The organism is Erwinia rhapontici (genome assembly GCF_020683125.1).
Taxonomy (GTDB): Bacteria; Pseudomonadota; Gammaproteobacteria; order Enterobacterales; family Enterobacteriaceae; genus Erwinia; species Erwinia rhapontici.
In genome coordinates, this window is sequence record NZ_CP085627.1 from 3,273,703 (window position 1) to 3,331,373 (window position 57,671).

General features: G+C 55.8%; 51 protein-coding genes and 1 riboswitch (2 of these 52 only partly in view). Of the genes, 32 read left to right on the forward strand and 19 right to left on the reverse strand.

From position 1 onward, the window contains the following. Nucleotides 1-814 carry the 5' portion of a hypothetical protein gene (locus LJN55_RS15285; RefSeq protein ID WP_227534794.1) on the reverse strand. Its footprint begins 602 nt before the window's first position, so only the first 814 of its 1,416 coding nucleotides appear in the window; it begins with the start codon at nucleotides 812-814; the stop codon falls past the left edge of the window. Between the two features lie 188 nt (nucleotides 815-1,002). On the opposite strand from LJN55_RS15285, the gene yegD reads away from it, so the two are divergent. Beyond that, entirely contained in the window at nucleotides 1,003-2,355 is a 1,353-nt protein-coding gene (gene yegD / locus LJN55_RS15290; RefSeq protein WP_133841517.1) for a molecular chaperone, read from the forward strand. An 89-nt stretch (nucleotides 2,356-2,444) separates the two neighbouring features. On the opposite strand, the gene LJN55_RS15295 is transcribed toward yegD, so the two are convergent. Then, nucleotides 2,445-3,407, reverse strand: a complete 963-nt coding sequence (locus LJN55_RS15295) for an aldo/keto reductase (RefSeq protein WP_227536404.1) — start codon at nucleotides 3,405-3,407, stop codon at nucleotides 2,445-2,447. Nucleotides 3,408-3,662: 255 nt separating this feature from the next. On the opposite strand from LJN55_RS15295, the gene LJN55_RS15300 reads away from it, so the two are divergent. The 15 genes from LJN55_RS15300 to LJN55_RS15370 all read left to right on the forward strand — a co-directional run bounded on the left by LJN55_RS15300 (nucleotide 3,663) and on the right by LJN55_RS15370 (nucleotide 24,158). Further along, nucleotides 3,663-4,910: an MdtA/MuxA family multidrug efflux RND transporter periplasmic adaptor subunit gene (locus tag LJN55_RS15300; protein ID WP_133841516.1), complete on the forward strand. Its 1,248-nt coding sequence runs from the start codon at nucleotides 3,663-3,665 to the stop codon at nucleotides 4,908-4,910. Beyond that, nucleotides 4,910-8,026: an MdtB/MuxB family multidrug efflux RND transporter permease subunit gene (locus LJN55_RS15305; RefSeq protein ID WP_133841515.1), complete on the forward strand. Its 3,117-nt coding sequence runs from the start codon at nucleotides 4,910-4,912 to the stop codon at nucleotides 8,024-8,026. The genes LJN55_RS15300 and LJN55_RS15305 overlap by 1 nt, the downstream gene beginning before the upstream one ends. Beyond that, on the forward strand, nucleotides 8,023-11,097 hold the full coding sequence (gene mdtC / locus LJN55_RS15310) for a multidrug efflux RND transporter permease subunit MdtC (RefSeq protein WP_133841514.1): 3,075 nt from the start codon (nucleotides 8,023-8,025) through the stop codon (nucleotides 11,095-11,097). The genes LJN55_RS15305 and mdtC overlap by 4 nt, the downstream gene beginning before the upstream one ends. Nucleotides 11,098-11,101: 4 nt before the next feature. Further along, complete coding sequence (gene mdtD / locus LJN55_RS15315; protein WP_133841513.1) at nucleotides 11,102-12,508, forward strand: multidrug transporter subunit MdtD; 1,407 nt, start codon at nucleotides 11,102-11,104, stop codon at nucleotides 12,506-12,508. Beyond that, complete coding sequence (gene baeS, locus LJN55_RS15320) at nucleotides 12,508-13,893, forward strand: envelope stress sensor histidine kinase BaeS (protein WP_133841512.1); 1,386 nt, start codon at nucleotides 12,508-12,510, stop codon at nucleotides 13,891-13,893. Before mdtD ends, baeS begins: the two co-directional genes overlap by 1 nt. Nucleotides 13,894-13,909: 16 nt before the next feature. Beyond that, nucleotides 13,910-14,617 (forward strand): envelope stress response regulator BaeR, encoded by a 708-nt coding sequence (gene baeR, locus LJN55_RS15325; RefSeq protein ID WP_159336325.1) that lies wholly within the window; start codon nucleotides 13,910-13,912, stop codon nucleotides 14,615-14,617. Nucleotides 14,618-14,782: 165 nt separating this feature from the next. Then, nucleotides 14,783-16,165 (forward strand): prephenate-dependent tRNA uridine(34) hydroxylase TrhP, encoded by a 1,383-nt coding sequence (trhP, locus tag LJN55_RS15330; protein WP_159336324.1) that lies wholly within the window; start codon nucleotides 14,783-14,785, stop codon nucleotides 16,163-16,165. Nucleotides 16,166-16,439: 274 nt separating this feature from the next. After that, entirely contained in the window at nucleotides 16,440-17,339 is a 900-nt protein-coding gene (gene yegS, locus LJN55_RS15335; RefSeq protein ID WP_133841509.1) for a lipid kinase YegS, read from the forward strand. Nucleotides 17,340-17,523: 184 nt separating this feature from the next. Further along, nucleotides 17,524-17,979: a hypothetical protein gene (locus LJN55_RS15340; RefSeq protein WP_227534795.1), complete on the forward strand. Its 456-nt coding sequence runs from the start codon at nucleotides 17,524-17,526 to the stop codon at nucleotides 17,977-17,979. Beyond that, nucleotides 17,948-18,121, forward strand: coding sequence for a hypothetical protein (locus tag LJN55_RS15345; RefSeq protein WP_159336322.1), 174 nt, complete (start codon nucleotides 17,948-17,950; stop codon nucleotides 18,119-18,121). The genes LJN55_RS15340 and LJN55_RS15345 overlap by 32 nt, the downstream gene beginning before the upstream one ends. A 156-nt stretch (nucleotides 18,122-18,277) precedes the next feature. Further along, nucleotides 18,278-19,492 carry a D-mannonate dehydratase ManD gene (gene manD / locus LJN55_RS15350; protein ID WP_133841507.1) on the forward strand — a complete coding sequence of 405 codons (1,215 nt, stop codon included), beginning with the start codon at nucleotides 18,278-18,280 and terminating at the stop codon, nucleotides 19,490-19,492. 10 nt (nucleotides 19,493-19,502) lie between these two features. Beyond that, nucleotides 19,503-20,513, forward strand: a complete 1,011-nt coding sequence (locus LJN55_RS15355; RefSeq protein WP_227534796.1) for a Zn-dependent oxidoreductase — start codon at nucleotides 19,503-19,505, stop codon at nucleotides 20,511-20,513. 71 nt (nucleotides 20,514-20,584) lie between these two features. Beyond that, nucleotides 20,585-21,868 carry an MFS transporter gene (locus LJN55_RS15360; RefSeq protein WP_227534797.1) on the forward strand — a complete coding sequence of 428 codons (1,284 nt, stop codon included), beginning with the start codon at nucleotides 20,585-20,587 and terminating at the stop codon, nucleotides 21,866-21,868. A gap of 47 nt (nucleotides 21,869-21,915) precedes the next feature. Then, a complete protein-coding gene (locus tag LJN55_RS15365; RefSeq protein ID WP_227534798.1) occupies nucleotides 21,916-23,379 on the forward strand; it encodes a mannitol dehydrogenase family protein in 1,464 nt (487 codons plus the stop codon). 92 nt (nucleotides 23,380-23,471) lie between these two features. Next, a complete protein-coding gene (locus LJN55_RS15370; RefSeq protein WP_227534799.1) occupies nucleotides 23,472-24,158 on the forward strand; it encodes a GntR family transcriptional regulator in 687 nt (228 codons plus the stop codon). A 59-nt stretch (nucleotides 24,159-24,217) separates the two neighbouring features. Here the strand turns inward: LJN55_RS15370 and fbaB are convergent, their stop codons facing one another. The 5 genes from fbaB to LJN55_RS15395 all read right to left on the reverse strand — a co-directional run bounded on the left by fbaB (nucleotide 24,218) and on the right by LJN55_RS15395 (nucleotide 28,862). Next, nucleotides 24,218-25,270: a class I fructose-bisphosphate aldolase gene (gene fbaB / locus LJN55_RS15375; protein WP_133841502.1), complete on the reverse strand. Its 1,053-nt coding sequence runs from the start codon at nucleotides 25,268-25,270 to the stop codon at nucleotides 24,218-24,220. A gap of 152 nt (nucleotides 25,271-25,422) precedes the next feature. Continuing rightward, complete coding sequence (thiD, locus tag LJN55_RS15380) at nucleotides 25,423-26,223, reverse strand: bifunctional hydroxymethylpyrimidine kinase/phosphomethylpyrimidine kinase (protein WP_227534800.1); 801 nt, start codon at nucleotides 26,221-26,223, stop codon at nucleotides 25,423-25,425. Further along, on the reverse strand, nucleotides 26,220-27,011 hold the full coding sequence (gene thiM / locus LJN55_RS15385) for a hydroxyethylthiazole kinase (RefSeq protein WP_227534801.1): 792 nt from the start codon (nucleotides 27,009-27,011) through the stop codon (nucleotides 26,220-26,222). Before thiM ends, thiD begins: the two co-directional genes overlap by 4 nt. A 34-nt stretch (nucleotides 27,012-27,045) precedes the next feature. Continuing rightward, a riboswitch (TPP riboswitch) is annotated at nucleotides 27,046-27,142 on the reverse strand. 111 nt (nucleotides 27,143-27,253) lie between these two features. Next, complete coding sequence (locus LJN55_RS15390; protein ID WP_227534802.1) at nucleotides 27,254-28,036, reverse strand: hypothetical protein; 783 nt, start codon at nucleotides 28,034-28,036, stop codon at nucleotides 27,254-27,256. 277 nt (nucleotides 28,037-28,313) lie between these two features. Further along, a complete protein-coding gene (locus LJN55_RS15395; RefSeq protein ID WP_133841498.1) occupies nucleotides 28,314-28,862 on the reverse strand; it encodes a helix-turn-helix domain-containing protein in 549 nt (182 codons plus the stop codon). Nucleotides 28,863-28,965: 103 nt separating this feature from the next. On the opposite strand from LJN55_RS15395, the gene LJN55_RS15400 reads away from it, so the two are divergent. Continuing rightward, nucleotides 28,966-29,628 carry an AzlC family ABC transporter permease gene (locus tag LJN55_RS15400; RefSeq protein WP_227534803.1) on the forward strand — a complete coding sequence of 221 codons (663 nt, stop codon included), beginning with the start codon at nucleotides 28,966-28,968 and terminating at the stop codon, nucleotides 29,626-29,628. Further along, complete coding sequence (locus LJN55_RS15405) at nucleotides 29,628-29,951, forward strand: AzlD domain-containing protein (RefSeq protein ID WP_133841496.1); 324 nt, start codon at nucleotides 29,628-29,630, stop codon at nucleotides 29,949-29,951. The genes LJN55_RS15400 and LJN55_RS15405 overlap by 1 nt, the downstream gene beginning before the upstream one ends. Before the next feature lie 19 nt (nucleotides 29,952-29,970). Here LJN55_RS15405 and LJN55_RS15410 read toward each other — a convergent pair whose 3' ends face one another. Then, a complete protein-coding gene (locus tag LJN55_RS15410) occupies nucleotides 29,971-30,882 on the reverse strand; it encodes a LysR family transcriptional regulator (protein WP_133841495.1) in 912 nt (303 codons plus the stop codon). A gap of 136 nt (nucleotides 30,883-31,018) precedes the next feature. Between LJN55_RS15410 and LJN55_RS15415 the strand changes: the two genes are divergently transcribed. The 5 genes from LJN55_RS15415 to LJN55_RS15435 all read left to right on the forward strand — a co-directional run bounded on the left by LJN55_RS15415 (nucleotide 31,019) and on the right by LJN55_RS15435 (nucleotide 34,209). Next, a complete protein-coding gene (locus LJN55_RS15415; protein WP_197931259.1) occupies nucleotides 31,019-31,903 on the forward strand; it encodes a pirin family protein in 885 nt (294 codons plus the stop codon). 114 nt (nucleotides 31,904-32,017) lie between these two features. Further along, entirely contained in the window at nucleotides 32,018-32,614 is a 597-nt protein-coding gene (gene wrbA, locus LJN55_RS15420; protein ID WP_133841494.1) for an NAD(P)H:quinone oxidoreductase, read from the forward strand. Between the two features lie 162 nt (nucleotides 32,615-32,776). Continuing rightward, on the forward strand, nucleotides 32,777-33,199 hold the full coding sequence (locus LJN55_RS15425) for a GNAT family N-acetyltransferase (protein WP_227534804.1): 423 nt from the start codon (nucleotides 32,777-32,779) through the stop codon (nucleotides 33,197-33,199). 111 nt (nucleotides 33,200-33,310) lie between these two features. Further along, the gene (locus LJN55_RS15430) at nucleotides 33,311-33,928 is read left to right on the forward strand and encodes a trimeric intracellular cation channel family protein (RefSeq protein WP_227534805.1); all 618 of its coding nucleotides are present in this window, start codon (nucleotides 33,311-33,313) and stop codon (nucleotides 33,926-33,928) included. Between the two features lie 32 nt (nucleotides 33,929-33,960). Then, the gene (locus tag LJN55_RS15435; RefSeq protein ID WP_133841491.1) at nucleotides 33,961-34,209 is read left to right on the forward strand and encodes a hypothetical protein; all 249 of its coding nucleotides are present in this window, start codon (nucleotides 33,961-33,963) and stop codon (nucleotides 34,207-34,209) included. A 43-nt stretch (nucleotides 34,210-34,252) separates the two neighbouring features. On the opposite strand, the gene apbC is transcribed toward LJN55_RS15435, so the two are convergent. Next, a complete protein-coding gene (gene apbC, locus LJN55_RS15440; protein WP_227534806.1) occupies nucleotides 34,253-35,365 on the reverse strand; it encodes an iron-sulfur cluster carrier protein ApbC in 1,113 nt (370 codons plus the stop codon). A gap of 184 nt (nucleotides 35,366-35,549) precedes the next feature. Here apbC and metG point away from each other — a divergent pair, with 184 nt between their 5' ends. The 6 genes from metG (at nucleotide 35,550) to sanA (ending at nucleotide 42,440) form a co-directional block, all read left to right on the forward strand. Beyond that, nucleotides 35,550-37,580 (forward strand): methionine--tRNA ligase, encoded by a 2,031-nt coding sequence (metG, locus tag LJN55_RS15445; RefSeq protein ID WP_265105959.1) that lies wholly within the window; start codon nucleotides 35,550-35,552, stop codon nucleotides 37,578-37,580. A 71-nt stretch (nucleotides 37,581-37,651) separates the two neighbouring features. Beyond that, the gene (locus tag LJN55_RS15450) at nucleotides 37,652-38,047 is read left to right on the forward strand and encodes a CidA/LrgA family protein (protein ID WP_133841488.1); all 396 of its coding nucleotides are present in this window, start codon (nucleotides 37,652-37,654) and stop codon (nucleotides 38,045-38,047) included. Further along, nucleotides 38,040-38,732: a CidB/LrgB family autolysis modulator gene (locus LJN55_RS15455; protein ID WP_227534808.1), complete on the forward strand. Its 693-nt coding sequence runs from the start codon at nucleotides 38,040-38,042 to the stop codon at nucleotides 38,730-38,732. The genes LJN55_RS15450 and LJN55_RS15455 overlap by 8 nt, the downstream gene beginning before the upstream one ends. A 126-nt stretch (nucleotides 38,733-38,858) precedes the next feature. Continuing rightward, nucleotides 38,859-39,749 carry a cytidine deaminase gene (cdd, locus tag LJN55_RS15460; RefSeq protein WP_227534809.1) on the forward strand — a complete coding sequence of 297 codons (891 nt, stop codon included), beginning with the start codon at nucleotides 38,859-38,861 and terminating at the stop codon, nucleotides 39,747-39,749. Between the two features lie 126 nt (nucleotides 39,750-39,875). Then, a complete protein-coding gene (locus LJN55_RS15465) occupies nucleotides 39,876-41,573 on the forward strand; it encodes an NAD-dependent malic enzyme (RefSeq protein WP_133841485.1) in 1,698 nt (565 codons plus the stop codon). A 153-nt stretch (nucleotides 41,574-41,726) separates the two neighbouring features. Next, on the forward strand, nucleotides 41,727-42,440 hold the full coding sequence (sanA, locus tag LJN55_RS15470) for an outer membrane permeability protein SanA (protein ID WP_133841484.1): 714 nt from the start codon (nucleotides 41,727-41,729) through the stop codon (nucleotides 42,438-42,440). A gap of 128 nt (nucleotides 42,441-42,568) precedes the next feature. Here the strand turns inward: sanA and mglC are convergent, their stop codons facing one another. The 7 genes from mglC to LJN55_RS15505 all read right to left on the reverse strand — a co-directional run bounded on the left by mglC (nucleotide 42,569) and on the right by LJN55_RS15505 (nucleotide 50,932). Next, nucleotides 42,569-43,579 carry a galactose/methyl galactoside ABC transporter permease MglC gene (gene mglC / locus LJN55_RS15475; protein ID WP_133841483.1) on the reverse strand — a complete coding sequence of 337 codons (1,011 nt, stop codon included), beginning with the start codon at nucleotides 43,577-43,579 and terminating at the stop codon, nucleotides 42,569-42,571. Nucleotides 43,580-43,598: 19 nt separating this feature from the next. Next, entirely contained in the window at nucleotides 43,599-45,119 is a 1,521-nt protein-coding gene (gene mglA, locus LJN55_RS15480; RefSeq protein ID WP_133841482.1) for a galactose/methyl galactoside ABC transporter ATP-binding protein MglA, read from the reverse strand. Between the two features lie 77 nt (nucleotides 45,120-45,196). Next, on the reverse strand, nucleotides 45,197-46,192 hold the full coding sequence (gene mglB / locus LJN55_RS15485) for a galactose/glucose ABC transporter substrate-binding protein MglB (RefSeq protein ID WP_133841481.1): 996 nt from the start codon (nucleotides 46,190-46,192) through the stop codon (nucleotides 45,197-45,199). A 319-nt stretch (nucleotides 46,193-46,511) separates the two neighbouring features. Further along, entirely contained in the window at nucleotides 46,512-47,552 is a 1,041-nt protein-coding gene (gene galS / locus LJN55_RS15490) for an HTH-type transcriptional regulator GalS (protein WP_133841480.1), read from the reverse strand. Between the two features lie 135 nt (nucleotides 47,553-47,687). Continuing rightward, nucleotides 47,688-48,857: a DUF418 domain-containing protein YeiB gene (yeiB, locus tag LJN55_RS15495; RefSeq protein ID WP_227534810.1), complete on the reverse strand. Its 1,170-nt coding sequence runs from the start codon at nucleotides 48,855-48,857 to the stop codon at nucleotides 47,688-47,690. Between the two features lie 42 nt (nucleotides 48,858-48,899). Further along, nucleotides 48,900-49,565 carry a GTP cyclohydrolase I FolE gene (gene folE, locus LJN55_RS15500; RefSeq protein WP_133841478.1) on the reverse strand — a complete coding sequence of 222 codons (666 nt, stop codon included), beginning with the start codon at nucleotides 49,563-49,565 and terminating at the stop codon, nucleotides 48,900-48,902. A 233-nt stretch (nucleotides 49,566-49,798) separates the two neighbouring features. Continuing rightward, a complete protein-coding gene (locus tag LJN55_RS15505; RefSeq protein WP_227534811.1) occupies nucleotides 49,799-50,932 on the reverse strand; it encodes a YbfB/YjiJ family MFS transporter in 1,134 nt (377 codons plus the stop codon). A gap of 102 nt (nucleotides 50,933-51,034) precedes the next feature. Here LJN55_RS15505 and ptrR point away from each other — a divergent pair, with 102 nt between their 5' ends. From ptrR to fghA, 3 genes are all read left to right on the forward strand, one after another. Further along, nucleotides 51,035-51,913 carry a putrescine utilization regulator PtrR gene (gene ptrR / locus LJN55_RS15510; RefSeq protein ID WP_227534812.1) on the forward strand — a complete coding sequence of 293 codons (879 nt, stop codon included), beginning with the start codon at nucleotides 51,035-51,037 and terminating at the stop codon, nucleotides 51,911-51,913. Between the two features lie 65 nt (nucleotides 51,914-51,978). Continuing rightward, a complete protein-coding gene (locus LJN55_RS15515; protein ID WP_133841475.1) occupies nucleotides 51,979-53,106 on the forward strand; it encodes an S-(hydroxymethyl)glutathione dehydrogenase/class III alcohol dehydrogenase in 1,128 nt (375 codons plus the stop codon). 11 nt (nucleotides 53,107-53,117) lie between these two features. Continuing rightward, nucleotides 53,118-53,960 (forward strand): S-formylglutathione hydrolase, encoded by an 843-nt coding sequence (gene fghA / locus LJN55_RS15520; RefSeq protein WP_133841474.1) that lies wholly within the window; start codon nucleotides 53,118-53,120, stop codon nucleotides 53,958-53,960. A 263-nt stretch (nucleotides 53,961-54,223) separates the two neighbouring features. Here the strand turns inward: fghA and LJN55_RS15525 are convergent, their stop codons facing one another. The 3 genes from LJN55_RS15525 to LJN55_RS15535 all read right to left on the reverse strand — a co-directional run. After that, nucleotides 54,224-55,009, reverse strand: a complete 786-nt coding sequence (locus tag LJN55_RS15525) for an ABC transporter ATP-binding protein (RefSeq protein WP_166653681.1) — start codon at nucleotides 55,007-55,009, stop codon at nucleotides 54,224-54,226. Beyond that, nucleotides 55,009-56,091 carry a FecCD family ABC transporter permease gene (locus tag LJN55_RS15530; RefSeq protein ID WP_133841472.1) on the reverse strand — a complete coding sequence of 361 codons (1,083 nt, stop codon included), beginning with the start codon at nucleotides 56,089-56,091 and terminating at the stop codon, nucleotides 55,009-55,011. The genes LJN55_RS15525 and LJN55_RS15530 overlap by 1 nt, the downstream gene beginning before the upstream one ends. Before the next feature lie 152 nt (nucleotides 56,092-56,243). Then, nucleotides 56,244-57,671, reverse strand: partial view of an amino acid permease gene (locus LJN55_RS15535; RefSeq protein ID WP_133841471.1) — the 3' portion only. 39 nt of this gene lie beyond the right edge of the window; 1,428 of the gene's 1,467 nt are visible here — the last part of the coding sequence; its start codon lies beyond the right edge, outside the window; it ends in the stop codon at nucleotides 56,244-56,246.

Consider the following 57,671-nt stretch of genomic DNA (forward strand, 5'->3'; position numbering starts at 1 on the left):
TCGCACGGGTCAGGTAAGAGGCGGCGCGCTTGTCACGCGGGTGAATCCAGTCCGGGCGTGCCGCCAGTAACAGCGCCATGCTGTCATAAAACTGCTGCTGTTCTGCCTCACCCGCTGGCGGGTCCTGGCGCAGATCGCGCAGCGGGTCGTAATCGAAGGATAATGACTGAATCTGCGCCGGGGTGAGCACCGACAGGAACAGCTTCAGCGCCACCGTATTATGGCTTTCAATCGCATTGCTTAACGCGCTATAGCCATTTTCACCTTTATCCAGCGGCGAGAGGCCACGACGGATAAAATAGCGCAGCGTCTGTTCAGGGTACTCTTTTGCCGCCGCCCGATAGAACAGCTCGCGCGCACTCTCATCAGAAAGCCTGTCCAGCTGCGAACGAGCCCCCTGCTCCAGAAGTACCAAATTATGCTGCATCTGCTGTTCGTGGCGTTTCCATGCCATCGTGCTTTGATTGGAGGGATTAAAATAGAAGGCGGCAGCCAGGACAATAAACAGCAGCCAGCTGGTCACCAGCGCAGGGATGGGCGGTGTGCCCCGGCGCTGCCAGCGTGCCAGAAATAGCGTCAGCCAGGTTATCAGCGTGACCAGCCACATGAGAATTTCGCTGGAGAACTCCACCACTTTCAGGCCACCCGGCCAGAGCATCAAGGCAATCATCAGGGATTGAGGCAACAACGCGCCCAGTAATACCCATCGTGACCGGGCTCGCTGTGATAACACCACGGTAAAGATGGCCGTAACGGCAAGCATCAGTGGTGCAAGCATCAATGCCAGTAATAATATCAGTACAGACCAGTCCATTTATTTCTCCCTGCCCCCCGGCCAAACGGCAAGGCGGTGATTCCATGTGAAGGGCGTGATTCTATACAAAGCAGGCAAATATACCCAAAATAATTCGAGTCCCCGCGTGCGGCCTCATCTTGTCGCTTGCACCGCCAACGCTCTCAAGCTAAAGTCGCCCCCTTTTTTCACACTCAGCGGAGGAAACGATGTTTATCGGTTTCGACTACGGTACGGCAAACTGCTCTATTGCCATCATGGAAAACGGCGCACCTAAGCTGCTGCCGTTAGAGCAGAGCTCGCCTTATTTACCCTCAATGCTGTGTGCGCCAACCCGTGATGCGGTCAGCGAATGGCTGTTCCGTCATCACCAGGTACCGACCCCGCAGGCAGAAAACCAGGCGCTGTTACGTCGCGCGCTGGCTTTTAACCGCGAAGAAGATATTGAGGTTCTGCCTGCCAGCGTCAAATTCGGCCTTGCCTCGCTGGCACAGTATATGGATGACCCGGAAGACGTGTGGTTTGTGAAATCACCCAAATCTTTCCTCGGTGCCAGTGGGCTAAAGCCGCAGCAGGTCGCCTTCTTTGAAGACCTGGTGTGCGCCACCATGCTGCATATCCGTCAAACAGCAGAAAGCACCCTGAATGACAGCGTCACCCAGGCGGTGATTGGCCGTCCGGTTAACTTCCAGGGACTGGGCGGCGATGAGGCCAACCAACAGGCTGAAGGCATCCTGGCGCGCGCGGCCAGCCGTGCCGGCTTCCAGGATGTGATCTTCCAGTTTGAACCAGTCGCCGCGGGTCTGGACTTTGAAGCCACGCTGACAAAAGAAACGCGTGTGCTGGTCGTGGATATCGGCGGGGGAACCACCGACTGCTCTATGCTGCTGATGGGGCCGCAGTGGCACGATAAAGCCGATCGTGGCGACAGCCTGCTGGGCCACAGTGGCTGCCGCGTCGGCGGGAACGATCTGGATATCATGCTGGCCTTTAAAGAACTGATGCCACTGCTCGGTCTGGGTGGCGAAACCGTGAAAGGTACCGGACTTCCGGCCCTGCCGTGGTGGAATGCCGTTGCCATCAACGACGTTCCGGCACAGAGCGACTTCTATGCCACAGCATCGCGTAAGCAGTTGCAGGATCTGATCCGTGACGCGGCCGAACCAGAAAAAGTGCAGCGCCTGCTGAAAGTGTGGCAACAGCGTCTGAGCTATCGTCTGGTGCGGGCAGCGGAAGAGAGCAAAATTGCGCTGTCAGATCGTGATGAGGTGATGACGGCCATGCACTTTATTGATAATGGGCTGGAAACCGAAATCAGTGTGGCGGGCCTTCAGGCGGCGATCAGTCAGCCGCTGGAACGTATCCAGGAGCAGGTGACGCTGGCGCTGAACACCAGTGGCACACGTCCTGACGTGATTTATCTGACGGGTGGCAGCGCCCGCTCGCCAGTACTGCGTGCGGCACTGCAACAGCAATTACCGGATATTCCGCTGGCAAGCGGAGATGACTTCGGTTCCGTAACGGCGGGCCTGGCGCGCTGGGCGCAGGTGATGTTCCGGTAACGAAGCAACCGGGCGAGGCATGCCTCGCCCCTACGCGGTCGTGCTGTAGGGGTCGGGCATGCCCGACCCGTGTTCACCGTTGGCAATAATTAATAACTACTCACTTCCGACAGCAGACGCAGATCGTCGTCCTTCAGCCTCAATACCGCCGCTTTCGCCAGCTCATCAACCTGTGCCAGTGAGGTGGCGCTAACAATCGGCGCGGTGATCGACGGACGGGCAATCTGCCACGCCAGCGCAACCTGCGCAGGCGAAGCATGGTGTGCTTCTGCCACCTGCACCAGCGCATCCACAATCTTCAGACCTCGATCGTTCAGATACTTCTCGACCACACCCTGACCGCGCGCGCTTTTGGCGGCATCCGCTTTACTGCGGTATTTACCGCTGAGGAAGCCGCTGGCCAGAGAATAGTAGTTAATCACCCCCAGACCGTGCTCTTTGGCGACCGGCTCAAGACCGCTCTCATAACCCTGACGATCGTAGAGGTTGTACTCGGGTTGCAGGGTTTCATAACGCGCCAGCCCATTTTCAGCACTGATTTTCAGCGCCTCGTTCAGGCGGTCATCAGAATAATTAGAGGCACCGATGGCACGGACCTTACCTTCTTTAATCAACGCGTCAAATGTCGCCAGCGTCTCCTGCAATGGCGTATCCGCATCGTCGCGATGCGCCTGATACAGGTCGATATAATCCGTTTGCAGACGCGCCAGCGAGGCGTCTACCGCCTGACGAATATAGTTCGGTGCCAGGCCGGTTTTCCCGTCACCCAGCTCCATCCCCACTTTGGTCGCCAGCACGACCTTATCGCGCTTACCGCTTTTTTTCAGCCAGTTACCGATAATGACTTCCGATTCGCCACCTTTGTTACCCGGTGCCCAGCGAGAATACACATCAGCGGTATCAATAAAATACAGCCCTTTCTCCACCAGTGCGTCGAGCAGAGAAAACGAGGTCTTTTCGTCAATGGTCCAGCCAAACACATTGCCGCCAAACGTCAGCACCGGAACCTGAATGCCGGAACGGCCCAGCTGGCGATGTTCTAAAGTACTCATCATGATTCTCCTGATTGGATGTCAATAAAGCAGTCCCTAAGTCTAACAAAGAACCTGGAGCACGCTTGGTTCAATAATGGTAATGAATTTGCGAGAAGTGATTAAAATCATTTCATGCTCACGCGACAGCGTATCGCTAACCCGTTATTCTTAATTCCTTCATTTTTCAGCGGTTGAAGTTCGCTATTCTTTTAAGATTCGGGGCACCTTTTTGTCCCGCCTGGGTATTCACCAGATTTACTGAGAGCAAAAAACATGAAAACACCGCGTCGTTTCCCTGTCATCCCCCTGGTTATCGCTGTTGCGCTGATCGCAGGCGGCGGCTATTGGTGGTACAGCCACAGTAGCGCTTCCCAGGCACAGCCTGCCGAAGGCGCAGAGCAATCCCGTGGCAAAGGTCATCGCGGCGGTGGGCGGAACGGGGGTGCAATGGGTGCGGCGATGGCCCCGGTGCAGGCCGCCGACGCCATACGTCAGAGCGTGCCTCAATACCTTACCGGGCTGGGGACCGTAACGGCGGCAAACACCGTTACGCTGCGCAGCCGCGTCGACGGCGACCTTATCGCCCTCCATTTTAACGAAGGCCAGGAAGTGAAAGCCGGGCAACTGCTGGCGGAGATCGACCCGCGTCCCTATCAGGTGGCGCTGATCCAGGCCGAAGGGCAGCTGGCAAAAAGCAACGCCACGCTGGCCAATGCAAAGCGCGACCTGGCACGCTATGAAAAGCTGGCGAAAACCAGCCTGGTCTCACAGCAGGAGCTGGATACCCAGCGTTCGCTGGTCAGTGAAACCCAGGGCACCATCAAAGCCGATGAAGGCAGCGTGGCCAGCGCCCGGCTCAACCTCACCTACAGCCGCGTGACGTCACCGATCGACGGACGCGTGGGCCTGAAGCAGGTCGATATTGGTAACTATGTCAGCAGTGGCGACACCACTGGCATTGTGGTGATCACGCAAACGCATCCCATCGACCTGATTTTCAGCCTGCCGGAAAATGATATTTCCGCCATCCTCAGTGCGCAAAAACAGGGTGCAGTGCCGGTAGAAGCCTGGGATCGCAGCAATAAAACGCTGCTGACCACCGGGGCGTTGCTGAGCCTGGATAACCAGATCGATACCACTACCGGCACCGTCAAGCTGAAAGCGCGTTTCGAGAATCAGGACGACCGCCTGTTCCCCAATCAGTTTGTTAACGCCCGTCTGAAGGTCAGCACCTTGCAGGATGCGATTGTCATCCCGGCAGCCGCATTGCAAATGGGTAATGAGGGCAGCTTTGTCTGGGTGGTCAACAGCGACAACAAAGTGAGTAAGAAAATCGTCACCATTGAATTCCAGGACAGCGAAAAAGTGGTGATCAAGGCCGGGCTGGAAGCCGGTGAAAAAGTGGTGACAGACGGTATCGATCGTCTGACAGACGGGGCAACGGTGGAAGTGGTCGCCCCGCAGGCCACACCGCTGACATCCGGTAAAACCGCCCAACCGGCGAAGGGAGCCAGCGACTGATGCAGGTTATGCCCCCAACGCCAGGCGGTGGTCCATCCCGCCAGTTTATTCTGCGCCCGGTCGCCACCACGCTGCTGATGATCGCTATTTTGCTGGCGGGGATTATCGGCTATCGCGCCCTGCCGGTTTCGGCGCTGCCAGAGGTCGACTATCCGACAATTCAGGTGGTCACGCTGTATCCCGGTGCCAGCCCGGACGTGGTGACCTCAGCCATTACCGCACCGCTGGAACGCCAGTTTGGCCAGATGTCCGGTCTGAAACAGATGGCGTCACAAAGTTCCGGCGGGGCTTCGGTTGTTACCCTTCAGTTCCAACTGACGCTACCGCTGGATGTGGCCGAGCAGGAAGTGCAGGCCGCGGTCAACGCCGCCACCAACCTGCTGCCCTCCGACCTGCCTAACCCGCCGGTTTACAGCAAGGTCAATCCGGCCGATCCTCCGATCATGACCCTTGCCGTCACCACCACCAGCCTGCCAATGACCCAGGTTGCCGACATGGTGGAAACCCGTGTGGCACAGAAGATATCGCAGGTTTCCGGTGTGGGGCTGGTGACGATCGCCGGCGGTCAGCGTCCGGCTGTACGAGTGAAACTGAACGCTCAGGCGCTGGCGGCGATGAATATCACCAGTGAGACGGTGCGTACCGCCATCAGCAATGCCAATGTCAACTCAGCGAAAGGCAGCCTGGATGGCCCGGAACGCTCGATTACGCTCTCGGCCAACGACCAGATCAAAACGGCTGAAGGCTATCGCCAGCTGATTGTCAGTTTCCAGAACGGGGCGCCGGTGCGGCTCGGGGATGTGGCTACCGTAGAGCAAGGGGCCGAAAATAGCTGGCTCGGGGCATGGGCTAACCGCCAGCCCGCCATTGTGCTGAATATCCAGCGTCAGCCGGGGGCCAATATCATCGCCACCGCCGACAATATTCGTCAAATGCTGCCCGCCCTCACCGCCTCACTGCCCAAGTCCGTAGACGTGAAGCTGCTGACCGACCGAACCACCAATATCCGTGCCTCGGTCCACGACGTGCAGTTTGAACTGCTGCTGGCTCTGGCGCTGGTGGTGATGATTATTTATCTGTTCCTGCGCAACGTCGCGGCGACCATTATTCCCGCCGTGGCGGTGCCACTCTCTCTGGTGGGCACCTTTGCGGTGATGTATTTCTTCGGTTTTTCGGTCAACAACCTGACGCTGATGGCGCTGACGATCGCCACCGGCTTCGTGGTCGATGATGCCATCGTGGTGATCGAAAACATTTCACGCTATATCGAGAAAGGCGAAAAACCGCTGACGGCTGCGCTGAAAGGGGCAGGTGAAATTGGCTTTACCATTATTTCCCTGACCTTCTCGCTGATTGCGGTGCTGATCCCGCTGCTGTTTATGGGGGATATCGTTGGCCGCCTGTTCCGCGAATTTGCCATTACCCTGGCGGTAGCGATCCTCATCTCGGCCATTGTGTCGCTCACGCTGACGCCGATGATGTGCGCACGCATGTTAAGCGTTGAGTCTTTGCGCAAACAGAACCGTTTTTCGCGTGCCAGTGAAGCCCTGTTCGAACGGATTATTGCCCGCTATGGCCGCCTGTTGCAGAAGGTACTGAAACATCAGTGGCTGACACTCGGTGTCGCCTTCGGCACCATGGCGCTGACCGTGCTGCTGTGGATGGTGATCCCCAAAGGCTTCTTCCCGCTGCAGGATAACGGCATTATTCAGGGAACCCTTCAGGCTCCGCAGTCGGTCTCCTACAGCAATATGGCGCAGCGCCAGCAGGAAGTGGCTTCGGTGATCATGAAGGACCCGGCGGTACAAAGCCTGACGTCCTTCGTGGGGGTGGACGGCACCAACGCCGCACTCAACAGCGGCAGGTTGCAAATCAACCTGAAACCGCTGGATGAACGTGACGATCGTATCCCGGTGGTGATGGCCCGTCTGCAACAGCAGATCGCGAAAATCCCTGGCATTAACCTCTGGCTGCAACCGGTGCAAGACCTGACCATTGATACCCAGGCCAGCCGCACGCAGTATCAGTTTACCCTGCAGGCCGGATCGCTGGACTCACTGAGCCTTTGGGTACCGAAGTTACAGGCCAGGCTGGCCACACTGCCTGAACTCAAAGAGGTGAGCAGTGACTGGCAGGACCAGGGGCTGGAAGCGTATATCCGCGTTGACCGTGACAGCGCCAGTCGCCTGGGGATCTCCCTGGCCGATGTGGATAACGCGCTGTATAACGCCTTTGGTCAGCGACTGATATCGACCATTTATACCCAGGCTAATCAGTACCGCGTGGTGCTGGAGCATGACACGGCGGCCACGCCAGGCCTGGCAGCGCTGCAATCCATTCGCCTGAACAGTACCGATGGCGGCAGCGTGCCACTCAGCGCGATTGCCAGCGTAGAGCAGCGTCATGGTGCGTTGAGCATCAATCACCTCGACCAGTTCCCGTCCACCACCTTCTCGTTTAACGTCAGCGATGGCTATTCGCTGGAGCAGGCGGTGAATGCCATTACCCAGGCGGAAAAAGATCTCTCGATGCCGTCAGAAATCATGACGCAGTTCCAGGGCAGCACCCTCGCCTTCCAGGCCGCGCTCTCCAGTACCGTATGGCTGATTGTGGCGGCGGTTGTCGCAATGTATATCGTGCTTGGCGTGCTGTATGAGAGCCTGATCCACCCGGTAACCATTCTTTCCACACTGCCAACGGCAGGAGTCGGTGCGCTGCTGGCACTGTTGCTGAGCGGTAGCGAGCTGGATGTGATTGCCATCATTGGCATTATTTTGCTGATTGGCATCGTCAAGAAGAACGCCATCATGATGATCGATTTCGCACTGGCGGCAGAACGTGAACAGGGTATGACGCCGTATGAGGCCATCTACCAGGCCTGTCTGCTGCGTTTCCGTCCGATCCTGATGACCACCCTGGCCGCCCTGTTTGGTGCGCTGCCGCTGATGCTGAGTACTGGTGTCGGTGCGGAACTGCGTCGTCCGTTGGGAACCGCGATGGTGGGTGGACTGATTGTCAGCCAGGTACTGACGCTGTTTACCACGCCGGTGATCTACCTGCTGTTTGATCGTCTGTCGCGCGCGACCCGCCGCCTGGCACGCCGGGAGGCAGAGTGAAATTTTTCGCCCTGTTTATTCATCGTCCGATCGCCACCAGCCTGCTGACCGTGGCGATCCTGCTGGCCGGGATCCTCGGTTTCCGTCTGCTACCGGTCTCCCCGCTGCCACAGGTGGATTTCCCGGTGATCATGGTCAGCGCATCGCTGCCTGGCGCCTCGCCGGAAACCATGGCGTCCTCCGTTGCCACGCCGCTGGAACGCGCGCTGGGCCGTGTGGCCGGCATCACTGAAATGACCTCCACCAGTTCGCTTGGCAGCACGCGGATTATCCTGGTATTTGATTTCGAACGCGATATCAACGGCGCGGCGCGCGATGTACAGGGGGCAATCAACGCCGCGCAGAGCCTGCTGCCGACCGGGATGCCCAGCCGACCGACCTACCGCAAAGCGAACCCGTCTGACGCGCCGATTATGATCATGACGCTCACCTCAGACAGTTGGTCTCCGGGTCAGTTGTATGACTACGCCTCGACACAGCTGGCGCAGAAGCTGTCGCAAATCGACGGGGTGGGAGATGTCACCATCGGCGGCAGTTCACTGCCTGCGGTGCGTGTTGCACTCAATCCACAAGCTCTGTTCCATCAGGGCGTGTCGCTCGACGCGGTACGCACGGCCATTGCCAGCGCCAACGTGCGTAAACCTCAGGGTGCCGTTGAAGATCATCACCAACGCTGGTGGCTGAAAACCAACGATGAATTGCAAACCGCCGCCGAATACCAGCCGTTAGTGGTGCATTACAACAATGGGGCGGCGGTACGTTTGCAGGACGTTGCCACGGTGACTGACTCGGTCGAGGATGTGCGCAACGCCGGGATGTCAAACGCCCGCCCGGCGATCCTGGTGCTAATCCGTAAAGCGCCGGAAGCCAATATCATTGATACCGTCGATCGGATCCGGGGAAAAATCCCTGAGCTGAGCCAGATTATTCCCGCCTCGATTCAGCTGGAAGTGGCGCAGGACCGTTCTCCGACCATTCGTGCTTCACTGCACGAGGTGGAACAGTCGCTGGCGATCTCTGTCGGCCTGGTGATCCTGGTGGTGTTTGCCTTCCTGCGCTCCGGCCGCGCCACGCTGATCCCGGCAGTGGCCGTACCGGTGTCGCTGATCGGCACCTTTGCCGCGATGTATCTCTGTGGCTTCAGTCTGAACAACCTGTCGCTAATGGCGCTGACGGTGGCGACCGGTTTTGTCGTCGACGATGCCATTGTGGTGCTGGAGAATATCTCACGCCATGTTGAGGCTGGCATGAAGCCGCTGCAGGCATCATTGCAGGGGGTACGCGAGGTCGGATTCACCGTGGTGTCGATGAGTATCTCGCTGGTGGCGGTGTTTATTCCGCTGCTGATGCTCGGCGGCATTATTGGTCGCTTTTTCAGAGAGTTTGCCGTCACACTCTCGGTGGCCATCGCCATCTCGCTGGTGATATCCATTACCCTGACGCCGATGATGTGTGCGTGGCTGCTGCGTAATAAACCCCAACATGAGCAGCCGCGCATTCGCGGTTTTGGCCGCGTGCTGCTGGCGGTACAACAGGGCTATGGCCGCACCCTGCACCGGGTGATGGACCATGCGCGCTGGACGCTGCTGGTGTTTCTCGCCACCATCGGGCTGACCCTCTATCTGTACGTTTCCATCCCGAAAACCTTTATGCCGGAGCAGGACACCGGGCGGCTGATGGGCTTTATTCAGGCCGACCAGAGCATCTCGTTCCAGTCGATGCGCGGCAAGCTGGAAGACTTTATGCGTATCGTCCACGCCGATCCGGCCGTCGAAAGTGTGGTGGGCTTTACCGGAGGTTCTCGCACCAATAGCGGCTCGATGTTTATCTCACTAAAGCCGCTCAGTGAGCGCAGCGAAAACGCCCAACAGGTGATCGCCCGACTGCGCGGCAAGCTGGCAAAAGAACCGGGCGCCAACCTGTTTCTGATGGCGGTGCAGGATATTCGCGTCGGCGGGCGCGAGTCCAACGCCGGATATCAGTACACGCTGCTCTCAGACAGCCTGGATGATTTACGTGAGTGGGAGCCTAAAATCCGCCGCGCCTTTGCTGCCCTGCCCGAGCTGGCCGATGTGAACTCCGATCAGGAAGACAAAGGCGCTGAGATGGCACTGACTTACGATCGCGCCAGCATGGCCCGGCTCGGCATTGATGTCGCCGATGTCAATAACCTGCTCAATAACGCCTTTGGTCAGCGGCAGATCTCCACCATTTATCAACCGCTGAATCAGTACAAAGTGGTGATGGAGGTCGATCCGCGCTACACCCAGGATATCAGCGCCCTTAACCAGATGTATGTGATTAACAGCGAGGGGAAATCCATCCCGCTCTCCTGGTTTGCAAAATGGCAGCCGGCGAACTCACCGCTGTCGGTGAATCATCAGGGATTGTCTGCCGCCTCCACTGTCTCGTTTAACCTGCCCGAAGGAGTATCGCTGTCGCAGGCCTCAGAGGCCATTGACCGCAGCGTCACCTCGCTGGGCGTGCCATCCAGCGTGCGCGGCAGTTTTTCCGGCACGGCGGCGGTGTTTGAGCAAACCCAAAGCAGCCAGCTGTGGCTGATTGTGGCGGCGATTGCCACCGTGTATATCGTGCTGGGGATCCTGTATGAGAGCTACGTTCATCCCCTGACTATCCTCTCCACTCTGCCATCCGCGGGGGTCGGCGCCCTGCTGGCACTGGAGCTGTTTAGTGCTCCGTTCAGCCTGATCGCGCTGATCGGCATCCTGTTGCTGATCGGCATCGTGAAGAAAAACGCCATTATGATGGTCGACTTCGCGCTGGACGCCCAGCGCAACGGCGGAATGACGGCGCGTGACGCAATATTCCAGGCCAGCCTGCTGCGCTTCCGCCCGATTATGATGACCACCCTGGCCGCGCTGTTTGGTGCGCTGCCGCTGGTGCTGACCAGCGGTGACGGTGCCGAACTGCGCCAGCCGCTGGGGATCACCATCGTCGGCGGGCTGGTGATGAGCCAGCTACTGACGTTGTACACAACGCCGGTGGTCTATCTGTATATGGACAAACTGCGGCGTAAACCGCGCTTTGATGCCGTCACCGGGGAAAGCTGATGCCATGAACGCACCTCCTGCCTCCGTACGCTGGCAATTGTGGATAGTGGCCTTCGGCTTCTTTATGCAGACGCTGGATACCACCATCGTCAATACGGCGCTGCCCTCGATGGCGGCCAGCCTGCATCAAAGCCCGCTGAATATGCATTCGGTGATTGTCTCCTACGTGCTGACGGTGGCGGTGATGCTGCCGATCAGCGGCTGGCTGGCAGACCGCTTCGGGGTGCGAAATGTGTTCTTCAGCGCCATTGTGCTGTTCAGTGCGGGCTCGCTCTGCTGTGCGCTCTCCACCACGCTGGACCAGCTGATTCTCTCACGCGTGTTACAGGGCATCGGAGGGGCAATGATGGTACCGGTGGGCCGCTTAACGGTGATGAAGCTGGTGCCGCGTGCCGACTATATGGCCGCAATGACCTTCGTCACCCTGCCGGGACAAATTGGCCCGCTGCTCGGCCCGGCGTTGGGCGGTGTGCTGGTCGAGTACGCCAGCTGGCACTGGATTTTCCTGATCAACATCCCGGTGGGGATTATCGGGGCGATTGCCACGCTCACGTTGATGTCAAACTTTACCCTGCAAACCCGACGCTTCGATTTTACCGGCTATCTGCTGCTGGCAGCCGGTATGGCCACGCTAACGCTGGCGCTGGACGGCCAGCGCGGCTCCGGTCTCTCCCCCCTGCTGCTGTGTCTGCTGATCCTCTGCGGCGTCTTCAGCCTGCTGTTTTATCTGCTGCATGCCCGTCACAACGATGGCGCACTGTTCAGCCTGAAACTGTTCGACAATCGCATCTATTCTATTGGCCTGATTGGCAGCCTGACCGGACGTATCGGCAGTGGCATGCTGCCGTTTATGACGCCCATTTTTCTGCAAATCGGCATGGGTTACAGCCCGCTGCACGCGGGATTAATGATGATCCCGATGGTGCTGGGCAATATGGGAATGAAGCGCATTGTGGTGCAGATCGTTAACCGCTTTGGCTACCGCCATGTGTTGATGGGGTCGACACTGGCACTGGCGCTGGTGGTGCTCTTGTTCCCTGCCGTGGCGCTGATGGGCTGGCATGCCCTGCTGCCCGTGGTGCTGTTTTTACAAGGGATGGTCAACGCCATTCGCTTCTCAGCCATGAATACACTGACGCTGAAAGAGCTGCCTGACGAGCTTGCCAGCAGCGGTAACAGCCTGCTGTCGATGGTGATGCAGCTGTCGATGAGTATCGGCGTGACCGTGGCCGGGCTGCTGTTGGGCACCTTCGGCCACGAGGCCGCGAGCGGCAGCCCGCAAATCGCAGAGACGTTTATCTATACCTGGCTGTGTATGGCACTGATCATTGCCCTGCCGGTCTTTGTTTTCTGGCGTGTCCCCAAAGAGACGTCCCCTAATACGCTTCCGGCGCGCAGGAGAAAGCCTTAATGCTGGCAAAATTACGTATCGGCATCACTGCCAAGCTTTTCGCGGCAATCTTCTCCACCTGCATGCTGGTGTTGATCACCATGCACTGGGGCGTTCGTCTGAGCTTCGAACACGGTTTTATCGACTATATCAAACGTGGCAATGAGCAGCGGCTCACGCTGCTCAGCGATGCGCTGGCAGACCAGTATGAGCAGCATGGCAACTGGGATTTCCTGCGTAATAACAACAAGCTGGTGTTCAATATTCTGCGCTCGCTGGAGCAGAACCCGGATGCCAACAATCAGCTTCCGCCTCACGGCTGGCGTACACAGTTCTGGATTATCGACCAGCAGTATCATGTGATGATTGGCCCACGCGCACCGGTACCGCAGGAAGGCTCCCGCCGCAGTATTACCACCAGCAATGGTAAAGTGGTCGGCTGGGTGATTGGCTCCCCCTCTGAACGCCTGACGCGCAGCGCCGACATTAATTTCGATCGGCAGCAGAATCGTACCAGTTGGATGATCGTCGGCCTGACGATGCTGCTGGCCGCAGCCGTTACCTGGCTGCTGTCACGCGGGCTGCTGGCGCCGGTAAAACGTCTGGTGGAAGGCACCCATCACCTCGCGACAGGGAATTTTACCAGCCGGGTGCAGGCCTCCAGCCGCGATGAGCTGGGCAGGCTGGCGCAGGACTTTAACCGCCTCGCCAACACGCTGGAGAAAAACGAAAAAATGCGCCGTGCGTTTATGGCCGATATCTCCCACGAGCTGCGCACGCCGCTGGCTATCCTGCGCGGTGAACTGGAAGCGATTCAGGACGGGGTGCGGAAACTGACCCCGGAATCGATTGTGTCCTTACAGGGCGAGGTCGCCACGCTGACCAAGCTGGTGGACGATGTTCATCAGTTATCACTGTCAGATGAAGGGGCTCTGGCCTATCGTAAAAGCCAGACCGATCTCGTCCCGCTGCTCGAACTGGTCTCCGGCAATTTCCGCCATCGTTTTGAACAGCATCCGCTGAATCTGACGCTGACGTTACCCGACCAGGCACCTCAGTTTGGCGACCCGGATCGTCTGATGCAACTGTTCACCAACCTGATGGAAAACAGCCTGCGCTATACCGATCCCGGCGGCAGTCTTCATATCACGCTGCAACAACGTGCCAATGCCAATGTGCTGCACTTCGATGACAGCGCCCCCGGTATCAGCGATGAACAGCGGACGCAGATTTTTGAGCGTTTCTTCCGTGCTGAAGGTTCACGTAACCGGGCCAGCGGGGGCTCAGGATTGGGGCTGGCTATCTGCCATAATATTGTCGAAGCGCATGACGGCACCATTGTTGCGGAGCACTCCGATGCCGGTGGCGTGCGAATTACGGTACACTTGCCGTATAAGACTCACTGACCATGGCGACCATACTATGACGCTCGACACGCCCGCTCCGCTGATTTTAATCGTTGAAGACGAACCCAAACTCGGCCAACTGATGATCGATTACCTGCAGGCCGCTAACTTTCGTACCCATCATCTGCTGCGCGGTGATGAAGTGCTGGGATGGGTAAAACAGCATTCACCGGACCTGGTACTGCTGGATCTGATGCTGCCGGGGCTGGACGGTTTATCGGTGTGCCGCGAACTGCGCGGTTTCTCCGACCTACCCGTGGTGATGGTGACGGCAAAGATTGAAGAGATTGACCGCCTGCTCGGTCTGGAAATTGGCGCCGATGACTACATCTGTAAGCCTTTCAGCCCGCGTGAAGTGGTGGCGCGTGTCAAAACCATTCTTAAACGCTGTCAGCGCACCCCGGAAGAAGCCCGTCAGGTGTCGCTGCTGAAGGTGGATGAAAACCGTTTCCAGGCAAGCTGGGACGATAAACCCCTCGATCTGACGCCCGCTGAGTTCCGTCTGTTGAAAACCCTGGCTCAGGAGCCGGGCAAAGTGTTCTCACGCGAGCAGTTGCTAAATCATCTCTATGACGACTATCGCGTGGTCACTGACCGTACTATCGACAGCCATATTAAGAACCTGCGCCGCAAACTGGAATTGCTGGATGCCGACCAGCCATTTATCCGTGCAGTCTATGGCATGGGATATCGCTGGGAAGCAGATATCTGTCGTTTGATGTAGATCAATTTCCCCAAACAATCACCGCCTTACAATCCCCGCCAGACAACATACCGGGCGAGGCATGCCTCGCCCCTGCGTCATTTGTAGGGGTCAGGCATGCCTGACCCATGCCGCACAGAAACCGCTATCACCGCAATATCTGACCTGACATCAGACTGAGACATTATGAAAAAACCGGAACTGCTTTCTCCGGCCGGGACACTGAAAAATATGCGTTACGCTTTTGCGTATGGCGCAGATGCCGTGTATGCCGGTCAGCCTCGTTACAGCCTGCGCGTGCGCAATAACGAATTCAACCATGAGAATCTGGCCACGGGCATTAATGAAGCCCATGCGCTTGGCAAAAAATTCTACGTGGTGGTGAATATTGCCCCGCATAACGCCAAGCTGAAAACCTTTATTCGTGACCTGAAACCGGTGATTGATATGCAGCCAGATGCGCTGATCATGTCCGATCCCGGGCTGATCATGCTGGTGCGCGAAGCGTTTCCACAGATGGATATTCATCTGTCAGTGCAGGCGAACGCCGTCAACTGGGCGACGGTGAAATTCTGGCAACAGATGGGGCTGACAAGGGTGATTCTGTCACGCGAGCTGTCTCTGGAAGAGATCGGTGAGATTCGTCAGCAGGTGCCAGAGATGGAGCTGGAAATTTTCGTCCACGGCGCACTCTGCATGGCCTACTCCGGCCGCTGCCTGCTTTCCGGCTACATCAACAAACGCGACCCGAATCAGGGCACCTGCACCAATGCCTGCCGTTGGGAATATAACGTCCAGGAAGGCAAAGAGGATGCGATTGGCAATATCGTGCATCGCCAGGCGCCGATTGCCGTACAGAATGTCGAGCCCACGCTGGGCGCCGGGCAGCCAACGGATAAAGTGTTTATGATCGAAGAGGCCATGCGCCCGGGTGAGTATATGACCGCCTTCGAAGATGAACACGGCACTTACATTATGAATTCGAAAGATCTGCGCGCCGTGGCGCACGTTGAGCGTCTGACGCAGATGGGCATCCACTCGCTGAAAATCGAAGGACGCACCAAATCCTTTTATTACTGCGCACGCACCGCTCAGGTATATCGGCGCGCTATTGACGATGCTGCCGCCGGGAAGCCCTTTGACCCTGCCCTGCTGGAAACCCTGGAAGGGCTGGCACATCGTGGTTATACCGAAGGCTTCCTGCGCCGCCATACGCATGACAGCTATCAGAGCTATGATGCTGGCTACTCGGTCTCAGACCGTCAGCAGTTTGTCGGTGAATTTACAGGTGAGCGCCGTGGCGCCCTGGCGCAAGTGGATGTGAAGAACAAATTTAGCGTGGGCGACAGTCTGGAACTGATGTCCCCGGCGGGAAATATCAACTTCACCCTGACGCAGATGGAAAATGGCAAAGCACAGCCGATTGATGTGGCACCGGGCAACGGCCATCTGGTGTGGCTGCCGCTGCCGGAGGAAATGGATCTTCAGTATGCCCTGCTGATGCGTAATCTCGCAGGCACCACCACCCGCAATCCTCATGCGGTGGAAACTGCGAAAGAAGTTACATGATGTTACTGATCTTAGAATGCGATCACATTACCGCATGGCAATCATCGTTATGATGCTCCCGCTCCTAACGAACAAATCCAAATAGCATGTTATCTGGACCCTGGTGTCCAGAACCACCTTATTCGGCCCACACGGCTCCCCCGTGCGGGCCATTTCTTTTTTCAGCCCCCGCGTTTTTTTCAGAAAACTCCGCGCTTTTTCGACCTGAGGTAACCCTCTGTGGCAGGGTATGCTATATGTTGATGCAAACCGCAAATGCCTTCAGGGATTAAAAATGGAAAAACATTCACTTACGCTGGCAATCTTAAATGGTAAAAGCGCAGGCAATGAAGCGCTGCGTGAGGCCATAGCGACACTGCGCAATGAGGGATTCCCGCTGGAAGTGCGGGTGACCTGGGAGCACGGTGACGGCGAGCGCTACGTGCGCGAAGCGGTAGCATTGCAGGCTGAAACCGTCATTGCCGCTGGCGGCGATGGCACCATTAACGAAGTGGCGACTGCGCTCGCCGGATTATCGCCTGAGCGCCGTCCGGTGCTGGGCCTGGTGCCGCTGGGCACCGCCAATGACTTTGCCACCAGCGCAGGTATCCCGCTGGAGATGGAAAACGCACTGCGTCTGGCGATTCTCGGGAAAGCCACGGCCATTGACCTCGCGCGGGTGAATGATGATCACTACTTCATCAATATGGCCACTGGCGGGTTCGGAACGCGGATTACCACCGAAACCCCGGAAAAACTGAAATCTGCCCTGGGGGGCGTGTCCTACTTTATTCATGGGCTGATGCGCATGGATACCCTGAAAGCCGACAGTTGTACGCTGGAAGGCCCGGATTTTCACTGGCAGGGCGATGCGCTGGTGATTGGTATTGGGAATGGTCGTCAGGCGGGTGGCGGTCAGCGTCTGTGCCCAACGGCGCTGATTAACGATGGCAAACTGGAGTTGAGTATCGCCACCTCGCAGGAGCTGTTGCCCACGCTGGTGCATAAGTTAACCAGTAACGAAGAAAATCCTAATCTGATCACCGCCTCACTGCCATGGCTGACCATTCGTGCGCCGAATGAGATGACCTTTAATCTCGATGGCGAACCCCTGAGCGGGACAGAATTTCGCATTGAGGTGATGCCGGATGCACTGGAATGCCGCCTGCCACCCTCCTGTGAATTACTGATGTAATATTCTCTGCGCAATGTTCTGCTCACCCTGTCGTTATTAACGTCAGGGTGAATTTTTGCGGCGCAGCTCCAGAATAATGAATAAGCAGACCTGATTAGAGCAAACCATTAAACGTTATCGTTATTATCCCCTGTAATAACAGATGTCTTTATTTTTGTTGCGGATAAATAAGGAGATGACGGAAATGGAATTCAGGCCATTCTATCTTTACACCAACAGAGTTACCTACTTTAATGATTTTACATCAAAAGATGTAGAATATGAGTTGGTTATTCAGCAGATTACTCAACAAAGTGATTCAGGTATCCACTTACAAGCAGGCTTTACCTTGAGCCACAATGGCGCTTATGAAGTTTCTTTTGATACTCGTGATAATCGCGTAAAAAACTCAACATGCTTTCATCCTCCGCGTGGAAATATTTCGTCTATACATGTTATCCGCCATGTCGAAAGAGCACTTATTGAACACTATATTCAGTACCATGCTGGTATGTATCTCTTTCTTGCTGTTAATGACAAGCTATGCAAAATATATCAGCGTATCGTCAAAAAGCATTTTGTAACAGGAAATACACTTGAGTCAGGTTTTCAACCCAACAGGAGGGGATATGTCATACGAACGCCGCGATGCTATCTATGAACAAGAACAGCAAATCGCTCTACAAAAAGCAGTGGATAAACTGGGTCAGAGAATGCGCGAAGTCGGAGAGGCGGTAGATGCGATAAAAGCTGTTGAGAGAAAACAGGCCACCACTCAGGCTGAATCGTCGCCTGTGCGTTAATACCACACTCACTAAAAGCGCCCCTGGGCGCTTTTTTCCCCCTCCTGCTGCACCGACGAAATGTGATCCCTCTCGCGAATCCCACACGCACAACTTGTATGGTAGTACGTTATAAGCGTATTTTTTCACCATTGTTGACGTACAAGGCGGTTCAGAATGAAAATTGTTAACGCAGAAGTGTTTGTCACCTGCCCGGGCAGAAACTTTGTCACCGTAAAAATCACCACCGACCAGGGACTGACCGGTATTGGTGATGCCACGTTGAACGGCCGCGAGCTGCCGGTGGCGTCTTACCTGAAAGATCACGTTTGCCCGCAGCTGATTGGCCGCGATGCCCATCAGATCGAAGATATCTGGCAGTTCTTCTACAAGGGTGCCTACTGGCGTCGTGGCCCGGTCACCATGTCGGCCATCTCTGCTGTAGACCAGGCGCTATGGGACATTAAAGGCAAAGCGGCCAATATGCCGGTCTATCAACTGCTGGGTGGCGCTTCGCGCACGGGTGTGATGGTCTACTGCCACACCACCGGGCACAGCATCGACGAAGTGATGGACGACTATGCGAAGCATAAGGAGCTGGGCTTCAAAGCCATTCGCGCTCAGTGCGGCGTACCGGGAATGAAAACCACCTACGGAATGGCAAAAGGCAAAGGTGAAGCCTACGAACCCGCGACCAAAGGCGCACGCCCGGAAGAGCAGCTGTGGTCAACCGAGAAGTACCTCGATTTCACCCCGAAACTGTTTGAGGCTATTCGCGATAAATTCGGCTTTGACGAGCACCTGCTGCACGACATGCACCACCGCCTGACCCCTATCGAAGCGGCCCGCTTCGGCAAAAGCATCGAAGACTATCGCCTGTTCTGGATGGAAGACCCAACACCGGCTGAAAATCAGGAAAGCTTCCGCCTGATCCGTCAGCACACCGTAACGCCGATTGCCGTGGGCGAAGTGTTCAACAGTATCTGGGACTGCAAACAGCTGATCGAAGAGCAGCTTATCGATTATATCCGCACCACCATCACCCACGCAGGTGGCATTACCGGTATGCGCCGCATCGCAGATTTCGCCTCGCTGTATCAGGTACGAACCGGATCGCACGGGCCGTCCGATCTGTCACCGATTTGCATGGCGGCAGCGCTGCACTTTGACCTGTGGGTGCCGAACTTCGGCGTGCAGGAATACATGGGCTACTCCGAGCAAATGCTGGAAGTCTTCCCGAACAGCTGGCGCTTCGATAACGGTTATATGCATCCGGGCGATAAACCAGGACTGGGTATTGAGTTCGACGAAAAACTGGCAGCGAAATACCCCTATGAACCCGCCTATCTGCCTGTGGCCCGTCTGGAAGACGGCACCTTGTGGAACTGGTAAGGAGCACAACATGAAAAGCGTGGTGATTGAACGTCCGGGCGAGTTGCAGTTGCAGGATCGTCCCCTGCCGGAACCGGCTGCCGGTGAAGTACGGGTTAAAGTGAAGTACGCCAGTATCTGTGGGTCGGATGTGCATATCTGGCACGGCCACAACCCGTTCGCTCGCTATCCGCGTGTGATCGGTCATGAGTTTTTCGGTCTGATTGATGCCACTGGCAGCGGTGTGGACAGTGCGCGCGTCGGTGAGCGCGTGGCGGTCGATCCGGTTGTCAGCTGTGGCCACTGCTATCCCTGCTCAATCGGTCGACCGAATGTCTGTAGCGAATTGCAGGTCATCGGCGTGCATCGCGATGGCGGTTTCAGTGAGTATGCGATTGCGCCAGCGGCGAATGCTTATGTGCTGCCGGAGGCGATACCGGACACGCTGGCCAGCCTGGTCGAGCCGTTTACCATTGCGGCCAATATCAGCGCGTTCCTCAAGCCGGTTCCCGATGATGTGGCACTGATTTACGGTGCCGGGCCAATGGGGCTGACCGCGATTCAGGTGCTGAAAGGCGTCTACAAGGTCAAGACGGTGATTGTTGCTGACCGTCTGGAAGAGCGCCTGACGATGGCACGGGAAAATGGTGCGGACCAGGCACTGAACAACAGCACCACGCCGCTGGCAGAACAGCTTAACGGCGTACAGCCCACGCTGATTATTGATGCGGCCTGCCATCCGACAATTCTGTCCGAAGCCGCCGCACTGGCCTCTCCGGCCGGGCGCATTGGCCTGCTGGGCTTCTCTGGCGCCCCCTGCACCCTGACGCAGCAAAGCCTGACCAGCAAAGAGCTGTCGTTGTTTACATCACGGCTGAACAGTCACCGCTTCCCCCAAGTTATCGCGTGGATGGAGCAGGGGCTGATTCAGCCAGAAAAACTGGTGACCCATACCTTGCCCCTGAGCCAGATTGAACAGGCCATGACACTGTTCGAGAAGGACCCGCGCAGCTGCTGCAAGGTGATCATCAGCATGCATTAACCCTAAAGCCGGGGTGACGCCCGGCCATCACCTCTACCCTACAATGACAAATAGAACGCGGAGTTATTACCATGTTTAAGAACCTGCGCTGGACCATCGTATTACTGCTGTTCCTTGTTTACATGATTAACTACCTTGACCGGGTGGCGCTGTCCCTGACCGTGCCAATGATTGAAAAAGATCTGATGCTGAATGCGGAAGAGTTTGGCCTGATTTTCGGCAGCTTCTTCTTCGGCTATGCCATCTTCAACTTTGTCGGTGGCCTCGCGACCGATAAGTTCGGCCCGACGATCACCCTCGGCGTTGCCGTCGGGATGTGGTCACTGTTCTGCGGCTTTACCGCCCTGGCCACCGGTTTCTGGTCAATGTTAATCCTGCGCGTGCTGTTCGGCATGGCAGAGGGGCCGATCTGTGCCTCGGCGAATAAAGCGATTAACGGCTGGTTCCCGAAAAAACAGGCCGCCACGGCGATGGGCTTGCTAAGCGCCGGTTCGCCCCTTGGCGGCGCAGTCGCCGGGCCGATCATCGGCTACCTGGCCCTTGCCTTCGGCTGGCGTCCGGCCTTCGCCATTATCTGCTCGATTGGCATCATCTGGATGGTCGTGTGGTTCTTTATTGCCGCTGACAATCCACTGAAAAGCAAATTAATCAGCGAACGTGAACGTGCACTGATTGCGCAGATGAAAGACGAGCAACTGAGTCCTGAAGAGGAACTGTCTCAGTCACAGCACGGCTTAGGCTACTATCTGCGTCAGCCGATTATCCTGGTCACGGCATTCGCTTTCTTCTGCTACAACTACATCTTGTTCTTTTTCCTCAGCTGGTTCCCGGCCTATCTGGTCCAGGCGCACGGGCTGGATATTAAAGCGATGAGTATTACCACCATGATCCCATGGATCGTCGGCTTCGTCGGTCTGGCGCTCGGGGGGATTATTTCGGACAAAATTTTCAAAGTGACCGGCAAGCTACTGCTTTCACGCAAAATCGTGCTGGTGGTCTCGTTAATGGCCGCTGCAATTTGTGTCGGCTTTGCAGGTACGGTAAAAGAGGTCACATCGGCCGTCGGCCTGATGTCTGTCTCTATCTTCTTCCTCTACATCACCGGGGCAATTTACTGGGCGATTATTCAGGATGTGGTGCATAAAAGCCGCGTCGGCAGTATCAGCGGATTTATTCACCTGATCGGCAGCCTTTCCGGAATTGTCGGGCCGATTGTCACCGGCTATATCGTGCAGCATACCGGCAAGTTCGACAGCGCCTTTGTGCTGGCGGGCGTGGTGGCCGCGCTGGGCGCGTTCCTGGTGCTGTTTGTGATTAAACCGCCGAAGAAACTGGATACTCCGGTGTCCGTCTGATTAGCGCGGGTGGGCTTGCCCCACCCGTTTCTCTGTAAGGATGCATTATGTTATCGCCCGATACATTGCCACCCGGCGTACAGCGCCCCCAGTACGACCGTCACGCGCTACGGACCCGCATGGTCCATATTGGCTTTGGTGCTTTCCACCGTGCTCACCAGGCCGTCTGTAGCGATCGGCTTGCCGCCGAACAGGGCAGCGACTGGGGATATTGCGAAATCAATCTAAACAGCGGCGAATTGATCACCGCCCTGCGTCAGCAGCAACTCTGCTACACCGTGGCCGAAATGGCCGATGACCAGCTCAATCTGCGCGTGATAGGCGTGGTGACCGCTGCCCTGCACGGCCAGTCCGACGGTATTGAGGCGGTGCTGGACGCGCTGAGCCAGCCCGACGTCGCTATTGTCTCCATGACGGTCACGGAAAAAGGCTACTGCCATTATCCGGCCAGCGGTGAGTTAAATCTTGACCATCCGGCGATCCGTCATGATCTGGAAAATCCCGATGCGCCGCAGTCGTTGCCGGGCATTATTCTCGCGGCCATTCGTCGACGTCGTGAACGAGGGCTGGCACCTTTCAGCGTGATGTCCTGCGATAATATGCCGGAAAACGGCCATGTCACCCGCAACGTAATCACCGCGCTGGCACGCCAGCAGGCGCCGGAACTGGCCGACTGGATCGCAAAAACGCTGACCTTCCCGTCCACCATGGTAGACCGTATTGTTCCGGCGATGACCGATGAAACCCACCGCGCCTTGCGTGAAAAACTGGGCTGTGAGGATCCGGTGGCGGTGGCCTGTGAGCCGTTCTTCCAGTGGGTTATCGAAGATAACTTTGTCAGCGGCCGCCCGGCGTGGGAACTGGCCGGAGCGGAACTGGTGGCTGACGTGCTGCCCTTTGAAGAGATGAAGCTGCGTATGCTGAATGGCAGCCACTCGTTCCTTGCCTACCTGGGTAACCTCGCCGGGTATCAGCACATCAGCGACTGTATGACAGATGTTCATTTCAAACAGGCGGCGCGCCAGCTGATGCTCGAACAGCAGGCTCCGACGCTACGCACAACGGACGTTGATCTGACGGCCTACGCCGACTCGCTGATTGCGCGTTACAGCAACCGTGCTATCAGGCACCGCACCGCGCAGATCGCCAATGATGGCAGCCAGAAACTGCCCCAGCGCTGGCTGGACAGCATCCGCTGGCACCTCGCGCATGACAGCAATTTCGATTTACTGGCACTTGGCGTGGCAGGATGGATCCGCTATGTCAGCGGTTACGATGAGCAGGGTCAGCCGATGGTGATCAACGATCCCCTTAGTGCCGAGCTGGCAAAAAGGGTCGCGGAAAGTGCCGAAGGAGAACCCCGCGTGGCCGCCTTGCTGGGTCTGAAACATGTCTTTGGTGAGGATTTGTCCGGTAACCCGCAGTTTGTCCACCAGGTTAACCATTTTTACCGTCTGCTGTTGAGCCAGGGAGCGAAACAAACGGTGCATCAACTGGTTGCCCGCGTTTAACTCTGGCGCTGATGCGCCTGCCTGATTAGACTGAAGGCTTTCACGCCATAGGCGGGCAGGCTGTTGACCCGCCGCTAAAGGGACGTTGCCGAATGTCGACAGTTTATACCATCACCGCCAGTGAGCCGGTCAACCAGCAGATTTATCGATTCCTGCGTCAGGATATCGTCACCTGTGCGATCCATCCCGGCTCACTGCTGTCGGAAAAAGAGGTGTCCACGCGCTTTAACGTATCGCGTCAGCCGGTTCGTGAAGCCTTTATCAAACTGGCAGAAGCGGGCCTGGTGCAGGTCCTTCCGCAGCGCGGCACCTTCGTGCGTAAAATCTCCGCACAGCGCGTTGCCGATGGTCGCTTTATACGTGAAGCTGTTGAAGTTGCAGTGGTACGCCGTGCGGCTGCAGAAGCCACACCTGTCGGGCTGACGGCGCTGGAGCATAATCTGCAATTACAAAAGCTGGCCGCCGATCGCCACGACAGCCAATCGTTTCTCTTGCTGGACGATGAGTTTCACCGATTGATCGCGCAAAGTATTGCCTGTGAACTGGCGTGGGAGACGGTGGAAAATATTAAAGCCACCATGGACCGCGTGCGTTTTCTGACGTTAAGTAAAGTGTCACCGCCAGAGAGCCTGATTGAGCAGCACCACCAGATTTACCTGGCCTTGTGTGCGAAAGATGCCGATGCCGCTGAACAGGCGCTGCGCCGCCATTTGCAGGAGATGATTTTCTCTATTACCCCGATTGCCGAGCAGAACAGCGAGTGGTTTGAGCCATTCTGAAACCGGCGGGACAAGGCACGGTTGATACAGGGTCAGGCATGCCTGACCCCTACGATAAATCAGGCGATGGTGACGTTTTTCGCGAGGTAGACATCCTGCACTGAATTAATCAGCGCCACGCCGTCCTTCATCGATTTCTTAAAGGCCTTGCGCCCTAAAATCAGCCCCATGCCGCCTGCACGTTTATTGATCACCGCCGTACGTACGGATTCAGCAATATCCGTATCCCCTGCTGCCGCACCGCCGGAGTTGATCATCCCGGCGCGCCCCATATAGCAGTTCGCCAGTTGATAACGTACCAGGTCGATAGGGTTATCTGTAGTCAGTGTGCTGTAGACGCGCTCATCGGTATGGCCGAATTTCACTGCTTTATAACCGCCGTTATTCTCCGCCATTTTCTGTTTCACAATATCCGCGCCAATGGTGGCCGCCAGATGGTTTGCCTGGCCTGTCAAATCAGCGCTGGCATGGTAATCCACCCCGTCTTTTTTGAAATCATTATTGCGCAGATACGCCCACAGTACGGTGACCATCCCCAGTTCATGGGCGCGTTCAAAGGCTGCAGAGATCTCTTCAATCTGACGCCGTGACTGCTCTGAACCGAAATAGATGGTGGCCCCGACGGCGACAGCACCGAGGTTAAACGCCTGCTCAACGCTGGCATACAGCGTCTGGTCATACTGGGTGGGATAGCTCAGCGTCTCGTTATGGTTGAGCTTAACCATAAACGGGATGCGGTGTGCGTAACGCCGTGAGACAGAAGCCAGTACGCCATACGTGGAAGCCACACAGTTACAGCCCGCTTCAATCGCCAGCTCCACAATATTTTTCGGATCGAAGTAGAGCGGGTTCGCAGCAAAAGAGGCGCCCGCCGAATGCTCGACGCCCTGGTCTACGGGGAGGATAGAGAGGTAACCTGTCCCGGCTAAACGTCCGGTGTTGTACAGTGTTTGCATATTGCGTAAAACTGCCGGGGGACGATTGTTATCGACCATCACCCGATCCACATAATCCGCCCCTGGAAGATAGAGGTTGTCCGCTGGAATAGTCATGCAGCGATGTTGCAAAAGAGAATCCGCTTCTTTGCCCAATAACTGTACGATGTCCGTCATGATAACTCCTGTTAAAATGTGTGAGGGCCATTTTGATGGCCCGCGGGTCAGTTTTCCTGACCCCAACAGGGTGGACCCAAAACTGTTATTAAGGCAAATTGCTGACTCCATTTTTCAGAACGATCCGCACAAAAAAACGCGGACCATCGTGGTCACCACCACTGATGAAAATGATGCACCGGGCCATGCCCGTGGCCGACCTCCAGCGAGTCTGCCTGCTCAAGCGCCCCCTGCAACCAGTATTTAGCCGCCTGAACCGTGGCAGCCCAATCATCGTGTCGCGGACGCAGTGCCGCCAGCGCCGCCGACAGCGAACAGCCCGTACCGTGCGTATTGCGCGTCATAATGCGAGGCGCGGTAAACCGCTGTTCAAGTTGGTGGGTAAACAGCCAGTCCGGGCTTTCCGATTCGCTAAGATGGCCGCCCTTCATCAGTACCGCCTGACAGCCCAGCGCCAGCAGCGCCCTGCCCTGTTCACGCATCTCGGCCTCATCGCGTGCCGGATCGCAGGCCAGCAGCGCGGCGGCTTCTGGCAGATTGGGCGTAATCAGGGAGACCTGCGGTAACAGACGCTCGCGTAAGGTGGCAACCGCCTCAGCAGAGAGCAGCGGATCGCCGCTTTTTGCCAGCATCACCGTATCCAGTACCACCCAGGGCACCGGGGTCTCTTTCAGCCGTTCGGCAACCACCTCAACGATGGCGCTTTCTGCCAGCATACCGATTTTTATCGTGTCGATACGCACATCCGACAGGACCGAATCCAGCTGCGCGCCCACGAATGCCGGGTCAATGCGATAGACCGACTGCACGCCCGTGGTGTTCTGCGCCACCAGCGCGGTGATCACGCTGGTGCCATAGGCGCCCAGTGCAGAGAAAGCTTTCAGATCGGCCTGGATCCCGGCGCCACCGCTCGGGTCAGTTCCGGCAATGGTCATGGCGTTAATCCGTTTCATACCAGTGCCTCCGGGTTCAGTTGATACAGTGCATCGAGGAACGCGGGGATAAAGCTGCCCGGCCCCTGCGCCGCTGCCGCTGCTCGCTCTCCCGCCAGCGCCACCACGTGGCAGGCGCTGGCGACATGCACCAGACGATCGCCGGGCAGCGCGGTAAATCCGGCGACCACGGCGGACAACGCACAGCCGGTGCCGACCACGCGCGTCATCAGTGGGGAACCGCCGCTGACGCTGAGGGTGCGCACACCGTCGGTGACAAAATCCACTTCTCCGGTAACCGCCACCACCGCCCCCGTTTCCGTCGCCAGCACAACGGCTGCCTGTAATGCCGCCGTTGACGCATGCTGAGTATCTACGCCCCGTCCGCTGACCGCCTGTTTTGCCAGTGCCATAATTTCCGAAGCATTGCCGCGGATCGCAGCGGGCTTGAGTAACAGGAGTTGGTGACAGAAAGTGGTACGGAAATCCAGCGCCCCTACCGCCACCGGATCTAATGTCCAGTGTCGTCCGGCAGCGCTGGCCGCATGGATCGCTGCCCGCATCGCTTCACTGCGGGAATGGGTCAGCGTACCAACGTTTACCAGCAGGGCATCAGCAATGGCGCTGAACTGCGCGGCTTCGTCCTGATCGATCACCATCGCCGGGGAAGCCCTCAGCGCCAGCAGCACGTTGGCGGTAAAGGTTTGCACCACATCATTGGTCATACAGTGAATCAGGGGAGATTGCTGTTGAAACAGCGTCAGGGAATGGGCCACATCGGCGTGGCTCAGGCGTTCAGGTTGGATCATATATGCTCCCAACCGGCGATCAAGAAGGCGATGCCGGTCGGGCATCTGACTTCCCTACGCTGGCATTATCCAGATCAGGTGGTACGGGTATTTCTCAGCCTTCACGAAGAAGGGCACCCCGAGTCATTTAAATAGTAAAATCAATGTGTTGTAATTACCATTGCGATAATCACCCTTCAGAATCATGCCAGTTAGATGGCAGAGAAACAAGCTTTTACGTCTCCCGCCGCCCGGGCTGGAGGTTATTCAGGCTTGTCACTCACCGCCACAGCCTCGCTGTCCGCTTTTGGCAATGTTGACAAAATCTCCGCAAGGTCTGCCTGAGCATTCTCTCCGGCGATCATTTTTTTACTAAAGCTACATTTCCTGTCAACACCAGCAGAGTGGATATGCAGTTTGAAGACATTTTTATTTTCTTTGATTAACGTGACATCGGTTAGCGGGATCAGACAGGTTTCAGCATACAGCGCCGGGGTCAGGATCAATTTATCGCCTGACACCCCAATCATCACGCGTTGCTTTAAACGCATCGCATTTGAGATAAAAATGATCCCGGTACAGACTAATAATCCGCCAACGCTCACACCATCGGCCAGAATAAACAATCCGATAGCAAGGGAAATCCCGCCCTGCACATAGAACATCGATGTTTTAAAAATCAAAGCCCGTGAAGGTGTGTTTTTTTCATTGGGTGAAAATACTTCCAGGCCCTTGTTGCAATGCTTTTCATAGCTAAACATATAACCGGCGAGGAAAACCATACTTAATGGCAGGATAATAAGCGAGCCAATGATAGCCAGCGCCAGTCCCCACTTTGGGCTTTTGAATAAAAGGGGCAAACTGATGATCTGCAATAAAATAGAAACTAAAAATGGGATGGAGAAGTACTGTAAAAAAGCAATCGCATTGCGTGCAAAAATAGTTAACTCACCATCCTCTATCTGGGTAGTGAGATAGACTGCCGCGCCGAGATAGCAGATATTCAGCGCGAGACCTGCCCAGACCAGTTTACTGATGCCTTTCATTCTTAACTCCATTTTATAATTTATTTCGGCCAGCACATTCTGAACGTCAACCTGACCGATTTTGATTTAAATCCCAGATTGCTTTATTAAAAGCAAATACACATTTTATGTAGAAATGATAATACACCTTCACTTTTTCAGGCCGCATTCTAGCTAACGATAAGAATAGTCTCAACAAAAAATCGGTTCGATAGAATCATAACTCCCCGTCAACCGCTATTCAGCGACACGGTATAAAAACCCGATTACGGGACGGTTTTCCGTCCCCATCCTCCCTTTATCCCTGCTCTGCCACCAGCAGTGCCAGGGTGTCGGGTTCCAGCGCTTTAAAGATATGCTCACGATCGGCGGGATAGCAGATGTAATCGCCTGGCGCTAGCTCTTCCGGGGCATCCTTAAGCCCGACCAGCGCCCGCCCCTGGGTGACGATAATGTGCTCAACCGATCCAACAGGATGCGGCTGTGACAGACGGTCAGCACCCGGCTGGGTCATTAACAGATAGATATCGCGCCGCGCACCCGGTGGGCAGCTGGCCAGCAAAATGGCCTGATAGTTCGCTTCTCCGGCCACCACTTTCGCCCCTTCGCCACGCCGGATGATCTGGGTTTTGTTGCCTTCAGGTTCCAGCAGTTTGGCAAAGGGAATATTCAGTGCCACACACAGCGCCCACAGCGTCTCCAGGCTGGGGTTACCGTTGCCCGCCTCCAGCTGCGACAGCGTCGACTTTGCAATTCCCGCCCTTCGGGCCACTTCGGCGAGTGAAAGCCCGGCCTGTGTGCGTTCCCGAATCAAACTTTCCGCAATTACCGCTATGGGCTGTGTCATCTTTCGCCTTATCGTTCGCCAAAATGAACGAAACGTTCGTGTTGATCTTAGAAGCACCTGCGTTCATTATAATGACAACTTCGTTCGTTATGGAAAACAAATAATGTTCAGTCGGCATTTTTCATCACTCAGCCCGGACACGCGTAAAGCGATTTATCTGATCTGCCTGGCGGTCGGCGTTGTGGGCATCTCCTACGGTTCGCTGGCGACCGCTTATGGATTCCCGCTATGGGTTCCGCTGTTCTCCAGCCTGTTTGTGCTGGCCGGTGCCTCAGAGTTTATGTTTATTGCCATCGTCGCTGGCGGGGGCAATCCGCTGGCCGCTGCGCTGGCCGGGCTGCTGGTCAATGCGCGGCACTTCCCCTTTGGCATTGCCGTACGTGACCTGGTAGGTTCGCGTCTCTCTGCCGTGCTCGGTTGCCATATTATGAATGACGAAAGCGTGGTGTTTGGCCTGTCGCAGCCCACGCACGCGCAGCGTAAAGCCGCCTTCTGGCTGTGTGGCCTCGGCGTCGCCGTGGTCTGGCCGCTGGGTGCGGTGTTGGGCAGTGTGATTGGCACACTGCTGCCTGATACCCAGGTGATTGGGCTGGATGCGGTGTTTCCGGCCATTTTACTGGCGCTGGTGATCCCCGCCCTGAAATCCCGCACCACGCTGATCCGCGCCGCCTGCGGGGCGGTAATCTCACTGCTGGCCGTGCCCTTTACGCCTATCGGGCTGCCGGTATTGCTCTCAATGGCCGGACTGCTGGCGAGGAGGAAATAATGGCGGACAACGCACTGATTATCTGCGGGATCGTGATTCTGGCCGTGGGAACCTGGCTGATGCGCTTTGCCGGTGCCACGCTGGGTAACCGCATGACCCTGTCTGAAAACGCGCGTAAGTTGCTGTCTGATGCGGCCACTACGCTGCTGTTTGCGGTGGCGCTGGGCAGCACATTTTATGCAGGTGATCACTTTGCCGGGACGGCACGTGTCGCCGGGGTGGCGGTGGCCGTCCTGCTGGCCTGGCGCAAAGTGCCGCTGATTGGGGTGATCCTGGCGGCAGCGGCAGTCACCGCCCTGCTGCGCCTCGCCGGTGTTCAATAGCCTTCGCAGCCGCATCACATCATGAACGGCTGTGCTTATCAGCGATGGTTTTCTTGAGCAGCGCCACCGTGTGTTCGACAAAAGTCGATACCGCCAACGGAATGTAATGACGGCTGGGATAGACAATCGACAAATCGTTATTCAGCTGGCCATAATCAGGCAACACAGCGACCAGCTGTTGGCGGGTCAGGCTGTCGTATAACAGGGATTCAGGTAAAAAACAGATGCCCAGCCCGCTGAGCGCAGCTTTAAGCTGGGCCTGTGCGGTATTAGCGGAGAAACGGCCAGTCACCTCAACCTGGACCGCACCTTGCGGCCCCACCAGATGCCAGATAGCCGGTGAAGAGGATGCAGACTGGCCGATACAGGCATGATGCTGCAGCGCGTCGATGCTGTCAGGCACACCAAAGGTATCCAGATAATGCTGGCTGGCGGCCATCAGACGGCGGCCAGTGCTGATTTTTCGGGCAACCAGACTGGAATCCTTTAAGCGTCCACCACGAAACGCGACATCAATGCCCTCGCCGATCATATCCGCATGTGTATCACTGAGAATAAAATCCAGCTGCAGCTGCGGATATAACGCCAGAAAATCGGCCACCCACTCCATTAAAAACAGATCGAAGAAGTCAGCAGGCGCGGCGACTTTTATCCGTCCCATCGGCACCTGATTCTCACTGACCAGCTGCGTACTGATGGCGTTTAACTCACTGATTTTTTGTGCACTGTGGTCATACAGCTGCTCACCGGCACCGGTCAGGGTCAGTTTGCGGGTGGAACGATGAAATAACCGCACCGCCAGACTCGCTTCCAGCAGCTTAATCCGTCGACTCAGTGTATTCGGTGGCACTCCCAGCCGTCGCGCAGCAGCGGCGAAACTTCCCGTTTCAACGATATGGATAAAGATCGCGACGTCGTTCAGATCGAGCATCTTATTACGTCCAAAAATGGATGAGTCCAATGATATTACGCCCTCTAATCAAGCAGTGTTCGAATGGTTAAGATACAACACTATCATGTACTCCAGCGGAATAACCTTGCGTTCACCGCTTACCAGAGGAAGTCAAATGTCACCGTTAGCGCCCGAGGAACACCCCGTTTCCCGCCACATCGAACACCGGACACGCGGCAGAGGAACGGGGCCCATTATCCGTCTGATGAGCCCGTCAGACTATGGCACGATCGTCAGACCTTTCGTTTTCCTCGATCGCTTCACCGGCGATCGCACGATGATTGATCGTATGCCGCTTCATCCGCACTCTGGTATTGCCACTGTCACCGTAATCACGGAAGGCAATCTGCGCTTTGACGATCCGGATTCGGGTAAAGGCATGATTGGCTATGGGGGAGTGGAATGGATGCGCGCAGGCGGCGGCGTCTGGCACGGCAAAGAAATGTCGGCAGGTGATTCTGAGTATGTTGAGGGATTTCAGCTCTGGCTGGCGTTGCCACCTGAACTGGAAAATGGCCCCGTTGACAGTCAGTATCTTGAAGCGCAGTCGATGCCGCAAACCGGCCCGGCATACGTCATTCTGGGTGAATATCAGGGCGTAAAAAGCCCGGTTCGCTCGCATGAGGGCATCAATTATCTGCTGGTGACCCTGCCCGCACACTCATCCTGGCAGTATATTCCGCCGGAAAATCACTCCAGCCTGTGGCTCAGTATCAGTCGCGGCACGCTGGTTTCACCTGAAAAGATCGCTACAGGTGAAATGGTCATCTTCGCAGCCGGTTCTCAACCCGTCACCCTTCACGCCGGAGACGCCGAAACGCGCTTCGTGATCGGTTCCGCTGTTGCTCATCCGTGGTCCCTCTCACTGGGGAATTATTCTGTGCACACCAGTGATGCGGCATTACGCGCAGGCGAAGCTAGAATTAACGACATCGGTCGTCGCCTGCGTGAGGAAATGGAGGGCCAACCTCAGCCCACCTCCATGCCTATTTTTAAATAATGTGGCTTATCAACGCCTTCACCAGGGGTGATATCAGTGTCTGTATTACGTCGTTTTATTTCACGTTTATTAGCACCAAAAGAAAATGCCATCCATCCCAATAAGGAAAGTAAAATGTCAAAGATTTTAGTTCTTTACCATTCAATGTATGGGCATATTGAAACCATGGCGCAGCACGTTGCGGAAGGGGCAGCCAGCGTGCCGGGCACCGAGGTCATCGTCAAACGCGTGCCGGAGACCATGGATAGCGAGGCGTTCAAAGCGTACGGCGGTAAAGCCGATCAGACCGCCGAGATTGCCAGCCCGACAGAACTGGCTGACTATGATGCGATTATTTTTGGCACGCCCACCCGCTTTGGCAACATGTCAGCGCAGATGCGTAATTTCCTCGATCAGACCGGCGGCCTGTGGGCCAAGGGGGCTCTGGTAGGCAAAGTGGCCAGTGTGTTTACCTCTACCGGCACCGGCGGTGGGCAGGAAATGACCATTACCTCGACCTGGACCACCCTCGCGCATCACGGGATGATTATTGTCCCCATCGGATACAGCACCCCCGAACTGTTTGATATTTCAGAAGTGCGTGGCGGCACACCCTATGGCGCGTCCACACTGGCGGGTGGCGATGGGTCGCGACAACCCAGCGAACGTGAACTGGCTATAGCAAAACACCAGGGGCAACACGTGGCGGCGATCGCGGCAAAATTGAAGTAAAAAACGCACTGTCCCCTGCAAAGAGATGAGCCCATCATCTCTTTTTTTTGCGCCCTTCTCTCATGCGTTCCTCCTGCCTGATGCCTTTCGCTGCTACCGACGCGCTTTTACGCTACACTCTGCGCCGTTGCCACCCGGCGTTTATGTTGCAGGAGTTTTTCCATGAATATCCGTCCTTTCACCGAAGCGGATCGGCCATTCCTACGCACACTGTTTCTTGCCTCGCGTAAAACCAACTGGACCTGGCTGGATGACAGTCAATGGCAGTTAGAGGATTTCGATCGGGTGACGCGGGGCGAGCGGGTGCTGGTGGCCGAAGAAGACGGCCACCGCATCGGATTTGCCGCCGTACTGGATAACGATAATTTTCTGCACAGCCTGTTTATCGACCCGGCCTGGCAGCGCAGCGGCGCGGGCAGTGCATTATTGCAGGCCGTGCAAAAAAGCTTTACCTCCACTGGCGCGCTCAAATGTCTGGCGGAAAACCTGCAGGCTCAGCTGTTTTATAAAAAGCACGGCTGGCGGGTGGTGGCCGAAGGGGAAAGCGATCAGGGCGAGTACCTGCTGATGCACTACGTGCTGTAACCCCCCCTACCGCACCCTCTGCTCACGACGACAGCGCAGAGGCAGGGTTATCTGTCACTCTCTTTACAGGCGTTGGAAAATCATTTTTCACGCTCATCAGGGATGTGTGACATGTTGAATGTTTTTCATCTGCTTGATTTAGCTGGCACGCTGGCCTTTGCGTTAAGTGGCGCGACCGCCGGAGTACGCGAGGATTTTGATCTCTTCGGGGTGTTTGTACTGACGGCGACCACCGCGATTGGCGGTGGCGTGATCAGAGATATCTGTATTGCCAGCCTTCCCCCCGCCGGGCTGGTCAGTTCAGCCTATCTGGTGGTAATCATGACAGCCGTCATCTGCGTTGCCTTTTTTCAAAAACTCATCCTCTCTTTTGAAAAAGCCACCCTGTTCTTTGATGCGCTGGGTTTGGGTTTCTTTGCTGCCTTCGGTGCCAATAAAACCTGGGAGCACAGCCACAATATTGAGCTTTCCCTGATACTGGGCTGCATCAGCGCCGTCGGTGGCGGCTGCCTGCGCGACGTGTTAACTGGAAAAACTCCGGCGATTTTCAGCCAGGATATTTATGCCAGCGCGGCGCTCATTGGCGCCGCGATTGAGCTGACCGGCTCAGCCGGGCTGATCCTGCAGATCTACAGCGCCTGGTTCGCGATTATTAGCTGTACGTTGCTCCGTCTGATTTCACTAAAATACAAAATCGGCTTGCCGTCGATTAAACACAACGGATTATAATGACGTTTTAGCACTGAAAATGGCCGTAGCAGATGACAAGCAGACCCCCTCATGAACAGGCAGGCGTAAGTGTACGTGCATACGACATGCTGCAATATCTGAAGCGTATCGCGCGCGGTGACCGTTCGTTTACTATTCAGGACACCCTGCTTAACCATCGTTGCAATGTCACACCGGACAATGATTTCACGTTGATTACTCAGCTTTTCGACGGTGGGAAAATTGATTTCGATTATTCAATGGTGGATGGATTTCAGCAGCGGCACGTCAGACTGGTGTAACGGATTCATCACGGGCCGACCGGAAAAAGGCCGGCCCGTCTCACTACACCGCGCGGAACGCGATATCTTCCGGGATAACCTCACCCTGCCAGTAAAGTTGCGCGGCCACCTGTGTCGCCAGCTGACGGTACAGTGCGGTGAACTCGCTGTCGGGACGACGCACAACGGTGGGCTCGCCATTATCCAGGTCTTCGCGCAAGCTGATATGCAGCGGAAGCTGGCTCAGCAGACGAGTGTGATACTGTTCCGCCAGCTTTTCGGCACCGCCCGTACCAAAGATCGCTTCATGATGACCACACTGACTGCAAATGTGCATACTCATGTTTTCCACTACGCCCAGCACCGGGACATTCACTTTTTCAAACATCACAATGCCTTTGCGCGCATCGATCAGCGCAATATCCTGCGGCGTGGTCACGACCACGGCACCGGTCACCGGCACGTTCTGTGCGAGGGTTAACTGAATGTCCCCTGTGCCAGGCGGCATATCCAGCACCAGGTAATCCAGTTCCGGCCATAACGTTTCGTTAAGCAACTGCATCAGCGCTTTGCTGGCCATCGGACCACGCCACACCATGGCGTTATCCTCGGTCACCAGATAACCAATTGAGTTGGTGGCCAGGCCATGGGCCATAATCGGTGCCATATGTGTGCCGTCCGGTGAGGTTGGCCGCTGATCTTCAACACCGAGCATATCCGGGATCGACGGTCCGTAAATATCGGCATCCAGCAGTCCGACTTTCGCTCCCTCTGCGGCCAGCGCCAGCGCGAGGTTGACCGCCGTGGTCGATTTGCCGACGCCCCCTTTACCAGAGCTGATGGCAATAATGTTTTTTACGCCGTTGATGCCAGGGCGATTTTTGACCCGTTGTAACGTCGCCACATTCAGCGTTAAGCGCCACGAAATCGCTACCGCGCCAGTCAGACGCAGCAGGTCAGCACTGACCGTCGCTTTCAGGCTTTCAAACGGCCCCTGCCAGACAAACGGCATATTCAGTTCAATATGCAGAGTGTTATCGAGCAGCGCACAGTGGCGCAGCGCCTTCAGTACGGTGAGATTACGGTTCAACGTGGGGTGTTCAAACGTGGTCAGCACGCCCATCACTAGCGCGCGTAGCGCTTCGGGGGAATGATGCCCCTGGGATTGTGAAGTCATCTGTGTTCCTTGATATTGCTGGTTGTTCTGCCTGCATTTATGTCATTAAGCATATCAGATCTGGCCCGAACTGACGTAACCAGCCGGAAAAAACCGCAGGGAGTTGAACCCCTTGTTTACGCAGGGTCAGGCAATCGGTTACCATCTAAACCCCTTTTTCAACAGGTATGAGCTAAGTCTTAATATGACTCAAGTCGCGAAAAAAATTTTGGTAACGTGCGCACTGCCGTACGCAAATGGTTCCATTCATCTCGGCCACATGCTCGAGCATATCCAGGCAGATATTTGGGTCCGTTACCAGCGAATGCGCGGCAATCAGGTTTACTTCATCTGTGCCGATGACGCACATGGCACGCCAATTATGCTGAAAGCTCAGCAGATGGGCATCGCGCCGGAGCAGATGATTGCCGAGATGAGTCAGGAACATCAGACCGACTTTGCCGGTTTTGATATCAGCTACGACAACTACCACTCTACGCACAGCGAAGAGAACCGTGAGCTGTCTGCACTGATCTATACCCGACTGAAAGAGAACGGTTTTATTAAGAACCGTACCATTTCTCAGCTTTACGATCCGGAAAAAGGCATGTTCCTGCCCGATCGTTTTGTGAAAGGCACCTGCCCGAAATGTAAGGCGCCGGATCAGTATGGCGACAACTGCGAAGTCTGTTCGGCCACCTATAGCCCGACTGAACTGATTGATCCGAAATCCGTCGTCTCTGGCGCAACACCTGTGATGCGTGATTCTGAGCATTTCTTCTTCGATCTGCCGGAATTCAGCGCCATGTTACAGGCCTGGACCCGTTCCGGTGCATTGCAGGAGCAGGTGGCGAACAAAATGCAGGAGTGGTTCGATTCCGGCTTGCAGCAGTGGGATATCTCCCGCGATGCGCCGTACTTCGGCTTCGAAATTCCGGATGCCCCAGGCAAATACTTCTACGTCTGGCTGGATGCACCTATCGGTTACATGGGTTCCTTCAAAAACCTGTGCGATAAGCGCGGTGATATCGACTTCGATGCGTTCTGGCAAAAAGATTCGGATGCCGATCTCTACCACTTTATCGGTAAAGATATCGTCTACTTCCACAGCCTGTTCTGGCCAGCCATGCTGGAAGGCAGCAACTTCCGTAAACCGACCAACCTGTTTGTGCATGGCTATGTCACGGTTAACGGCGCGAAAATGTCTAAATCACGCGGCACCTTTATTAAAGCCAGCACCTGGCTGCAACATCTGGATGCCGACAGCCTGCGTTACTACTACGCGGCGAAGCTTTCATCACGCATCGACGATATCGACCTCAATCTGGAAGATTTCGTGCAGCGTGTGAATGCCGATATCGTCAACAAAGTGGTTAACCTGGCATCACGTAATGCCGGCTTTATCGCCAAACGTTTTGACGGACAGCTTTCTGCTGAACTGGCAGATCCGGCGCTGTACAAAACCTTCACGGATGCGTCAGCCAGCATTGGTGAAGCCTGGGCCAGCCGTGAATTCAGCCGTGCTGTGCGCGAAATTATGGCGCTGGCCGACGTGGCTAACCGCTATGTTGACGAGCAGGCTCCGTGGGTGGTGGCGAAGCAGGAAGGACGTGATGCCGACCTGCAGGCTATCTGCTCTATGGGTATCAACCTGTTCCGCGTGCTGATGACCTGGCTGAAGCCTGTGCTGCCATCGCTGACCGCCAGCACCGAAGCGTTCCTGAATCAGGAGCTGAGCTGGGATGGTATTCAGCAACCTCTTCTGAGCCACAGCATTGCGCCATTTAAAGCTCTTTATGGCCGCATTGAGATGGACAAAGTGAACGGTTTGATTGAAGCATCAAAAGAAGATGCCGCCGCAGCGAAGGCACCTGTGACCGGTCCGCTGGCGGAGGATCCGATTCAGGACACCATCAGCTTCGATGATTTTGCCAAAGTCGATATGCGTATTGCGCTGATCGAAAACGCGGAATTTGTTGAAGGCTCCGATAAGCTGCTGCGTCTGTCACTGGATGTGGGTGGAGAGAAGCGCAACGTGTTCTCCGGCATCCGTGCGGCCTACCCGGACCCGGCGGTACTGGTTGGCCGTCTAACGGTGATGGTGGCAAACCTCGCGCCGCGCAAAATGCGTTTCGGCATCTCAGAAGGTATGGTGATGGCGGCGGGTCCTGGCGGGAAAGATATCTTCCTGCTCAGCCCGGATAGCGGCGCTCAGCCAGGCCAACAAGTTAAGTAAATTCGTAGGGGGTCAGGCATGCCTGACCCAGGCGGGGCATGCCCCGCCCCTATGCACTCTGGGATCTGACCATGCGCAGCGCTCTCCTGGTTTTATGGCAATATCTTCGCGCTTTCATCATTATCTACCTCTGCCTCTATGCCGGTCGCGGCCTTTCGGCCCTGCTGCCTGTTGTCATTCCCGGCAGTATTCTCGGTATGCTGGTGCTGTTTTCGCTGCTGGCTTCGCAACTCCTTCCGATCCACTGGGTAAAACCCGGCTGCCATCTGCTGATCCGTTATATGGCCCTGTTGTTCGTCCCCATCAGCGTTGGCGTCATGAACGATATGGATATTCTGACCGCTCAGTTCGGCCCGATTGTGATCTCCTGCGTGGTGAGTACGCTGATTGTGCTGGTCACCATTGGGTTGATGTCACAGCGCCTTAATGACCGCCATCAGCGACGCACGGGAGCAAGCGATGAGTGATATCTGGTGGTCGCTGCCGCTGACCGTGCTGGTCTTTCTTGCCGCACGCAAGCTGGCGGCAAAAGTCAAAATGTCGATCGTTAACCCGCTGCTGATTGCGATGGCGGTGATTATTCCGCTGCTGCTGCTGCTGCAACTGCCCTACACGCGCTATTTCCAGGGCAGCGCCCTACTCAATGACCTGCTGCAACCGGCCGTGGTGGCGCTGGCGCTGCCGCTGTATGAGCAGATGCATCAAATCCGTTCGCGCTGGAAGTCGATTATCAGCGTCTGCTTTGTCGGAAGCATCACGGCAATGGTGTCCGGTACGGCGATTGCGCTGTGGTTAGGCGCGACGCCACAGATTGCCGCCACGCTGTTACCCAAATCGGTCACCACGCCGATTGCGATGGCCATCTCCGGCACGCTGGGTGGCATCCCGGCTATTAGTGCTATCTGCGTGCTGCTGGCGGGCGTGCTGGGGGCTGTCTTCGGCCATATGCTGCTCAACCTGCTGCGGGTGCGCAGTAAATCCTCACGCGGTCTGGCTATCGGAAATGCTTCGCACGCGCTGGGGACAGCACGGGCTGCCGAGATCGATTACCAGGAGGGGGCGTTCAGCTCACTGGCACTGGTGCTGTGCGGCATTATCACTTCGCTTCTGGCACCGTTTATTTTTCCGCTATTAATGATACTGTGGGGCTAAAACTTGCGATAAGTCTCGCATTTTGTTGATCAATTTCATTTATTACATTGATAGAGAGACTTAGATCACATATAACTGGCTGCCGGCCCGCTAACATGGGCTGCATTCAGCGAAAGAGGCCCCACTATGCACCCACGTTACCAGCAGGCATTTGCCACGCTTCCTACCCTGTTACAAAGCGCACTTCAGCCGATCCTGGCCGCGGATGACTTCGCCGGATTTATCACGGCCAGCCAGGCGGGTGAACTGAAAAAGCACTGCGGATTTAACGACAGTGAACTGGCCTTTGCCCTGCTGCCGCTGGCGGCCGCCTGCGCGGTAGCCACCTTGTCTGATTTTAAAGTGGGTGCCATTGCACGTGGTAAAAGCGGCACGCTGTTCTTTGGTGCCAATATGGAGTTTGCCGGTACCACGATGCAGCAGACCGTTCATGCCGAGCAGAGTGCGGTGACGCATGCCTGGCTGCGGGGAGAAAGTGCACTGGCGTGCATCACCGTCAACTACACGCCATGCGGCCACTGCCGACAGTTTATGAATGAGCTGAACAGCGGCAGCGGGCTGACGATTGAACTGCCTGGCCGTGCTGCGGCCACGCTGGGGGACTATCTGCCGGATTCCTTTGGCCCGCACGACCTGGCCATCACCACCCTGCTGATGGACGATATTGACCACGGCTTTACCGCGGCGGGCGATGCACTGACGCAAGCCGCCATTAACGCCGCCAGCCACAGTCATGCGCCTTACAGCAAAGCCTGGAGCGGTGTCGCCTTACAAACCGTCAGCGGCGCGATCTTTGCCGGGCGTTATGCAGAAAACGCGGCGTTTAATCCCAGCCTGCCTCCGTTGCAGGGCGCACTGAATTTACTCAGCCTTAGCGGACATAGCCTGAGCGATATTCACCAGGCCGTTCTGGCCGAAGCCCCGGATGCCGCATTAAGCCAACAGAGCGCCACAGCAGCCACGCTGGCCGCGCTGGGTTGCACGCGTTTGACTACGGTTGTGCTGAAAAAATCGTAAAAGAGTCTTTATAATTCGAGAAAGATCGCAGCTTTTGTTATTGCATGTTAACAAAAGCTGTACTTTCAGATGAATTATTTTAGGATTGGCGCCACAACATCCCGATCCTAATAGAGTATGAATTGCATGGAACTCGAATACGAAAGTAAACGACCGCTATACATCCCTTATGCTGGCCCTATCTTGCTGGAATTCCCCCTTCTGAACAAAGGCAGTGCGTTCTCAATTGAAGAGCGTAATGACTTCAACCTGAATGGCCTGCTGCCAGAAACAGTGGAAAGCATTGAGGAGCAGGCAGAGCGCGCATGGCGTCAGTTCCAGGACTTTAAGAACAATAACGATAAACACGTCTATCTGCGCAATATCCAGGACACCAACGAAACGTTGTTCTACCGCCTGCTCGATAATCATCTGGAAGAGATGATGCCGATCATTTACACCCCAACGGTGGGCGCTGCCTGCGAGCACTTCTCTGAGATTTATCGTCGTGCACGCGGTTTGTTCATCTCTTACCCGAACCGTGCCAACATTGAAGATATGCTGCAAAACGCCACCAAGCAGAATGTGAAGGTGATTGTGGTCACCGACGGTGAGCGTATCCTCGGCCTGGGTGACCAGGGCATTGGCGGGATGGGTATTCCTATCGGTAAACTCTCCCTCTACACCGCCTGTGGCGGGATCAGCCCGGCCTATACCCTCCCGGTTGTGCTGGATGTGGGGACCAACAACCAGCAGTTGCTGAATGACCCGCTGTATATGGGCTGGCGTCATCCGCGTATTACGGGTGAAGAGTACGAAAGCTTCGTGAATGACTTTATTCATGCCGTGAAAAGCCGCTGGCCTAACGTGCTGTTGCAGTTCGAAGATTTCGCACAGAAAAATGCGATGCCGCTGCTTGAGCGCTATCGTGATGAAGTCTGCTGCTTCAATGATGATATTCAGGGCACCGCGGCAGTGACGCTGGGGACGCTGATTGCCGCCAGCCGTGCAGCAGGCAGCAAGCTATGTGAACAGAAAGTGGTGTTCCTGGGGGCGGGCTCAGCCGGTTGTGGTATTGCCGAGCAGATCATCGCGCAGATGAAGTCTGAAGGCCTCAGCGATGAAGAGGCCCGTGGGCGCGTCTTTATGGTCGATCGTTTCGGTTTGTTGACCGATAAGCTGCCCAACCTGCTTAACTTCCAGAGCAAACTGGTGCAGAAAAGCGAAAACCTGACCGCCTGGGACAGCAGCAGCGACTCGCTGTCACTGCTCGATGTGGTGCGTAACGCGCAGCCAAACATTATGATCGGCGTGTCCGGCCAGCCAGGCCTGTTCAGCGAAGAGATTGTGCGCGAAATGCACAAACACTGTGCGCGTCCCATCATCATGCCGCTGTCTAACCCGACCTCTCGTGTAGAAGCAACACCGCAGGATATTATGGCGTGGACCGACGGTAATGCTTTAGTGGCGACGGGCAGTCCGTTCTCCCCGGTCACCTGGAAGGATAAGATCTACCCAATTGCCCAGTGTAATAACTCGTATATCTTCCCGGGGATTGGCCTTGGCGTGATTGCGTCGGGTGCAACGCGCGTCACGGACGGCATGCTGATGGCGGCAAGCCGGGCGCTGGCAGAGTGTTCTCCGCTGGCCAACGAGGGTTCTGGCCCGGTCCTGCCTGAAGTGAAAGATATTCAGGGCGTGTCAAAACTGATCGCCATGGCAGTGGGAAAAGCCGCACAGCTATCAGGCGTGGCAGTGGTGACCTCCGAAGATGTGCTATCGAAGGCTATCGCGGCCAACTTCTGGCTGCCGCAGTACCGTAATTATCGCCGTACCTCAATCTGATACAGCGATTTCCCTTCCAGGCGGGTCATACTCTCCGCCTGGAAGGGGTTATTGCGCGAAAAATCCCCATCCGATACGGTGTGACTTGCTTCACCTCTCCGCCTCAAGTAGCCTTGAATCCACATTCCACCGCCAACCTGAGCGCCATTCCGCATGTTGAAACGCCTGATTTATGGTCTGATTATCATCATTGCCCTGGTGGTACTGACCGCGCTTGGCCTCGATCGCTGGATGAGCTGGAAAACCGCACCTTATATCTATGACGATCTGAAAGCGCTGCCACACCGTCAGGTTGGCGTGGTTCTGGGTACCGCCAAATATTACCGGACCGGGGTCATCAACCAGTATTATCTGTACCGCATGCAGGGGGCGATTAACGCCTACAACAGCGGCAAGGTCAGTTATCTGCTGCTGAGTGGCGACAATGCCCAGCAAAGCTATAACGAACCGATGACCATGCGCCGCGACCTGATTGCCGCAGGCGTGGCACCCTCCGATATCGTGCTGGATTATGCTGGTTTCCGCACCCTCGATTCGATTGTGCGCACCCGGAAAGTGTTCGATACCAACGATTTTATTATTATCACTCAGCGTTTCCACTGTGAGCGTGCGCTGTTTATCGCCCTGCATATGGGGATTCAGGCCCAGTGTTATGCCGTTCCCTCGCCCAAAAATATGTGGAGCGTGAGAACGCGTGAAGTCGGTGCACGTTTGGGTGCGCTGGCCGATCTGTATCTGATGAAGCGTGAGCCGCGCTTCCTCGGGCCGCTGGTGCCCATCCCGGCGCGGCATGAAGTACCGGAAGACGCCCAGAGTTATCCAGCGGTGACCCCAGAGCAGTTACTGGAGATACAGAAGAAGAAATAACAAAAGGGCTGACCAGAAAAGGTCAGCCCTTCAGGCGAGGCGTGCCTCGCCTCTACGTATCGTCGAGTGAGCGCTTATCGTAGGGGACGGGCATGCCCGTCCCGAAACCCGTCGAGCTCGCCTCGCCGCTATTTCTTACGTGCGTACTTCAGGGAGTCCAGCGCAACGGCGAAGATAATAATGCCGCCCTTGATGATGTACTGCCAGTAAGGGTTAACCCCGATATAGGTCAGACCGTAGTTGATCACCGTAAAGATAATCACCCCGGTCACAACACCCGCAACCGTACCCACGCCCCCTGCAAATGACACCCCACCGACCACACAGGCAGCGATCGCATCCAGCTCATACATAAAGCCGAGGTTGTTAGTAGCAGAACCGATACGCCCCGCTTCCAGCATCCCGCCAAAGGCATAGAACACACCGGACAGTGCATAGACCAGAATCAGGTTGAAGGGAACGTTAACACCAGAGACGCGTGCCGCTTCCGGGTTACCACCGATGGCGAAAATGTTTTTACCGAAGCGGGTTTTGTTCCACAGGATCCACACCACAAAGATGGCGATAATCGCGTAGAAGGTAATGTATGACAGTTTGAAATCACCGAAACGCAGGAATCCCTGAGCAAAGGTAGAGAATTTCTCGTCAAAGCCCGCGACCGGAGATGCCCCAACGAAGTCGTAATACAGTGAGTTAACACCGTAAACAATAATCATGGTGCCCAGCGTGGTGATAAATGGCGTCACCTTCAGGTAAGCAATGATCAGACCATTAATCAGACCAATTACGGCGCCAATCGCACAGACAATCCCGATAACAACAGCAATCGGCAGGGTTTCCAGATGCGGGAACACCTTATTGGCGTTATCCATTGCCTGTAACAGCGTTGCGGCCACAACCGCAGCCAGACCCACCTGACGTCCTGCTGACAGGTCGGTCCCCTGGGTAACAATCAGACCCGCCACACCCAGCGCGATAATCACACGCACCGAAGACTGGGTCAGGATATTACTCAGGTTCATTAAACTTAAGAACGTTGGATCCTGGATAATAATGATGGCCAGTAATACCAGCAGCACCACATAAATCCCACCTTCTTTCAGCCAGGTGAGCAAACTTTTCTTATTCACTGCTTTCATAGTAACAGCCCTTACATCATTAAAGGTGCAACGATGCCAAACGCAATATTTCGTTTTGCGTGGTAGTCTTCGTTTCGACAATGCCTGCGGCCAGGCCATTACTCATTACCAGAATACGATCGGTAACGCCCAACAACTCTGGCATTTCGGAAGAGATGATAATAATCCCCTTTCCTTTTTTCGCCAGTTCAGAAATCAGCTGATAGATTTCGAATTTCGCCCCAACGTCAATACCACGTGTGGGTTCATCGAGCATCAGTATTTCTGGTTGCGTTAATAACCAACGACCAATAATCACCTTCTGCTGGTTACCACCGGACAATGAACCAATCGACGTATGATGTCCGGGCGTTTTCACCCGCATAGAGTCAATCACCCATTGGGTATCACTCTTCATTCGGGTGTTATCCAGCAAACCAATACTGTTTTTATATTTACCGATATTTGAAATCAGTGAATTAAAACCAATATCAAGGTAAGCGTAAATCCCGGTAGAACGACGTTCTTCAGTCACCAAAGCAAAACCATGATTAATGGCTTCATTGGCGCTGTTGTTATTAATGGCCTTACCATGCAGCTTAATCGTACCGCCTGATTTTTCGCGAATACCAAACAGTGTTTCAACAATGTCAGTACGTTTCGCGCCGACCAGACCGGCAATCCCGAGGATCTCCCCTTTACGCAAATCAAAGGAGATGTCGCGAATCGACGGCTGACGCAGTGAGGTCAGATTACGCACTTCCAGGATGGTTTCACCCGGCACATTGGTCTTATCCGGGAAGCGCTGATTCAGCGACCGCCCAACCATCATGGCAATAATCTTATCCATATCCAGCCCTTCCAGCGGCTGAGTGGCAATCCACTGTCCGTCGCGCAGGATGGTAATTTCATCACACAGCTGGAAGATCTCTTCCATCTTGTGAGAGATATAGATAATGCCGCAGCCACGATCTTTCAGCTTACGAATAATCGTAAACAGGTGATTAACTTCTTTTTCCGTCAACGATGAGGTGGGCTCATCCATAATGACGATTTTTGCGTTATAGGAAAATGCTTTCGCAATCTCAATCATCTGCATTTGAGAAACAGACAGTGAAACCACTTTGTCACGCGGGTCAATATCAATATCCAGCTCGTCGAAAATCGCTTTGGTATCGCGATACATTTTATCCTGATCGACGAAAAAGCCTTTTTTTGGATAACGACCCAGCCACATGTTATCCATAACCGTACGTTGCAGAACCAGGTTTAATTCCTGATGCACCATCGACACGCCATTTTCCAGCGCCTCTTTGGAGCTTTTGTAATTAATTTCCTCGCCCTGAAAAAGAATGCTCCCCGTATCTTTACTGTAAATACCAAAAAGGCATTTTAAGAGTGTTGACTTACCGGCACCATTCTCCCCCATCAAGGCGTGAATCGAATGTGGACGGACTTTTAAATTAACATTATCGAGCGCTTTAACACCGGGGAATGACTTACTGACGTCAGTCATCTCCAGTAAAAACTCGCGCTGTGTTTGCACGTTATCGCTGCCCATATTTCTACCCGGCTGAAGGTTTTTTATTCAACGCCTGAAAAACGGATGCTGGAACCAGCATCCGTATCAGATTGTACTTATTTAGGCAGGTCGGCCAGGTTGTCTTTGTCGACCGGGACATAGGCAACACGAACCACTTTGCCATCCAGTTTGTAATCAGTACCTTCGGTGGCAGGTTTACCCGCCGCCAGGTTAATCGCCATATCAATGGTCGCTTTCGCCTGGTTTTTCGCATCATTCAGCACGGTGCCGGCCATTGCGCCAGATTTCACCATCGCCAGAGCTTCTGGCAGCGCATCCACACCAAAGACCGGTACAGAGGACTTGTTGTGTGCTTTCAGTGCTTCTACTGCACCCATTGCCATCGCATCGTTATTGGCGATAACCACTTCAATTTTGTTGCCGTTCGGGCCAGACAACCACGCATCCATCTTATCTTTCGCCTGTGCGGTATCCCACATCGCGGTGTCCAGATGCAGCTGCTGCGTTTTCACGCCATCTTTGTTCAGCGTATCGATCACGTATTTGGTACGGGCTTCCGCATCCGGGTGACCTGGCTCGCCTTTTAACAGCACGAACTGAATCTGACCATCTTTGTTCAGATCCCAGTTGGCATTCGCTTTCCAGTGTTTCTCAATCAGCTCACCCTGCTTCACGCCAGACTCTTTAGAGTCAGTACCGACGTAGTAAGCTTTGTCATAGCTGGCCAGTGCTTTCGCGGTCGGTTCTTTATTGAAGAACACAACCGGGATATCGTTAGCTTTTGCTTTGCTGATCACAACGGCAGCAGCAGCCGGGTCAACCAGGTTAATGGCCAGCGCTTTTACGCCCTTAGCAACCAGTACGTCAACCTGATCGTTCTGAGTAGACTGGCTGTTCTGCGAGTCATTCATCAGCAGCTGCACGCCCGGGTTGAGCTTGGCTTCTTTCTCAATATCCTTGCGCACGACGGACATAAAGTTGTCGTCGTATTTATAAATGGTGACGCCAATACGGGTATCTGCTGCCTGAGCAGTTGCGCCAAACAGCATGGTGGCCACCAGGGCGCTGAGAGTGAAAACCTTCTTATTCATGGTATCTCCGGTTTTTGTAGGGTAGTACTCAACGCCACGTGCCAGTCAATGATGAGGCACGGGGCGATCAGTTTGTTGGCGGCGGCGCGAAATGTTACATCTACGATCTGCGGCACCGACATATTGCTAACATCAAACCCGACTTCCCTGTACGGAATGCTTCCTGAATGCTGTGTGTGAAACTGTTTCGCAGGGAGGGCAAATGAGCGTCACAAGGGGACGTTCTGCCGTTACATAATGTTTCAAACCCTGCAGGACGCTGCCATCATAGAGAAGGCCTTGTTAATTAACTGTGAATTTACTCACAGATTGGAAACGGTTACATCGTAGATTCGCCTGAGTTAGTGACGGCCGCCACATTTTGTCGTGTTGCCACTGAATGGCGTCGCACCAGGGTCGGCATAAAGCAGTGCTGGGCGCTGCTGTCCAGCTCCCCGGCGGCGCCTTTGAGCGCCAGCTCAGTGGCCAGTTTTGCCATAGAAACAATCGGGTAGCGCACGGTACTGAGCTGCGGATCGGTGTAACGCGAGATGGGAATATCATCGAACCCGACGACAGAAAGCTGCTGCGGCACCGCAATACCATTATCTTTCAGGGCGGCCAGCGCCCCGGCAGCCATACTGTCGTTGTAGGCAAACACTGCCGTCAGCTGCAGGTTACGCCCCAGCAGCTCCACCATCGCCGCCTCACCGCCCTGTAAATCAGGCTCACCGCTGGCACACCAGCTTTCAACGGGCGTCACGCCCTGCTCGCTCAGCGCCTGAGACCAGCCCTCACGACGCTGATCGTTGTCTTCAATCGGATGTACGGAACCTAAGTAGCCAATGCGCTGGTGACCGTGCTGTTGCAACATACGCATCGCCATCAGCGCCCCGCTGACGTTGTCGAGACAAACGCAGCGATGGGCAAAACCGGGGACAATGCGGTTGACCAGAACCATGCCCGGCACCTGCTGCATGAGAGAAGCAAGCTCGGCGTCTGGCAAGGCTTTAGCATGAACAATCAAGGCGTTACAGCGCTGGCGAATCAATACTTCAATCGCGTGACGCTCTTTATCTGCCTGATGATAGGAGTTGTTGATTAACACATGTTTGTGCAGACGCTGGGCAACGGTATCAACCGCTTTCACCAGCGCGCCAAAGAAGGGATCGGACACGTCCATCACCACCACACCAATGGTGTCGCTGACCTGCGTGGCCAGCGCCTGGGCGTTCGCATTGGGACGATAACCGAGGCGTGCAACCGTTTTCAGCACCACCTCGCGGGTGTCTCCGGTCACCGCCGCACTGTTATTCAGCACCCGGGAGACCGTAGCGACCGAAACGCCCGCCTCGCGGGCAACATCACGTATGGTAATCATGAGCGATTACCACTGAAGCCTGTTATTTGCATAGCTCTTCCTGACCCAGACGCATTCTGACGTCTATTCTGTCAGGTGAAAGACCCGGGCTACGTGAAATCCGTCACAGGCTTGAAAACGGTTACATACAATTTTTTAACCTTTGTGATGAACATCATCTTCCAACGGTTTTTTCTCTACCCCCACCCCGGTCAGCTGGCGCCATAACCACTCGACGGGGCCCTGACGGAATATCCGCAGCCAAAAGTGGGAAAACAACAGGTTAACGACCCAGACCAGCGGAACAATCAGCAGCAACTGCAGGCGGTCGAAGTGATTGAACAATGCAAAGTGGTTAAACAGCGTGGTACAAATCAGCGTCTGTAACAGATAATTGGAGAGTGCCATTCTGCCCACCGCACTCACCATTAGCGTCAGGCGAAAACGCTGGAGCTGCGGCCACCAGCCAAAGCACAGCGCGGCGTAGCCCAGCGACTGCAAGGGGGCACTGATTTCACGCGGCACCTGCAGGAAGAAGCCCGCCCAGCGAAACTCCCATTTGACGTGCCATTGTAACGCAATCGACAACCCTTCAATCAGCATGCCGGCCAGCACCAGCATCGCGCCCGTACGGCGATAATGTTTCAGGCTCCAGGTGCCGCGCAGCCAGCCGCTGCGCATCAATGCGGCACCCACCATCATCAGGCCCGCCAGCTGCCAGCCATACTGCGCCGCCAGCGCCATCAGCGCCGACCCCAGCATATCCAGGCGATTGACCATCGCCTCCCAGCCACCCTGCGTGCGCCAGAAGGTTTCATACTGCACGTCGGCCGCGCCTGCCAGCCATGAACTGTTCGGATTTGGCCCGGATGCCATGCCGAGTACCACCAGCACCGCACTGCCAATCAGGTAAAGCATTAACCCGGTATTGAACAGCTGCTTTGTACCGGGCACATCGCGGATCATGCGCCAGGTCACCAGCCCGGTCAGCCCGTAAGCCAGCAGGATATCGCCCTCCCATAGCAGTAAGGCGTGCAGGAAACCGAAGATCACCAGCCAGGAGAGGCGTGACTGTATCCAGCGCTTACCGCGCGGCAACAGCAGTTGCAGCCCGGCACCGAACAGGATGGCAAATAGCGTGAGGAATTTTGCCTGGGCAAACAGATCCATCGCAGCCCATACCAGAAAATCGCGGGTCGATGGCAATCCTTGCCAGGCTGGATTCAGATAAGCCGCCTTCGGCAAACCAAAGGCGGTGATATTCAGCAGAAGAATGCCAAGAATGGCCAGTCCACGAATAAAATCGAGAGGAAGAATACGGGACATGGAGGCAATCCTGTAGGGGCCAGGCATGCCTGGCCCTGAACATTAGCGATGGCGTACCGAGCGCAGGAACTCCTGGCGCGTGTTCTGGCTGGACTTGAACAGCCCACCCAACGAGGTCGTTGTGGTGGCGCTGGTGGCATCGCGAATACCGCGCGCTTTCACACAATAGTGCACGGCATCAATGGACACCGCGACGTTGCTGGTGCCCAGCAGTGTTTGCAGTGCGACCAGAATCTGCTGCGTCAACCGTTCCTGCACCTGCGGCCGCGAGGAGAAGAACTGCACGATACGGTTGATTTTCGACAGACCAATCACCTTCTCTTTCGGGATATAGGCCACGGTCGCCTGACCATCGATAATCACAAAGTGATGTTCACAGGTGCTGGTCAGCGTAATATCACGCACGGTCACCATTTCATCCACTTTCATCTTGTTTTCGATAACGGTGATTTTCGGGAAGTTGGCATAGTCCAGGCCGGAGAACACTTCATTAACGTACATTTTGGCAATACGCTGCGGTGTTTCAGCCAGGCTGTCATCTTCCAGATCAAGATTGAGCAACTGCATAATTTCGGTCATATGACCGGCGATCAGCTGCTTACGCGTATCGTCATCCATTTCACGCACAGGTGAACGCAGCGGGGTTTCCAGGCCGCGGGCAACCAGCGCCTCATGAACCAGTGTGGCTTCCTGACTTAACGTCGCCATTTGTCTCTTTTCTCCAGCAGGTCTGACAAAATCCAATCCTCAATAGATTTCATGATGCAGGAAGGCAGCAACCGAACGAATCCCCGGGAGCTTACAACAAGTAAGTGACCGGGGTGAGTAAGGGCAGACAACGCACCTGCAGCGTGAAAGATGAAGAGGATTTCTGAGGCGCTATTTTGGAACACATTTGGAGTCTGATCCAGTGAATCAATTTAATTGTCGATGAAACAGTTTCATTCAGCTGCCGCCTCGCGATGCCACACCAGCACTCCCGCCACCAGCAGCGCCGCCCCGGCCACATACAACGCGGGTTCAAGACGGTGCGTCAGCGCCGTAGAGATCGCCGATAACATCGGCCCCACCAGTTGCCCGACTGCGTAACCGGTGGTCAGTAATCCGGCGAGATAGCGCGTGTGCAGCGGGGCCAGTTCACGGGCATATTGCAGAGAAAGCTGTACTACACAGAGAAAGCCGCCACCAATCAGCGCCGATCCCAGCGCCAATCCGCCCAATCCGGGGATCAGATCCGCTGCAAAAACCCCCAGCGCCTGCACCCACAGCACCAGCGCCAGGCGACGGTTACTGTCACCCAGGTGACGGGTCAGAATACCGATAGCGATCCCCACCACGGCAGCCCCACCAAACACCGGCCAGACAAACTGGCTGATCAGGCCGGGAAAACGTGTGGTCGCCATCTGTGACAGAAAGGTTGCGGGCAGAATATAGCCAAATCCGGCCAGACTGTAGCTCCAGACCAGCCGCTTCAGCCCAGGTGTCAGGCGCAGCGGCTCCGGGGCGGTTTCCGGGCGATGCAACTGACCGGTACGCGGTAAGGTGCGGGCAATCAGCGCCACCAGGGCCAGCGCCAGCACGCCATAAGCGCCCCAGGCCCAGGCCGCGCTGACCTGCTGGCTGTGCAGCCACACCGCCAGCAGTCCGCTGATCAAAATCCCGGTCCCCGGCCCGGCGAACACGGCGGCACTCAGCCCCGGACGCTGATAACGGTGCAACTGCTCATTGCTCCAGGCTGCAATCAGCACCATGGCCCAGCCGCTGGCCCAGCCAATCAGGAAGCGCACCACGCCGTGCTGCCACGGGCCGGAAACCAGGGCGGAAATCAGCGTCAGCGCAACGGCTCCCCAGACCCCCGCCTGTAAGCGCCATTCCACGCGCCGCGTAGCACGCATGGCATCAAACGAACCGCACAGATACCCCAGATAGTTCAGCGCCGCCACCACCGCCGCACTCGTCAGCGATAGCTGATTTTCGCCTATCATTAAAGGCACCTGTGGGGTAAAGGCAAAGCGCCCTATCCCCATCGCCACCACCAACGTCAGAAAAGCACATAGCGCAACACGTACTGCCATTTTTGACTCCCGAGCCGATTTTCAGTTGCCATCAGCATGAGTGATGGTTAAAATCACGAAAAGTGAATAATACTAACTAAGTTGCTGACGATAAGAGAACGAATGGACCTGACCCAACTTAAAATGTTCTGCGCGGTGGCTGACAGCGGTTCCGTCGTGCGGGCAGCGGAGCAGTTACATCGGGTGCCGTCAAACCTCACTACGCGCCTGCGCCAGCTGGAAGAAGAGCTGGGCACCGACCTGTTTATCCGCGAGAAGCAGCGCCTGCGCCTGTCGCCGATGGGCCATAACTTCCTCTGTTATGCTCAGCGTATCCTTGCGCTGAGCGAAGAGGCGCTGAACATGGCTCACGGTGGCAAACCGGCGGGCAATTTTGCCCTCGGATCGATGGAGAGCACGGCTGCCACGCGGCTGCCCTCACTGCTGGCAGAGTTTCATCAGCGTTATCCCGCCGTCAACCTGGCGCTGAGTACCGGTACCTCTTCTGAGATTATCGAAAAAGTGCGCGTTGGCACCCTGGCCGCCGCGCTGGCGGATGGCCCGGTCAATGCCGATGAACTCAACAGCTGTGTGGCATTTCCCGAGCAAATGGTGCTGATTTCCAGTCTGGATCATGCCGGGATCATAACGCCCGCCGATGCCGCAGGCAGCACGCTGTTTGCCTTTCGTCCGGGCTGCTCCTATCGCATTCGCTTAGAGAACTGGTTCCGCGATGCTGGCGTCCAGCCGGGCAATGTGATGGAGATTCAGTCGTATCACGCGATGCTGGCCTGCGTTGCCAGCGGCGGCGGGCTGGCATTGCTGCCTGCCGCCGTGCTGGCGCAGATGCCGGGCCACGAACGCGTGCGCCAGCACCCGCTGCCACCTGAAATGCGCGACACCGAGACCCGACTGGTGTGGCGCCGTGATGCCTTCACGCCCAACGTTGAGGCGCTGAAGTATCTGATTATTGAAGAATTTGATGAGAAGTCCAGCGATTAACCGCTGTTTCCTTCAACTCTGGTTACGCTTATTACACCCCTTTGAAAGAAAGACAGGAGCAACATATGCAGATGATTAAAACGCGTGCCGCCGTAGCATGGGCCGCCGGTGAACCACTGAAAATTGAAGAACTGGATCTGATGCCACCGCAAAAAGGCGAAGTGCTGGTCCGTATCGTTGCCACTGGCGTCTGCCACACCGATGCTTACACGCTGTCCGGTAAAGATCCGGAGGGTGTGTTCCCGGCGGTGCTGGGCCATGAGGGCGGCGGCGTGGTGGAAGCCGTGGGTGAAGGCGTTACCAGCGTGGCCGTGGGCGACCATGTGATCCCGCTGTACACCCCGGAGTGTGGCAAATGTAAATTCTGTCTGTCCGGTAAAACCAACCTGTGTCAGGCGATCCGCTCCACCCAGGGCAAAGGCCTGATGCCAGACGGCACCACTCGCTTCTTCAAAGACGGTCAGCCGATTTTCCATTATATGGGCACCTCAACGTTCTCTGAATACACCGTGATTCCGGAAATCTCCCTGGCGAAAATCAGTAAAGAAGCGCCGCTGGAAGAAGTGTGCCTGCTGGGCTGCGGCGTCACCACCGGCATGGGTGCCGTGACCAATACCGCGAAAGTGAAAGAAGGCGATACCGTGGCGATTTTCGGCCTCGGCGGCATTGGCCTGTCGGCGATTATTGGCGCGAAAATGGCGAAGGCCGGACGCATCATCGGGATTGATATCAATACCAGCAAATACGATCTGGCACGCAAACTGGGCGCGACCGATCTGATCAACCCGAAAGATTTCGACAAGCCGATTCAGGATGTGATCGTTGAAATGACCGACGGCGGGGTTGACTACTCCTTCGAGTGTATTGGTAACGTCAACGTGATGCGTTCAGCTCTTGAGTGTTGTCATAAAGGCTGGGGCGAGTCCGTGATCATCGGTGTAGCCGGTGCCGGTGAGGAGATTTCTACCCGTCCCTTCCAGCTGGTGACCGGGCGCGTTTGGCGCGGTTCTGCCTTCGGTGGCGTAAAAGGCCGCTCGCAGCTGCCGGGCATCGTGGATCGTTATATGGCGGGTGACTTCCAGCTGAATGACTTTATTACCCACACCATGCCGCTGGAAGAGATCAACGACGCATTCGACCTGATGCACGAAGGGAAATCGATTCGTTCTGTGGTGCATTTCGCCAAAAAATAAGAGAGGAAAGGATGCCATCGACTCTGGAACTTCTGGAAGAACATCGCCTGTTTGGCGGCTGGCAGCAGCGCTACCAGCATCAGTCTGAGACGCTGAACTGCGCGATGACCTTCAGCGTCTTTTTACCGGGACCGAAAAGCAGTTCACCGCCACCCGTGGTCTACTTTCTGGCGGGACTGACCTGTAGCGACGAGAACTTTAGCGTGAAATCCGGTGCGCAGCGCGTGGCGGCCGAACTGGGCCTGGTGCTGGTGATGCCGGATACCAGCCCGCGCGGCGAAGGCGTTGCCAACGACGACGGTTACGACCTCGGTCAGGGTGCCGGTTTCTACCTCAATGCCACCGAAGCGCCCTGGGCAGACCATTTTCACATGTACGATTACATCAACACTGAATTACCTGCATTGATTGCCGGTAATTTCAATGTCAGCGATCGTCAGGCGATTATGGGGCATTCGATGGGCGGCCACGGTGCACTGATGATTGCACTGCGTAACCCGGGTAAATTCAGTTCGGCGTCGGCGTTCGCACCGATTGTGAACCCGCTGGAAGTGGCATGGGGGCAGAAGGCCTTCCGCACCTATCTGGGGGATGATATCAACACGTGGAAGCAGTACGACAGCTGCTGGCTGATGCGTAACGGTGGTGCCGTGCTGCCGATGCTGGTCGATCAGGGCGATAACGATCAGTTCCTCGCCGATCAGCTGAGGCCGCAACGGCTGGAGGCCATCGCGCTGGAGCTGAACTATCCGTTAACCGTGCGGGAACAGCCCGGTTACGACCATAGCTACTTCTTTATCGCCAGCTTTGTGGAAGATCACCTGCGCTTCCATGCGCAGCATCTGCTGGTGTAAATCGCGCACGACTCAGGGCGAGGCATGCCTCGCCCCTACCCAAGATCACCGCACCCTCCTGAACGTAGGGGTCGGGCATGCCCGACCCTGCCCAATATCACCGTACCCTCCCTGAACGTAGGGGGCGGCCATGCCCGACCCTACCAATATCACCGTAGCCACCCTGAACGTAGGGGGCGGCCATGCCCGACCCTACCAATATCACCGTAGCCACCCTGAACGTAGGGGTCGGGCATGCCCGACCCTTCTGCGGCAGGCCCGCGCTAGCTGATGGCCTCTGCCACTAAACCATCAATCAACACCTGCGGCACACCCTGCGAGCAGCGCTCAATGCGCCCTTTTACACCATACACCCGCGCCAGACTTTCCGGCGTAATCACCGCTTCCGGTAAACCATCGGCAATCAACTCACCGTTTTGCAGCATCAATACGTGCTCGCTGTGACGCAGCGCGATATTAATATCATGCACCACCACGACGGTCACGATGTTGCGCAGGCGGGTTTCCCGCCGCACTAAATCCATCACGTGGAACTGGTAATTGAGGTCGAGTGCACTTAACGGCTCGTCCAGCAGCAACAGCTCCGGGCGGCGGATTAGCGACTGCGCCAGCCCGACTAACTGTTTCTGACCGCCGGACAGCTGGTCAAGATAACTCAGCGCCAGATGCGCGATACCCAGTTGCTCCAGCAGCGCCATCACTTCGGCTTCGCTGCTGGCATTACTGCGCCCGCCGCTGGCTCGCTGCGCCACAATAATCGACTCCAGCACATGCAGATGCACCCCGGCCGGCAGCGACTGCGGCAGATACACCACGCGTGAGGCACGGCGGGCAAACGGCAACGCCATCAGGTCTTCACCGTTCAGCCACAGTTCACCTTTGGCGCGGTTCAGCCCGGCCAGCGAGCGCAGCAGCGTTGACTTGCCGCAGCCGTTAGGCCCCAACAGCACGGTAATTTTGCCACGTGGCAGCAGCGGAACATTGAGATTGCTGATCACCTGACGTTTTGGATAACCGGCATGGAAACCGCTAATTTTCAGCCCCTGCATCAGACACTCCCCCGATGGCGCAGAATAATACTCAGGAAGAACGGCACGCCCACCAGTGAGGTGACAATCCCTACAGGAATGATGACGCCAGAGATCAGGTTCTTCGATACTACCGATGCCATCGACAGCACCAGTGCCCCCGTCAGCGCACTGGCGGGCAAATAGAAGCGGTGATCCTCACCAAAAATCATACGGGCAATATGCGGTGCTACCAGGCCGATAAAGCCAATCGGGCCGACAAACGCCACCGCCAGTGCCGAGATCACGCTGATGCGCAGCAGCGTAACCAGACGCAGGCGGCGCACATCAATACCGAAACTCACGGCCCTATCTTCACCCAGACGCAGCGCCGTCAGTTTCCACGCGCTTAACATCGAGAACGGCACCAGGATCAGCAGCGCCACGCAGAGCACCGCCAGCTTTTCCCACGAGGCGCGCGCCAGGCTGCCCATCGTCCAGAATACCAGCCCCTGCAAAGTATCTTCGCTGGCAATAAACTGCATCATCGAGACCAGTGCATTGAAGGTAAACACAAGCGCGATACCAAACAGCACCACACCGGAGGTGGACACCTGCGTCCAGCGCGTAACCGCGTCCAGCATCAGTGCAGCCAGCAGCGCAAAGACAAATGCATTGGCGGAGATAAACCACTGGTCCGGGATGCCCGGGATACCAATGCCCAGCACAATGGCCAGTGCAGCACCAAAGGCGGCGGCAGACGACACCCCAAGGGTAAACGGGCTGGCCAGCGGGTTATTCAGGATGGTCTGCATCTCAGCCCCGGCAAGGCCCAGTCCTAAGCCCACCACCACAGCCATCAACGCATACGGCAGGCGTATGTCCCAGACGATCACCCGGGTACCGGCATCAACCGTCTCCGGTGACAGCAGCGTTTGCCATAATACCTGTAACGACAGGCCGGACGGGCCAAGCGTGAAGTCCAGCACCAGCGAAGCGGCGATCGCCAGCACCAGTACGGCCATAATTAACAGTCGGTGGCGCAGCAGCTGGTGGTAACGCCCCATGACACCTTCAGGCGGGATGTTGCCCGCGTGCTGCACGGGTTCCTGGGTCAGACTCATTCTCAATACCTGCTAGAAATGTATTTAATGCCGCTTAAAATAAAGCAAATGCGAATACTAATCAGTAATATTTTTAGTCTGTTTTATTGACATAAATGATTCAGATAAAAAAAGGCGCGGGATCCGCGCCTTCTTCTGTTATCCCATCGCCATTACTTTTCGAACTTAGGGAATTCCATCTCACTGTACTTCACAAAACGCGTTTTGCGCGTCAGCTTGAAGCCAAACCAGATAATCAGGAACAGCGGGATGCCAATATAGGTGGCCGCTACGCCGCCCCAGTCAATGGTATCCGACAGGAACGCCTGATAGTTCTGGCCCAGGGTAATAATCAGACACAGCACAAACGCAAAGATCGGCCCCAGCGGGAAGAAACCAGAACGGTACGGCAGATCGGCCAGATCCCGGCCCTGAGCCACATACCCTTTACGGAAACGATAATGACTGATAGCAATACCCAGCCAGGCAATAAATCCCGTCATCCCGGAGGTGTTTAGCAGCCATAGGTACACCGTCTGATTGCCAAACATCGAGGTCAGGAAGCACAGCCCCGCCACCACTGTTGTGGCATACAGCGCATTACGCGGCACACCGCCTTTGGACAGTTTGGCGAAGATACGCGGTGCTTTACCCTCTGAAGCCAGGGTATAGAGCATACGCGTGGAGGCATACATCCCGGAGTTCCCCGCTGACAATACCGCCGTCAGGATCACCGCATTCATGACTGCCGCTGCCGACAGCAGGCCGGCATGCTGGAATACCAGCGTGAACGGGCTGACGCTGATATCGGTCACATTGTTACGCAGCAGGCTTGGGTCGGTGTAAGGGATAATCAGGCTGATCACCAGAATCGCAAACACATAGAACAGCAGGATGCGCCAGAACACCTGACGGACCGCACGTGGAATGTTCTTCGCCGGGTCTTCCGATTCCCCGGCGGCAATACCAATTAATTCGGTGCCCTGGAACGAGAAGCCAACGATCATCGCCACGCCAATCATCGCGGCAAAGCCACCGGAAAACGGCGCATCACCAATCTGCCAGTTATGCCAGCCTGCACTTTCACCGCCGCGCAGAATGCCCACGATCATCGCTACACCCACGATAATAAAGATGATGACGGTGACCACTTTGATCAGCGAGAACCAGTATTCCGCTTCACCAAAGCCTTTTACGGAGATGTAGTTCAGCAGGAAGATCAGGCAGAGGAACAGTGCGCTCCAGATCCAGCCCGGGGTGTCCGGGAACCACCAGGTCATCACCAGCTGTGAAGCGACAAGGTCAACGGCGATGGTGACCGCCCAGTTGTACCAGTAGTTCCAGCCCAGCGCGAAGCCAAAGCCTTCTTCGACGTATTTGGCGCCGTAGGTAGAAAATGAGCCTGAAACCGGCATAAAGGCCGCCAGCTCACCGAGGCTGGTCATCAGGAAGTAAACCATCAGGCCAATCAGCATATAGGACAGTAATGCCCCGCCTGGACCCGCCTGAGAAATAGTGGCACCTGAGGCGACAAATAAGCCTGTGCCAATCGAACCGCCAATGGCGATCATGGTTAAGTGACGTGCTTTTAGTTCACGTCT

What these genes read in the sequence shown, in the direction of transcription:
- ptrR (WP_227534812.1), top strand. Translation starts at nt 51,035, where the DNA reads ATGGACCTGACCCAACTTAAAATGTTCTGCGCGGTGGCTGACAGCGGT.
- LJN55_RS15390 (WP_227534802.1), bottom strand. Translation starts at nt 28,036, where the DNA reads ATGAAAGGCATCAGTAAACTGGTCTGGGCAGGTCTCGCGCTGAATATC.
- LJN55_RS15295 (WP_227536404.1), bottom strand. Translation starts at nt 3,407, where the DNA reads ATGAGTACTTTAGAACATCGCCAGCTGGGCCGTTCCGGCATTCAGGTT.
- yegD (WP_133841517.1), top strand. Translation starts at nt 1,003, where the DNA reads ATGTTTATCGGTTTCGACTACGGTACGGCAAACTGCTCTATTGCCATC.
- LJN55_RS15360 (WP_227534797.1), top strand. Translation starts at nt 20,585, where the DNA reads ATGTTTAAGAACCTGCGCTGGACCATCGTATTACTGCTGTTCCTTGTT.
- thiD (WP_227534800.1), bottom strand. Translation starts at nt 26,223, where the DNA reads ATGAAACGGATTAACGCCATGACCATTGCCGGAACTGACCCGAGCGGT.
- LJN55_RS15370 (WP_227534799.1), top strand. Translation starts at nt 23,472, where the DNA reads ATGTCGACAGTTTATACCATCACCGCCAGTGAGCCGGTCAACCAGCAG.
- wrbA (WP_133841494.1), top strand. Translation starts at nt 32,018, where the DNA reads ATGTCAAAGATTTTAGTTCTTTACCATTCAATGTATGGGCATATTGAA.
- LJN55_RS15400 (WP_227534803.1), top strand. Translation starts at nt 28,966, where the DNA reads ATGTTCAGTCGGCATTTTTCATCACTCAGCCCGGACACGCGTAAAGCG.
- LJN55_RS15515 (WP_133841475.1), top strand. Translation starts at nt 51,979, where the DNA reads ATGCAGATGATTAAAACGCGTGCCGCCGTAGCATGGGCCGCCGGTGAA.
- thiM (WP_227534801.1), bottom strand. Translation starts at nt 27,011, where the DNA reads ATGATCCAACCTGAACGCCTGAGCCACGCCGATGTGGCCCATTCCCTG.
- LJN55_RS15395 (WP_133841498.1), bottom strand. Translation starts at nt 28,862, where the DNA reads ATGACACAGCCCATAGCGGTAATTGCGGAAAGTTTGATTCGGGAACGC.
- mglC (WP_133841483.1), bottom strand. Translation starts at nt 43,579, where the DNA reads ATGAAAGCAGTGAATAAGAAAAGTTTGCTCACCTGGCTGAAAGAAGGT.
- LJN55_RS15425 (WP_227534804.1), top strand. Translation starts at nt 32,777, where the DNA reads ATGAATATCCGTCCTTTCACCGAAGCGGATCGGCCATTCCTACGCACA.
- LJN55_RS15300 (WP_133841516.1), top strand. Translation starts at nt 3,663, where the DNA reads ATGAAAACACCGCGTCGTTTCCCTGTCATCCCCCTGGTTATCGCTGTT.
- LJN55_RS15465 (WP_133841485.1), top strand. Translation starts at nt 39,876, where the DNA reads ATGGAACTCGAATACGAAAGTAAACGACCGCTATACATCCCTTATGCT.
- fghA (WP_133841474.1), top strand. Translation starts at nt 53,118, where the DNA reads ATGCCATCGACTCTGGAACTTCTGGAAGAACATCGCCTGTTTGGCGGC.
- LJN55_RS15530 (WP_133841472.1), bottom strand. Translation starts at nt 56,091, where the DNA reads ATGAGTCTGACCCAGGAACCCGTGCAGCACGCGGGCAACATCCCGCCT.
- cdd (WP_227534809.1), top strand. Translation starts at nt 38,859, where the DNA reads ATGCACCCACGTTACCAGCAGGCATTTGCCACGCTTCCTACCCTGTTA.
- LJN55_RS15525 (WP_166653681.1), bottom strand. Translation starts at nt 55,009, where the DNA reads ATGCAGGGGCTGAAAATTAGCGGTTTCCATGCCGGTTATCCAAAACGT.
- LJN55_RS15430 (WP_227534805.1), top strand. Translation starts at nt 33,311, where the DNA reads ATGTTGAATGTTTTTCATCTGCTTGATTTAGCTGGCACGCTGGCCTTT.
- LJN55_RS15345 (WP_159336322.1), top strand. Translation starts at nt 17,948, where the DNA reads ATGTCATACGAACGCCGCGATGCTATCTATGAACAAGAACAGCAAATC.
- LJN55_RS15305 (WP_133841515.1), top strand. Translation starts at nt 4,910, where the DNA reads ATGCAGGTTATGCCCCCAACGCCAGGCGGTGGTCCATCCCGCCAGTTT.
- LJN55_RS15505 (WP_227534811.1), bottom strand. Translation starts at nt 50,932, where the DNA reads ATGGCAGTACGTGTTGCGCTATGTGCTTTTCTGACGTTGGTGGTGGCG.
- manD (WP_133841507.1), top strand. Translation starts at nt 18,278, where the DNA reads ATGAAAATTGTTAACGCAGAAGTGTTTGTCACCTGCCCGGGCAGAAAC.
- metG (WP_265105959.1), top strand. Translation starts at nt 35,550, where the DNA reads ATGACTCAAGTCGCGAAAAAAATTTTGGTAACGTGCGCACTGCCGTAC.
- LJN55_RS15365 (WP_227534798.1), top strand. Translation starts at nt 21,916, where the DNA reads ATGTTATCGCCCGATACATTGCCACCCGGCGTACAGCGCCCCCAGTAC.
- LJN55_RS15415 (WP_197931259.1), top strand. Translation starts at nt 31,019, where the DNA reads ATGTCACCGTTAGCGCCCGAGGAACACCCCGTTTCCCGCCACATCGAA.
- sanA (WP_133841484.1), top strand. Translation starts at nt 41,727, where the DNA reads ATGTTGAAACGCCTGATTTATGGTCTGATTATCATCATTGCCCTGGTG.
- apbC (WP_227534806.1), bottom strand. Translation starts at nt 35,365, where the DNA reads ATGACTTCACAATCCCAGGGGCATCATTCCCCCGAAGCGCTACGCGCG.
- yeiB (WP_227534810.1), bottom strand. Translation starts at nt 48,857, where the DNA reads ATGTCCCGTATTCTTCCTCTCGATTTTATTCGTGGACTGGCCATTCTT.
- yegS (WP_133841509.1), top strand. Translation starts at nt 16,440, where the DNA reads ATGGAAAAACATTCACTTACGCTGGCAATCTTAAATGGTAAAAGCGCA.
- LJN55_RS15450 (WP_133841488.1), top strand. Translation starts at nt 37,652, where the DNA reads ATGCGCAGCGCTCTCCTGGTTTTATGGCAATATCTTCGCGCTTTCATC.
- LJN55_RS15455 (WP_227534808.1), top strand. Translation starts at nt 38,040, where the DNA reads ATGAGTGATATCTGGTGGTCGCTGCCGCTGACCGTGCTGGTCTTTCTT.
- fbaB (WP_133841502.1), bottom strand. Translation starts at nt 25,270, where the DNA reads ATGACGGACATCGTACAGTTATTGGGCAAAGAAGCGGATTCTCTTTTG.
- mdtD (WP_133841513.1), top strand. Translation starts at nt 11,102, where the DNA reads ATGAACGCACCTCCTGCCTCCGTACGCTGGCAATTGTGGATAGTGGCC.
- LJN55_RS15410 (WP_133841495.1), bottom strand. Translation starts at nt 30,882, where the DNA reads ATGCTCGATCTGAACGACGTCGCGATCTTTATCCATATCGTTGAAACG.
- mglA (WP_133841482.1), bottom strand. Translation starts at nt 45,119, where the DNA reads ATGGGCAGCGATAACGTGCAAACACAGCGCGAGTTTTTACTGGAGATG.
- LJN55_RS15355 (WP_227534796.1), top strand. Translation starts at nt 19,503, where the DNA reads ATGAAAAGCGTGGTGATTGAACGTCCGGGCGAGTTGCAGTTGCAGGAT.
- LJN55_RS15405 (WP_133841496.1), top strand. Translation starts at nt 29,628, where the DNA reads ATGGCGGACAACGCACTGATTATCTGCGGGATCGTGATTCTGGCCGTG.
- folE (WP_133841478.1), bottom strand. Translation starts at nt 49,565, where the DNA reads ATGGCGACGTTAAGTCAGGAAGCCACACTGGTTCATGAGGCGCTGGTT.
- galS (WP_133841480.1), bottom strand. Translation starts at nt 47,552, where the DNA reads ATGATTACCATACGTGATGTTGCCCGCGAGGCGGGCGTTTCGGTCGCT.
- mglB (WP_133841481.1), bottom strand. Translation starts at nt 46,192, where the DNA reads ATGAATAAGAAGGTTTTCACTCTCAGCGCCCTGGTGGCCACCATGCTG.
- trhP (WP_159336324.1), top strand. Translation starts at nt 14,783, where the DNA reads ATGAAAAAACCGGAACTGCTTTCTCCGGCCGGGACACTGAAAAATATG.
- LJN55_RS15340 (WP_227534795.1), top strand. Translation starts at nt 17,524, where the DNA reads ATGGAATTCAGGCCATTCTATCTTTACACCAACAGAGTTACCTACTTT.
- LJN55_RS15435 (WP_133841491.1), top strand. Translation starts at nt 33,961, where the DNA reads ATGACAAGCAGACCCCCTCATGAACAGGCAGGCGTAAGTGTACGTGCA.
- baeS (WP_133841512.1), top strand. Translation starts at nt 12,508, where the DNA reads ATGCTGGCAAAATTACGTATCGGCATCACTGCCAAGCTTTTCGCGGCA.
- baeR (WP_159336325.1), top strand. Translation starts at nt 13,910, where the DNA reads ATGACGCTCGACACGCCCGCTCCGCTGATTTTAATCGTTGAAGACGAA.